General features: G+C 66.7%; 54 protein-coding genes, 9 tRNA genes and 1 riboswitch (2 of these 64 only partly in view). Of the genes, 49 read left to right on the plus strand and 14 right to left on the minus strand.

The window, feature by feature from the left end:
• The 9 genes from AC5P5W_RS02570 to AC5P5W_RS02610 all read left to right on the plus strand — a co-directional run.
• Positions 1-1,767, plus strand: partial view of a TonB-dependent receptor gene (locus AC5P5W_RS02570; RefSeq protein ID WP_230548474.1) — the 3' portion only. 1,452 nt of this gene lie to the left of the window's left edge; 1,767 of the gene's 3,219 nt are visible here — the last part of the coding sequence; its start codon lies off the left edge, out of view; it ends in the stop codon at positions 1,765-1,767.
• Positions 1,768-2,020: 253 nt separating this feature from the next.
• A complete protein-coding gene (gene ppnN, locus AC5P5W_RS02575) occupies positions 2,021-3,409 on the plus strand; it encodes a nucleotide 5'-monophosphate nucleosidase PpnN (RefSeq protein ID WP_075075696.1) in 1,389 nt (462 codons plus the stop codon).
• A gap of 161 nt (positions 3,410-3,570) precedes the next feature.
• Positions 3,571-4,086, plus strand: a complete 516-nt coding sequence (locus AC5P5W_RS02580) for a GspH/FimT family pseudopilin (RefSeq protein ID WP_495220876.1) — start codon at positions 3,571-3,573, stop codon at positions 4,084-4,086.
• Positions 4,083-4,580, plus strand: coding sequence for a type IV pilus modification protein PilV (gene pilV, locus AC5P5W_RS02585; protein WP_046429810.1), 498 nt, complete (start codon positions 4,083-4,085; stop codon positions 4,578-4,580). The genes AC5P5W_RS02580 and pilV overlap by 4 nt, the downstream gene beginning before the upstream one ends.
• An 8-nt stretch (positions 4,581-4,588) precedes the next feature.
• On the plus strand, positions 4,589-5,746 hold the full coding sequence (locus AC5P5W_RS02590) for a PilW family protein (RefSeq protein ID WP_046429811.1): 1,158 nt from the start codon (positions 4,589-4,591) through the stop codon (positions 5,744-5,746).
• Positions 5,747-5,751: 5 nt separating this feature from the next.
• Positions 5,752-6,273, plus strand: coding sequence for a pilus assembly PilX family protein (locus AC5P5W_RS02595; RefSeq protein WP_046429812.1), 522 nt, complete (start codon positions 5,752-5,754; stop codon positions 6,271-6,273).
• 13 nt (positions 6,274-6,286) lie between these two features.
• Entirely contained in the window at positions 6,287-10,054 is a 3,768-nt protein-coding gene (locus AC5P5W_RS02600; protein WP_049407951.1) for a pilus assembly protein, read from the plus strand.
• A 23-nt stretch (positions 10,055-10,077) separates the two neighbouring features.
• Positions 10,078-10,485 (plus strand): type IV pilin protein, encoded by a 408-nt coding sequence (locus AC5P5W_RS02605; protein ID WP_014646597.1) that lies wholly within the window; start codon positions 10,078-10,080, stop codon positions 10,483-10,485.
• Positions 10,486-10,532: 47 nt separating this feature from the next.
• Positions 10,533-10,609 (plus strand) — tRNA-Asn (locus tag AC5P5W_RS02610).
• A 52-nt stretch (positions 10,610-10,661) separates the two neighbouring features.
• Here AC5P5W_RS02610 and AC5P5W_RS02615 read toward each other — a convergent pair.
• Positions 10,662-11,207: a GspH/FimT family pseudopilin gene (locus tag AC5P5W_RS02615; RefSeq protein WP_051007154.1), complete on the minus strand. Its 546-nt coding sequence runs from the start codon at positions 11,205-11,207 to the stop codon at positions 10,662-10,664.
• Between the two features lie 128 nt (positions 11,208-11,335).
• Between AC5P5W_RS02615 and uvrB the strand changes: the two genes are divergently transcribed.
• The 3 genes from uvrB (at position 11,336) to AC5P5W_RS02630 (ending at position 13,714) form a co-directional block, all read left to right on the plus strand.
• Complete coding sequence (gene uvrB, locus AC5P5W_RS02620) at positions 11,336-13,360, plus strand: excinuclease ABC subunit UvrB (RefSeq protein WP_014646599.1); 2,025 nt, start codon at positions 11,336-11,338, stop codon at positions 13,358-13,360.
• Positions 13,361-13,466: 106 nt separating this feature from the next.
• Positions 13,467-13,541 (plus strand) — tRNA-Val (locus AC5P5W_RS02625).
• A 98-nt stretch (positions 13,542-13,639) separates the two neighbouring features.
• A tRNA-Val gene (locus AC5P5W_RS02630) sits at positions 13,640-13,714 on the plus strand.
• Between the two features lie 132 nt (positions 13,715-13,846).
• Here the strand turns inward: AC5P5W_RS02630 and AC5P5W_RS02635 are convergent.
• Positions 13,847-14,149 (minus strand): hypothetical protein, encoded by a 303-nt coding sequence (locus AC5P5W_RS02635; RefSeq protein WP_046429817.1) that lies wholly within the window; start codon positions 14,147-14,149, stop codon positions 13,847-13,849.
• A 182-nt stretch (positions 14,150-14,331) separates the two neighbouring features.
• On the opposite strand from AC5P5W_RS02635, the gene AC5P5W_RS02640 reads away from it, so the two are divergent.
• Positions 14,332-14,472: a hypothetical protein gene (locus tag AC5P5W_RS02640; RefSeq protein ID WP_162838510.1), complete on the plus strand. Its 141-nt coding sequence runs from the start codon at positions 14,332-14,334 to the stop codon at positions 14,470-14,472.
• A gap of 86 nt (positions 14,473-14,558) precedes the next feature.
• Here AC5P5W_RS02640 and AC5P5W_RS02645 read toward each other — a convergent pair whose 3' ends face one another.
• Both AC5P5W_RS02645 and AC5P5W_RS02650 read right to left on the minus strand, forming a co-directional pair.
• Positions 14,559-14,843 carry a hypothetical protein gene (locus AC5P5W_RS02645; protein ID WP_014646601.1) on the minus strand — a complete coding sequence of 95 codons (285 nt, stop codon included), beginning with the start codon at positions 14,841-14,843 and terminating at the stop codon, positions 14,559-14,561.
• A gap of 29 nt (positions 14,844-14,872) precedes the next feature.
• Entirely contained in the window at positions 14,873-15,640 is a 768-nt protein-coding gene (locus AC5P5W_RS02650) for a MipA/OmpV family protein (RefSeq protein WP_053494941.1), read from the minus strand.
• Between the two features lie 145 nt (positions 15,641-15,785).
• On the opposite strand from AC5P5W_RS02650, the gene AC5P5W_RS02655 reads away from it, so the two are divergent.
• The 19 genes from AC5P5W_RS02655 to AC5P5W_RS02745 all read left to right on the plus strand — a co-directional run bounded on the left by AC5P5W_RS02655 (position 15,786) and on the right by AC5P5W_RS02745 (position 35,724).
• A complete protein-coding gene (locus AC5P5W_RS02655) occupies positions 15,786-16,457 on the plus strand; it encodes a response regulator transcription factor (protein ID WP_005415973.1) in 672 nt (223 codons plus the stop codon).
• A 1-nt stretch (position 16,458) separates the two neighbouring features.
• On the plus strand, positions 16,459-17,802 hold the full coding sequence (locus AC5P5W_RS02660; RefSeq protein ID WP_014646603.1) for a sensor histidine kinase: 1,344 nt from the start codon (positions 16,459-16,461) through the stop codon (positions 17,800-17,802).
• 59 nt (positions 17,803-17,861) lie between these two features.
• Positions 17,862-20,261, plus strand: a complete 2,400-nt coding sequence (locus AC5P5W_RS02665; protein WP_197574135.1) for a DNA internalization-related competence protein ComEC/Rec2 — start codon at positions 17,862-17,864, stop codon at positions 20,259-20,261.
• A gap of 3 nt (positions 20,262-20,264) precedes the next feature.
• A complete protein-coding gene (locus AC5P5W_RS02670) occupies positions 20,265-20,927 on the plus strand; it encodes a MotA/TolQ/ExbB proton channel family protein (protein ID WP_014646605.1) in 663 nt (220 codons plus the stop codon).
• Positions 20,928-20,930: 3 nt separating this feature from the next.
• Positions 20,931-21,353: an ExbD/TolR family protein gene (locus AC5P5W_RS02675; protein ID WP_053494939.1), complete on the plus strand. Its 423-nt coding sequence runs from the start codon at positions 20,931-20,933 to the stop codon at positions 21,351-21,353.
• Positions 21,350-23,098 carry a lipid A export permease/ATP-binding protein MsbA gene (gene msbA, locus AC5P5W_RS02680; RefSeq protein WP_197574134.1) on the plus strand — a complete coding sequence of 583 codons (1,749 nt, stop codon included), beginning with the start codon at positions 21,350-21,352 and terminating at the stop codon, positions 23,096-23,098. The genes AC5P5W_RS02675 and msbA overlap by 4 nt, the downstream gene beginning before the upstream one ends.
• Entirely contained in the window at positions 23,098-24,117 is a 1,020-nt protein-coding gene (gene lpxK, locus AC5P5W_RS02685) for a tetraacyldisaccharide 4'-kinase (RefSeq protein WP_032960871.1), read from the plus strand. The genes msbA and lpxK overlap by 1 nt, the downstream gene beginning before the upstream one ends.
• 75 nt (positions 24,118-24,192) lie before the next feature.
• On the plus strand, positions 24,193-24,966 hold the full coding sequence (gene kdsB / locus AC5P5W_RS02690; protein WP_111205958.1) for a 3-deoxy-manno-octulosonate cytidylyltransferase: 774 nt from the start codon (positions 24,193-24,195) through the stop codon (positions 24,964-24,966).
• Positions 24,963-25,451 (plus strand): low molecular weight protein-tyrosine-phosphatase, encoded by a 489-nt coding sequence (locus tag AC5P5W_RS02695; protein ID WP_014646609.1) that lies wholly within the window; start codon positions 24,963-24,965, stop codon positions 25,449-25,451. The genes kdsB and AC5P5W_RS02695 overlap by 4 nt, the downstream gene beginning before the upstream one ends.
• Positions 25,448-26,860, plus strand: coding sequence for a hypothetical protein (locus AC5P5W_RS02700; RefSeq protein WP_014646610.1), 1,413 nt, complete (start codon positions 25,448-25,450; stop codon positions 26,858-26,860). Before AC5P5W_RS02695 ends, AC5P5W_RS02700 begins: the two co-directional genes overlap by 4 nt.
• Positions 26,857-28,701, plus strand: coding sequence for an excinuclease ABC subunit UvrC (gene uvrC, locus AC5P5W_RS02705; protein WP_014646611.1), 1,845 nt, complete (start codon positions 26,857-26,859; stop codon positions 28,699-28,701). The genes AC5P5W_RS02700 and uvrC overlap by 4 nt, the downstream gene beginning before the upstream one ends.
• 18 nt (positions 28,702-28,719) lie before the next feature.
• Complete coding sequence (gene pgsA, locus AC5P5W_RS02710; RefSeq protein WP_012510614.1) at positions 28,720-29,346, plus strand: CDP-diacylglycerol--glycerol-3-phosphate 3-phosphatidyltransferase; 627 nt, start codon at positions 28,720-28,722, stop codon at positions 29,344-29,346.
• A gap of 249 nt (positions 29,347-29,595) precedes the next feature.
• Positions 29,596-29,671, plus strand: a tRNA-Gly gene (locus tag AC5P5W_RS02715).
• Positions 29,672-29,810: 139 nt separating this feature from the next.
• Positions 29,811-30,917: an NAD(P)/FAD-dependent oxidoreductase gene (locus tag AC5P5W_RS02720; protein WP_075075706.1), complete on the plus strand. Its 1,107-nt coding sequence runs from the start codon at positions 29,811-29,813 to the stop codon at positions 30,915-30,917.
• A gap of 114 nt (positions 30,918-31,031) precedes the next feature.
• A tRNA-Gly gene (locus AC5P5W_RS02725) sits at positions 31,032-31,107 on the plus strand.
• Between the two features lie 367 nt (positions 31,108-31,474).
• A complete protein-coding gene (locus AC5P5W_RS02730; RefSeq protein ID WP_032959318.1) occupies positions 31,475-32,938 on the plus strand; it encodes an efflux transporter outer membrane subunit in 1,464 nt (487 codons plus the stop codon).
• Positions 32,935-34,074: an ABC transporter permease gene (locus tag AC5P5W_RS02735; RefSeq protein ID WP_032959316.1), complete on the plus strand. Its 1,140-nt coding sequence runs from the start codon at positions 32,935-32,937 to the stop codon at positions 34,072-34,074. The genes AC5P5W_RS02730 and AC5P5W_RS02735 overlap by 4 nt, the downstream gene beginning before the upstream one ends.
• A gap of 10 nt (positions 34,075-34,084) precedes the next feature.
• Positions 34,085-34,813 (plus strand): ATP-binding cassette domain-containing protein, encoded by a 729-nt coding sequence (locus tag AC5P5W_RS02740; RefSeq protein ID WP_197574131.1) that lies wholly within the window; start codon positions 34,085-34,087, stop codon positions 34,811-34,813.
• Positions 34,810-35,724 carry an HlyD family secretion protein gene (locus AC5P5W_RS02745; protein WP_014646637.1) on the plus strand — a complete coding sequence of 305 codons (915 nt, stop codon included), beginning with the start codon at positions 34,810-34,812 and terminating at the stop codon, positions 35,722-35,724. The genes AC5P5W_RS02740 and AC5P5W_RS02745 overlap by 4 nt, the downstream gene beginning before the upstream one ends.
• A gap of 2 nt (positions 35,725-35,726) precedes the next feature.
• On the opposite strand, the gene AC5P5W_RS02750 is transcribed toward AC5P5W_RS02745, so the two are convergent.
• Together AC5P5W_RS02750 and AC5P5W_RS02755 are read right to left on the minus strand one after the other, a co-directional pair.
• Positions 35,727-36,176, minus strand: a complete 450-nt coding sequence (locus AC5P5W_RS02750) for a hypothetical protein (protein ID WP_014646638.1) — start codon at positions 36,174-36,176, stop codon at positions 35,727-35,729.
• On the minus strand, positions 36,169-36,570 hold the full coding sequence (locus tag AC5P5W_RS02755; RefSeq protein WP_197574130.1) for a hypothetical protein: 402 nt from the start codon (positions 36,568-36,570) through the stop codon (positions 36,169-36,171). Before AC5P5W_RS02755 ends, AC5P5W_RS02750 begins: the two co-directional genes overlap by 8 nt.
• Before the next feature lie 130 nt (positions 36,571-36,700).
• Between AC5P5W_RS02755 and AC5P5W_RS02760 the strand changes: the two genes are divergently transcribed.
• The 5 genes from AC5P5W_RS02760 to AC5P5W_RS02780 all read left to right on the plus strand — a co-directional run bounded on the left by AC5P5W_RS02760 (position 36,701) and on the right by AC5P5W_RS02780 (position 38,657).
• A tRNA-Gly gene (locus AC5P5W_RS02760) sits at positions 36,701-36,776 on the plus strand.
• Between the two features lie 142 nt (positions 36,777-36,918).
• Positions 36,919-36,994: transfer RNA gene (locus AC5P5W_RS02765), tRNA-Gly, on the plus strand.
• Between the two features lie 66 nt (positions 36,995-37,060).
• A tRNA-Cys gene (locus AC5P5W_RS02770) sits at positions 37,061-37,134 on the plus strand.
• Positions 37,135-37,255: 121 nt separating this feature from the next.
• Positions 37,256-38,170: an ADP-ribosylglycohydrolase family protein gene (locus AC5P5W_RS02775; RefSeq protein WP_014646667.1), complete on the plus strand. Its 915-nt coding sequence runs from the start codon at positions 37,256-37,258 to the stop codon at positions 38,168-38,170.
• A 217-nt stretch (positions 38,171-38,387) separates the two neighbouring features.
• Positions 38,388-38,657 (plus strand): hypothetical protein, encoded by a 270-nt coding sequence (locus AC5P5W_RS02780; RefSeq protein ID WP_032959304.1) that lies wholly within the window; start codon positions 38,388-38,390, stop codon positions 38,655-38,657.
• A gap of 175 nt (positions 38,658-38,832) precedes the next feature.
• On the opposite strand, the gene AC5P5W_RS02785 is transcribed toward AC5P5W_RS02780, so the two are convergent.
• Entirely contained in the window at positions 38,833-39,906 is a 1,074-nt protein-coding gene (locus AC5P5W_RS02785) for an alpha/beta hydrolase family protein (protein ID WP_197574129.1), read from the minus strand.
• Positions 39,907-40,166: 260 nt separating this feature from the next.
• Between AC5P5W_RS02785 and AC5P5W_RS02790 the strand changes: the two genes are divergently transcribed.
• Positions 40,167-40,685 carry a P-loop nucleotide/nucleoside kinase family protein gene (locus AC5P5W_RS02790; protein ID WP_111205971.1) on the plus strand — a complete coding sequence of 173 codons (519 nt, stop codon included), beginning with the start codon at positions 40,167-40,169 and terminating at the stop codon, positions 40,683-40,685.
• Between the two features lie 141 nt (positions 40,686-40,826).
• A complete protein-coding gene (locus AC5P5W_RS02795; protein ID WP_197574128.1) occupies positions 40,827-41,660 on the plus strand; it encodes an AraC family transcriptional regulator in 834 nt (277 codons plus the stop codon).
• A gap of 3 nt (positions 41,661-41,663) precedes the next feature.
• Here the strand turns inward: AC5P5W_RS02795 and crcB are convergent, their stop codons facing one another.
• Positions 41,664-42,056, minus strand: coding sequence for a fluoride efflux transporter CrcB (crcB, locus tag AC5P5W_RS02800; protein ID WP_014646672.1), 393 nt, complete (start codon positions 42,054-42,056; stop codon positions 41,664-41,666).
• 81 nt (positions 42,057-42,137) lie between these two features.
• A riboswitch (Fluoride riboswitch) is annotated at positions 42,138-42,201 on the minus strand.
• 22 nt (positions 42,202-42,223) lie between these two features.
• Positions 42,224-42,625 carry a helix-turn-helix domain-containing protein gene (locus AC5P5W_RS02805; protein WP_005415999.1) on the minus strand — a complete coding sequence of 134 codons (402 nt, stop codon included), beginning with the start codon at positions 42,623-42,625 and terminating at the stop codon, positions 42,224-42,226.
• Between the two features lie 111 nt (positions 42,626-42,736).
• Between AC5P5W_RS02805 and AC5P5W_RS02810 the strand changes: the two genes are divergently transcribed.
• Positions 42,737-42,940, plus strand: coding sequence for a helix-turn-helix domain-containing protein (locus AC5P5W_RS02810; RefSeq protein ID WP_014646673.1), 204 nt, complete (start codon positions 42,737-42,739; stop codon positions 42,938-42,940).
• A 359-nt stretch (positions 42,941-43,299) separates the two neighbouring features.
• Positions 43,300-43,536 carry a hypothetical protein gene (locus tag AC5P5W_RS02815; protein WP_005416001.1) on the plus strand — a complete coding sequence of 79 codons (237 nt, stop codon included), beginning with the start codon at positions 43,300-43,302 and terminating at the stop codon, positions 43,534-43,536.
• Between the two features lie 9 nt (positions 43,537-43,545).
• On the opposite strand, the gene AC5P5W_RS02820 is transcribed toward AC5P5W_RS02815, so the two are convergent.
• Both AC5P5W_RS02820 and AC5P5W_RS02825 read right to left on the minus strand, forming a co-directional pair.
• Complete coding sequence (locus tag AC5P5W_RS02820; protein WP_111205967.1) at positions 43,546-44,601, minus strand: 4Fe-4S dicluster domain-containing protein; 1,056 nt, start codon at positions 44,599-44,601, stop codon at positions 43,546-43,548.
• Positions 44,598-44,885, minus strand: a complete 288-nt coding sequence (locus tag AC5P5W_RS02825) for a hypothetical protein (RefSeq protein WP_111205968.1) — start codon at positions 44,883-44,885, stop codon at positions 44,598-44,600. The genes AC5P5W_RS02820 and AC5P5W_RS02825 overlap by 4 nt, the downstream gene beginning before the upstream one ends.
• Positions 44,886-45,064: 179 nt before the next feature.
• On the opposite strand from AC5P5W_RS02825, the gene AC5P5W_RS02830 reads away from it, so the two are divergent.
• Together AC5P5W_RS02830 and hemN are read left to right on the plus strand one after the other, a co-directional pair.
• Positions 45,065-45,505, plus strand: a complete 441-nt coding sequence (locus AC5P5W_RS02830; protein WP_041863293.1) for a group III truncated hemoglobin — start codon at positions 45,065-45,067, stop codon at positions 45,503-45,505.
• 44 nt (positions 45,506-45,549) lie between these two features.
• Positions 45,550-46,959 (plus strand): oxygen-independent coproporphyrinogen III oxidase, encoded by a 1,410-nt coding sequence (hemN, locus tag AC5P5W_RS02835; RefSeq protein ID WP_041864131.1) that lies wholly within the window; start codon positions 45,550-45,552, stop codon positions 46,957-46,959.
• Positions 46,960-46,980: 21 nt separating this feature from the next.
• Here the strand turns inward: hemN and AC5P5W_RS02840 are convergent.
• Positions 46,981-47,067 (minus strand) — tRNA-Leu (locus AC5P5W_RS02840).
• 131 nt (positions 47,068-47,198) lie between these two features.
• Between AC5P5W_RS02840 and AC5P5W_RS02845 the strand changes: the two genes are divergently transcribed.
• The 4 genes from AC5P5W_RS02845 to AC5P5W_RS02860 all read left to right on the plus strand — a co-directional run bounded on the left by AC5P5W_RS02845 (position 47,199) and on the right by AC5P5W_RS02860 (position 51,299).
• Complete coding sequence (locus AC5P5W_RS02845) at positions 47,199-47,633, plus strand: BLUF domain-containing protein (RefSeq protein ID WP_014646679.1); 435 nt, start codon at positions 47,199-47,201, stop codon at positions 47,631-47,633.
• Positions 47,634-47,767: 134 nt separating this feature from the next.
• Complete coding sequence (locus AC5P5W_RS02850; protein WP_014646680.1) at positions 47,768-49,054, plus strand: nucleotide sugar dehydrogenase; 1,287 nt, start codon at positions 47,768-47,770, stop codon at positions 49,052-49,054.
• A gap of 55 nt (positions 49,055-49,109) precedes the next feature.
• Positions 49,110-50,732: an FMN-binding glutamate synthase family protein gene (locus AC5P5W_RS02855; protein ID WP_049442295.1), complete on the plus strand. Its 1,623-nt coding sequence runs from the start codon at positions 49,110-49,112 to the stop codon at positions 50,730-50,732.
• Positions 50,733-50,837: 105 nt separating this feature from the next.
• Positions 50,838-51,299: a GNAT family N-acetyltransferase gene (locus tag AC5P5W_RS02860; RefSeq protein ID WP_197574127.1), complete on the plus strand. Its 462-nt coding sequence runs from the start codon at positions 50,838-50,840 to the stop codon at positions 51,297-51,299.
• A 92-nt stretch (positions 51,300-51,391) separates the two neighbouring features.
• Here AC5P5W_RS02860 and AC5P5W_RS02865 read toward each other — a convergent pair whose 3' ends face one another.
• On the minus strand, positions 51,392-52,639 hold the full coding sequence (locus AC5P5W_RS02865) for a TIGR03862 family flavoprotein (protein WP_197574126.1): 1,248 nt from the start codon (positions 52,637-52,639) through the stop codon (positions 51,392-51,394).
• The gene (locus tag AC5P5W_RS02870) at positions 52,626-53,060 is read right to left on the minus strand and encodes an FKBP-type peptidyl-prolyl cis-trans isomerase (RefSeq protein WP_014646684.1); all 435 of its coding nucleotides are present in this window, start codon (positions 53,058-53,060) and stop codon (positions 52,626-52,628) included. The genes AC5P5W_RS02865 and AC5P5W_RS02870 overlap by 14 nt, the downstream gene beginning before the upstream one ends.
• Positions 53,061-53,130: 70 nt before the next feature.
• Here AC5P5W_RS02870 and AC5P5W_RS02875 point away from each other — a divergent pair, with 70 nt between their 5' ends.
• Together AC5P5W_RS02875 and AC5P5W_RS02880 are read left to right on the plus strand one after the other, a co-directional pair.
• Positions 53,131-53,496: a DUF6164 family protein gene (locus tag AC5P5W_RS02875; protein ID WP_032959288.1), complete on the plus strand. Its 366-nt coding sequence runs from the start codon at positions 53,131-53,133 to the stop codon at positions 53,494-53,496.
• Between the two features lie 321 nt (positions 53,497-53,817).
• Positions 53,818-54,499: the 5' portion of a sulfurtransferase gene (locus tag AC5P5W_RS02880; RefSeq protein WP_180834879.1), read on the plus strand. The gene runs 86 nt beyond the window's last position; the window shows 682 of its 768 coding nt (coding positions 1-682); the start codon lies at positions 53,818-53,820; its stop codon lies beyond the right edge, outside the window.

The raw sequence follows: 54,499 nt of genomic DNA on the forward strand, positions 1-54,499 counted from the left end.
GTGCTGGAAACCAAGGCGTGGAACTACTACGCCGCCGGTACGCTGACCTTGGGTGACCACGACCTGAAGTTCGGTGGTTCGTACGACACCAACGATGTCTACAACTACTATGGCGCTGGCTCGTGGGGTGCTTACACCTTCTATGGCCTGGACAATTTCGCCAAGGGGCAGTGGCAGACCTACCAGCTGAACAAGGAAAAGAGCGCGAACTCGATCGCGGCTGACTACAAGTACAGCAACCTGGCCCTGTTCGTGCAGGACACCTGGTACGTCAACAGCAACCTGACCCTGACCATGGGTCTGCGTGGCGACCGACCGAAGGTGAGCCCGGCGCCGGCGTACAACCAGAAGGCGCAGACTGTCTTCGGTTATGACAATAGTGCGGTGTTCCCGAGCAAGTTCCTGATCCAGCCGCGCTTTGGCTTCAACTACACCTTCGACACCGAGCGCCCGACACAGCTGCGCGGCGGCATCGGCCTGTTCCAGGGTGATGCACCGCAGGTGTGGATCAGCAACAGCTACTCCACCACCGGCTTCAACTACGACTCGTACAACATCAGCCGCTACAACGGCCAGAAGTTCAATCCGGACAAGGACAACCAGCCGGTCCCGACCACTCCGGGCAGCGCGCTGCAGAACGTCAACTTCGTCGGCCGCGACTTCAAGCTGCCGTCGCTGTACAAGGCCAACCTGGCCTTCGATCACGAGCTGCCTTGGTACGGCATGGTCGCCTCGGCCGAGCTGCTGGTCACCAAGGTCAAGGATGGCCTGTACTACCAGCACCTGAACCTGGGCAAGGGCCGTCAGGTCGGTGCCGATGGTCGCGTGAACTACTACGTGCCTTCGGCTGACGGCAGGGCGTGGGGCACCAACGATGCGCGTAATGGTTACGCCGCACAGGGCTTCAACAACGTCTACCTGATCGACAACACCGATCAGGGCCGCACCTCGCAGTTCACCGTCTCGCTGAGCAAGCCGTGGAGCGCGAGCAGCGACTGGTCCTGGAACCTGGGCTACACCTACACCGATGCCAAGGAAGTGGGTAGCCTGACCAGCTCCACCGCCAGCTCGGGCTGGGGCTACCAGTATGCCTTCAATGCCAACGAGGAAATGCTGAACACCTCGCGCTACCAGATCCGAGACCGCCTGTCGGGCTCGCTGAACTGGAAGCACAAGTTCTTCGGCGACTACGAGACCAAGGTGGGTCTGGTGTACGAAGGCCGCAGCGGCCGCCCGTACAGCTACATCTATGTGAACGACGCCAACGGCGACGGCCGTTCGGGCAACGACCTGTTCTACGTGCCGCGTCGCGGCGAGGTCCTGTTCGGTACCCTGTCCAACAACGGCAAGTTCACCGCCGATGCGGCGATGGAGAAGTCGTTCTTCGACTGGCTGGCGGCCAACCCGCAGCTGGCCAAGTACGAAGGCCAGGTGGCTCCGGCCAACCAGTTCCGTACCGGCTGGATCAACACCTTCGACATCCGTATCAGCCAGCAGCTGCCGGGCTTCATGAAGGGCCACAAGTCGGAGATCTGGCTGGACATCCAGAACGTCGGCAACATGCTCAACAAGAAGTGGGGCAACATCTACGACTACGGCTTCTACGCCAACGCTCGTGTTGCCAGCCTGCAGGGCCTGTACAACGGCAAGTACGTCTACAACTACCGTGGCGCGGACCTGCCGAGCGTCGCCAACTCCGATGCTGACGGCTTCGACGTCGGTGTCTCGCAGTGGTCGATGCAGCTGGGCTTCCGCTACCAGTTCTGATGCACTGACGTAGCGCTGCTGTAAACGGAAACGGCCGGGGAAACCCGGCCGTTTCCCGTTCAGGCGAAAGTCCTTGCGGGGTGCTGGGCAACGGCGTAGCATCTGGAAATGTGCGCGGTGCCAATGCCGCCGATGCGGTCCCGGACAGGCGAACGCGGGCAGCACACATCCAACGGTCGGGCTTCCCGGCCGTTTTGCTTTTTAAGGGGGCGGCAGTACAGTCGGAAACCTTGAAGGAAGCGAAAAATTGGATATGACCACGAACGAAAAATCAGCCCGTGCACTGCCGGTGCAGGATGCGCGGATCTACCCGCGCGGTGGGCTGGATGTGCTGTCGCGCGCCGAGGTCGCACGCCTGCGCGATGCCTCCGCCGGCGGCATGCATGAGCTGCTGCGCCGCTGCGCGCTGGCTGTGCTGACCAGCGGCAGCGCTTCGGACGATCCGCGCGCGGCGCGCGACCTCTACCCTGATTTCGACATCCAGGTGGCGCAGCAGGATCGCGGCGTGCGCATCGACCTGGTCAACGCACCGGCGATGGCCTTCGTCGACGGCGAGATCATCCGCGGTGTCGCCGAACTGCTGTTCGCCGTCGTGCGCGACCTGGCCTACATGGCCATCGAGATGGGCCCGGCCTACGCGGCCGAGCTGGAGTCGTCCGAGGGCATCACCAACGCGGTGTTCGGCCTGCTGCGCAATGCGCGCATCCTCAACCCGGGCGATCCGAACCTGGTGGTGTGCTGGGGCGGCCATTCGATCTCGCGCGACGAGTACCTGTACACCAAGCAGGTGGGTTACGAGCTGGGCCTGCGCGGCCTGGACATCTGCACCGGCTGCGGTCCGGGCGCGATGAAGGGCCCGATGAAGGGTGCGACCATTGCCCATGCCAAGCAGCGCCGCACCGTCACGCGCTACATCGGCCTCACCGAGCCGGGCATCATCGCGGCCGAGTCGCCGAACCCGATCGTCAACCACCTGGTGATCATGCCGGACATCGAGAAGCGCCTTGAGGCCTTCGTCCGCATCGGCCACGGCATCATCGTGTTCGCCGGTGGCGTCGGCACTGCCGAAGAGATCCTGTACCTGCTCGGCATCCTGCTGCGCGAGGAGAACAGGGACCTGCCGTTCCCGCTGATCCTTACAGGCCCGACCGTGGCGGCGCCGTACTTCGAGCAGATCGACCGCTTCATCCGCCTGACCCTGGGTGATGAGGCTGCCGAGCGCTATGAGATCATCATCGGTGACCCGGTCGCGGTGGCCAAGAAGATGGCCAACGGCATCAAGCGCGTGCGCGAGCACCGCCTGGCGCAGAAGGACTCGTTCTTCTTCAACTGGTCGATCGAGATCCCGTGGGAGTACCAGCAGCCGTTCGTGCCGACCCACGAGGCGATGGCCGCGCTGGACCTGCACCACGGGCGTGCGCCGCACGCGCTGGCGGCCGATCTGCGCCGGGCGTTCTCGGGCATCGTCGCCGGCAACGTGAAGGAGGACGGCATGCGCCGCATCGAGCAGTTCGGGCCGTTCCAGATCCACGGGGACCCGGACATGATGCAGGCGCTGGATGCGCTGCTGCGCGCCTTCGTCGAGCAGCGCCGGATGAAGATCTCCGGCGAATACCAGCCCTGCTACCAGGTGCTGGCCTGAACCCGGGCCGGCGCGATGGGAATCGCGCCGGCACGGGCAGGGGAGGGCGGGTCGTCAAGCCTTTGACGCCCGTCGCCCCGGATTGACCGTTCATCCTGCCGCCGCTTGCCGGTAGCGGGACGATGGCCCATCGTGGCCACCAACACGCTGGGGAGCGTCCAATGTCTTTGCGCCGGCAAAACGGTTTCACGCTGGTTGAACTGATGGTCACGCTGGCCGTCTTCGTGATCCTGGCGTCGATCGCCTATCCGAGCTTCCGCGGGATGATCCGCTCGAACCGGCTGGCGACCGCCAACAATGAACTGATCGCGCTGGCCAACCTGGCCCGCAGCGAAGGCATCCGCAACAGCAACGGTGGCGGTGTCTGTGGCAGCGCCGATGGCAAGGCCTGTGATGGCGACTGGTCCAAGGGTGTACTGGCCTGGTCGGACCTGGATGGCGACGGCCAGATGGACAGCAATGACGTCGCGCTGCGCTTTTCTCAGGGCAATCCGCAGCTGAGCGTAGTCGGCCCACCGGGCGCGGTCATCGCCTTCGACGGGCGCGGCCGGCGCAGGGCGGTCGCTGATCAGACCCTGGTGCTGTCGCCGGATGCGTGCAAGGCCGGTGAATCGAAAAGCACGTTGACGATCAACCAATCCGGCCAGGTCCGGGTGACCAAGGGAGCCTGCTCATGAGCCGCCGCAACCTGGCCCGCCCGCGCTCGTCGCAGGGTGGCTTCAGCCTGATCGAAGTGATGGTGGCGGTGCTGATCCTGGCGTTCGGGCTGCTGGGCTTTGCCTTGCTGCAGACCACCAACGTCCGCTTCGTGCAGAGCGCAAACTACCGCACCCAGGCGACCAACCTGGCCAACGACCTGATCGAACTGATGCGCGCCCAGCGCACCGATACCCTGGCCGGTGGCGCCTACTCCTCGGCCTCGTTCTCGGCCGGCTCGGTGAAGCCCAGCGGCGTCTGCGCCTGGCCGACCGGCGCTGCCGTGACGCCGAAGACGAACGTGGCGCGCTGGCAGTGCGAGGTCGCGCGCACGCTGGGCGAGAAGGCCAGCGCGCAGGTGACCTTCGTGCAGAGCACCGGCCAGGTCACCGTGGCCATCAGCTGGGGTGACCAGCGCTGGGATCCGAAGGATCCCGACAGCCTTACCACCTTCGGCCTGACGACCTTCCTGTGAACGCGCCCATGAGTCCAATTTCGCGAGCCCGAGGCCTGTCGCTGATCGAACTGATGATCGCCATGGTCATCGGCCTGGTCCTGATGCTGGGCGTCACCCAGATCTTCATCGCCTCGCGTGCGGCGTCGCGGCTGTCCGAAGGCGCGGCCCGTACCCAGGAGAACGCGCGCTTCGCGCTGGATTTCCTGCAGCGTGACCTGCGCATGGCCGGCCACTTCGGCTGCGTCAACGACCAGGCCCACGTGGTCAAGAACACCGGCGATATCGGCTATCACCTGGGCATCAGCTCGGGCAGTGGCGACCCGCAGGATTTCTCGGTTCCGGTGCAGGGGTATGAGGCAGCAGGTACGGCGCCGGGCGCCACGCTGACGCTGGGCCGTGCGTGGAGCGCGGCGCAGTCGGTACCGAAGAGCATCACCAACCTCAAGCCGGCGCCGTTGCCTGGCAGCGACATCCTTGTGCTGCGCCTGATGAGTCCGGAAGGGGCCGTGGTGACCGGCATCTCCGTGGCCGCGGGTGCGACCACGCTGACCGTCTCCAGTGATGGCATGGCCCGACTGAAGGCCAACGCCGCAGGTACGCCGACGGTCTTCGGCATAGCCGACTGCACCCGTGCCGACGTCTTCCCCGCCACCATCAGCGGTTCGACCTTGAAGGTGGACAAGGTCGACCTGAGCAACTATTCGATCAACAACGCGATGACCATGCTGTATCGCGCCGATGGCATGGCGTACTACATCGCGACCAATCCCAATGGCGAGCCGGCGCTTTACCGGGCACGCGCGAATGGCGCCGGCGGCTACGCCGATGGCGAGGAGCTGGTGGAAGGCATCGAGAACATGCAGTTCCTGTACGGACTGGATGCCACCCCGGATATCGCCCTGCCCACGCCGCCGACCGGTCGCATCGTCGACCAGCGCGTGGCCAGTGCGGTCAGTACCGGTACCGATGCCACCGCCGCAGGGCAGTGGCGCCGCGTCGGCATGGTGCAGGTCGGCCTGCTGGCGCGCAGTCCGCAGCGTGCGTCGGCCGAAGCGCCGGGCAGTGCGGCCACGTATCCGGCCATCCTCGGGGTGGGCTTTGCCCCGGCCGATCCTTACGACCAGCGCCATCGTGGCGCCTATGAAGCGTCCGTTGCGCTGCGCAACCGCTTGTTCGGGAACTGACGACCATGCGCACTCATCCTTCCTCCCGACGCCGTCCCTTCGTTGCCCAGGCACGACAGCAGGGTGCCGTTCTCTATGTCGCGCTGATCATGCTGGTGCTGCTGGCCCTGCTGGGCGTGATCGGCATGCAGGTGGCCGGCATGCAGGAACGCATGGCGGCCGGCTACCGGGCGACCAACATGGCGCTCCAGAACGCGGAAGGCGCGGCACGCAGCGCCGAGAACGCCGTGGAGAACATCGCCAACCGCAAGGATGCCGGCGCCAATCCGGCCGTGGCCTCCTCCGACATCAACCAGCAGTGCGATGACGGCTTCGACCCCTCGGCCTGGGTCGCGAAAACCAAGCTGGGCAGCAAGCCGGCCATCTATGTCCGTGAGATCCAGGGCTGCATCCAGGGGGAGGGTGCGCTGGACATGGGCAAGTCGGTGGAGAAGCCGACGCCGGTCTACCAGATCACGACCTATGCCGGTGATACCACCAGTGATGCGACGTCGCGTGCGGCGATCGATACCGTATTCAAGCTGTGAGGGTGGGGAGCCCATGAACACTCGCAACCGCAGGATCCTGGCAGGCGTTGGCCTTGCCGTCTTGGCCGCTGGCGGCTATCTGGCGCATACCTTGTTTGCCGCACAGGCGCAGGGCGTGCTGGCACAGGAGCCGATGAACGTGCAGACGCGCGCGACACCGGCGTTCATCATGGCGGTGGACGATTCGGGTTCGATGAACTTCGAACGCATGTTCCCCGGTGGTGACGGCCGCATGCGCTGGAACAGCAACACCAACAGCTTCTTCAACAACGATGGAAGCTTCTTCAGCGTGGGCTCGGCGTGCGCCAGCAACTCGGTGGACTGTTACCTCTACCTGTATCCGCACGCGGAGTTCAACAAGGAATACTCGCCAGGCCGCGCCATTCCGCCGCTGGATATCTACGGCTTCGCGCGTTCGCATGTCTACAACGCCAGTTACTTCAACCCGGCAGTGACCTATCGGCCGTGGACCAATGCCGATGGCACGCTGTGGGCAGATGCCTCCATCACCCAGACCCGCGCCGATCCCCGGTCCGGCCAGCGCGGCTACAACGCCGTGTACAACATGACCGTCAATCGGGCCGACACGTCGGAAAAGTTCCAGTTCGTCAACGGTATGCGGATTCCCGACCTTTCCGGTACCGGCAATGAATACTATGTCGACAGCTGGTGGGATGGTGGATGGAAGACCGCCGCGATCAGCAACACCGGCAATACCACATACTCCATCAGTTATTTTCCGGCGACCTTCTACCTGCCGGCTGCAGCGCCTGCACCGGACGGATACAAGACCGACGACGCCAGTCGCCCGGTGATTACCGGTGCCTGTGGTCCGGGCTGCAACCTGCGTCGCTACCAGATCAAGCCGGGCAATTACTCGAGTCCGGCCGCCTACAACGCCGCGATCCAGAATTTCGCCAACTGGTTCCAGTATCACCGCAACCGCGTGCTGGCCATCGTCGGTTCGTCGACCGCCGCCCTGGTGAGCGTGGATACGATGCGGGTGGGCTACTTCACCATCAACAAGCTCAGCAACGCGACCATGTATGACATGGTCACCAACCGAGCTGACCTCTACAAGCAGATTTATGCGCTGACGGCCAACGGCGGCACGCCCAACCGTCGCGCGGTGGAGTATCTGGTCGACCAGTTCCGTCGTACCGACGCCGATGCCCCCGTGCAGCTGGCCTGCCAGCGTAATGGCGGCATGCTGTTCACCGATGGCTACACCAACTCCGGCAATGCACCGAGCGCGTCCTTCGGTGACGCCGACTCGGTGAACTCGACCCACCTGCCGTCCATTCCGTTCTCCGACGGCTACAGCAATACCATCGCCGACATCGCCGCGGCGGCTTATGCAGGCGCCCGGACCCCCCTGCGCACCGGGACCAGCTTCCCGGCGGGGCAGGTGCCGGTCAGTGACAAGTGCAGCTCCCTGGACAAGAGCAGCCCGGACTGGAAGCGCCTGGACTGCCAGACCGACCTGCACATGAACTTCTACGGCGTGACCCTGGGCGCGCAGGGCAAGATCTACGGCGTCAACCAGGCCGCAACCGCCGATCCGTACAAGACGGCGCCGAACTGGGCCGGCAATGGCAATCCGCTGGACGTCGATGACGGTACCGTCATCGATGAGCTGTGGCATGCGGCCGTCAACAGCCGTGGCGAATTCATCAACGCGCAGACGCCGGCGGACGTCACCGAGGCCATGCGTCGGGTGCTGTCCTCGATCAGTGGTGGTGCGTCGCCTTCAGGCACGATCGGTATCAGTGGTGCGCGCATCGGCACCGGCTCACTGGCGGTCACCCCACGCTATGACATCACCAACAGCGGCACCGACTGGTCGAGCAAGCTGACTGCGGCCAGCGTCAAGGTCAACGCCGACCAGGTCGCGGAGCTCACCGAGGTGTGGGAAGCCTCCAGCCGCCTGACGTCGTCCGGCCGCCGGATCGTGGCCAACAAGCTGGGTTCGCCGGTGGACTTCAACAGTGCCCGTATCAGCCTGCAGGATCTGTGCAGCAAACCCGACGGCAAGTACGCGTCGATGCTGGTCTGCTCCACCGACAAGCTGACGACGATCAAGGCCGATCTGGCCAGTGCCATCAACTATCTCAGTGCCGACAGCTCCACCGAGGTCCGCAACGGCGGCAAGTACCGTGACCGGACCACGCCGCTGGGTGACATCGTCAATTCGGCGCCGGTGGTCAGCTCGCCGCTGGACGACTACGGGTACCGCCAGCTCGGCGGCACCTACGCCAAGAGCTACACCGACTACCTGGCGACCAAGGCCAAGTCCCAGCGGTACATGGTCTATGTTGGTGCCAATGACGGCATGCTGCACGCCTTCGATGGCGGCATGAAGGCCGATGCCAAGCAGGACGGCACCGGCGGCACGGAGAGCTTTGCCTACATCCCGGCCACCGCGCTGGGGCACATGGCCAACCTGCTGTTCCCCTACAAGTCCGATACGGCCGACCAGACCTTCCGCCACCGCTATTACGTCGACGGCCCGATTGCCGTGGCCGATACCTACAACGGCACCGCGTGGCAGACCAGCCTGGTAGGCACCACGGGTGCAGGTGGCCGTTCGGTGTTCGCGCTGGACGTCACCACGCCGGGCAGCTTCGGCACCGGCAACGTGCTGTGGGAAATCAGCGACATCAACGCGTCGCTGAGGGACGAGGTGCGCAACAACATCGGATTCGTGCTGGGCAAGCCGGTGATCGTGCCGGTGAAGAGCGGCACCGGCGTCGCCTGGAAGGCGATCTTCGGCAATGGGTACGGCAGCGCCAATGGCAAGGCGGTGCTGTTCGTGGTCGACATGGCCAGTGGCGACATCCGGATGATCGAAGCCGTCGAGGGTACGTCAGGTGCCGGCATCTCCGGGAGCAACGGACTGGGCAATGTTGTGGTTGTCGATCGCTGGACCGGTACCAACCAGGATGCGCGCGGCCGTGATGGACTGGCCGACACCGTCTATGCCGCCGATCAGCGTGGCGCCGTGTGGAAGTTCGACCTGACCAGCAGTGCGAACACCACGCTGACCGTGCCGATGTTCACCAGCCAGGTTGCCCAGGACTCCTCCACCAAGACCTACCGCCAGCCGATCACCGGTGGCATGACTGCTGCCACCGGTCCTTCGGGCGGCGTGATGCTCTATTTCGGCACCGGCAGCTTCTCCTTCACCAGCGACAAGGATGACAAGGCGCAGCAGGCGCTGTACGCCGTGAACGATCTGTCGGGGAAGACGGTGACCTCGACGGTGACCGCTGCCAACCTGGTTCCGTACACGGCCGCGGCCGCCACTGCAGGCGTTGATGAACGCAAGATCACGGCGGGGACGGCCCCGGCAAATGCCCGGGGCTGGATGATCCAGCTGCCTGCCGGCAATGGCGAGCGTGCGGTGGGCAACCCGATCCTGGTCAGTGGCATCGTCTTCATGCCGACCTACGTGCCCAACATGCAGTCGGTAGGCTGTTCGACCAGCGGTTCGAACTGGCTGTTCGGGCTGTCGTCGATCAGCGGCTTGCCGATGTTGGAGAACGTGCGCTATGGCTCGCCGACCGGCAGCCGGCCCGGGGCAGCGACCGCCGCCATCGCGTTGAAGACCGGAGGAACTGCGCCGGTCCGTGACGTTTCGCTGTCGGTGCTGCCGCGTCCGACGGACAACAAGGCGCCGCCCGGAGGCAGCTCCTGCTGGATGGCCGTCGGCGCGGCGGGCAGCCAGTCGCTGTATCTGCCTTACCCTTGCGGTCGCCAGTCCTGGCGCCAGCTCCAGTAACCCCAGTGCGAGGATCCACGCTCATGCTGCACACTCACATGCCTCGCCGCGCGGCTGGCTTTACGCTGATCGAATTGATGATCGTGGTGATCGTCATCGGCATCCTGGCGGCGATCGCCATTCCGTCCTATCAGGAATACGTGCGCCGATCGCATCGTGCCGTGGTGAAGGCGGACCTGGCTGAGTACGCACAGCGCGCCGAGCGCTACCACACCAGCAACAACTCCTACACCGGCTACGCGCTGCCGACCAAGGTGTCGCCCCGTGATGGCGGTACCGTGCGCTACAACCTGGACTACAAGGGGGATGGCACCAGCTTCACCATCACCGCCACCCCGCAGGGCACGCAGGCCAAGGACAGCTGCGGCACGATGAGCGTGGACCAGGCCAACCGCAAGACGGCCGACGGTGGCGTTGCCAGTTGCTGGTGAAACAGGTGTTGATCTTCCTGTAATCGACCAGTACAATGCGCCTCCCCGCCCGAATAGCTCAGCCGGTTAGAGCACTTGACTGTTAATCAGGGGGTCGTTGGTTCGAGTCCAACTTCGGGCGCCAGACACTGCAAAAGCCGCGAGAAATCGCGGCTTTTGCTTTTCTGCGCAGGCAGTCAGCAGGGCGTATCGCGGTCCACGCGTTCACTTCGCACGCGGCCGCCATTGTTGACGATCAACGCACCGTGCAGCCGGTTGCCCGCGCAGATGCGCAGGGTCAGGTTGGCCCCCGGGCTGCGTCCGTCTGCCTGGAAGAACAGCTGGGGCCGCCCGCTGCTGGCCTGGGCAAGGATCGATATGTCCGAGCGCCCGGTGTGATGGTTCAGGATCGCCTCCGGCGACGTTGGCTCCCCGCGCTGGTCGCCACTGCGGTAGATGATCCAGCCGGCGCTCCAGTCGTCGCTGCAGTGCAGGCCGTCGATACTGGCGCAGAGGCCGATCAGCTCGCGTCTGCGCAATGCCTCGCTGCGCGCGCCGGCCAGGCTGGCGTGCAGGGTCAGTTGTAGTGCATCGGCGCGTTGCCGCAGCAGCAAAGGCTGCAGCGCCGGCCAGGACGCCGCCAGCAGCACCGCCAGCACGGCGATGACCACCAGCAGTTCGGTCAGGTGCACGCCCCGCGCAGAGCGGGGGCCGAGGGGGCAGGGGGCATGGGTCGGGTGCATGCATCCAGCCTCCGCGCCCGGCTGCGCGGCCGCCATCGGGAATCCCCGTGGCGGGCTGCCCGGCCACTCCTCAGCCAGCCGTCACCCCTCGCCCCGTATACTCATCCTTCCCGGGAACTGGCAACACCATGAGCGACAGTTTTGAACTTGTCTCGCCGTATTCGCCGGCGGGCGACCAGCCCGATGCCATCGCGAAGCTGACCAGCAACTTCGAGGCCGGCATCGCCAAGCAGACCCTGCTGGGCGTGACCGGCTCGGGCAAGACCTACACCATCGCCAACGTCATCCAGAACATTCAGAAGCCGACGCTGATCATGGCGCCGAACAAGACGCTGGCGGCGCAGCTGTATGGCGAATTCAAGGCGTTCTTCCCGCACAACGCGGTGGAGTATTTCGTCAGCTATTACGACTACTACCAGCCGGAAGCCTACGTGCCGTCGTCGGACACCTTCATCGAGAAGGACAGTTCGATCAATGAACATATCGAGCAGATGCGGCTGGCCGCGACCAAGACCCTGCTGTCGCGCCCGGACGCGATCGTGGTGGCGACGGTGTCGGCGATCTATGGCCTGGGCGCGCCGGAAGACTACCTGTCGCTGCGCCTGATCCTGTCCAAGGGCGAGCGCATCGACCAGCGCGACCTGATCAACCACCTGACCCAGCTGCAGTACACGCGCAATGAGTACGAACTGCAGCGCGGCACCTTCCGCGTGCGCGGCGAAGTGATCGACGTGTTCCCGGCCGAGTCGGACAGTGAAGCGCTGCGCCTCGAGCTGTTCGATGGCGAGGTCGAGAAGATCACCCTGTTCGATCCGCTGACCGGCGAGACGCTGCGCAACATGCAGCGCTTCACCGTGTATCCGAAGACCCACTATGCGACCACGCGCGAACGCGTGCTGGCGGCGATCGAGACGATCAAGGTGGAGCTGAAGGAGCGGCTGGAGCAGCTGTACGCGCAGAACAAGCTGGTGGAGGCGCAGCGTTTGGCGCAGCGCACCCAGTTCGACCTGGAGATGATGGCCGAGGTCGGTTACTGCAACGGCATCGAGAACTACTCCCGGCACCTGACCGGCAAGGCCGCCGGCGAGCCGCCGCCGACCCTGTTCGACTACCTGCCGGCCGATGCGCTGCTGGTCATCGACGAATCGCATGTGACCATTCCGCAGATCGGCGCCATGTTCAAGGGCGATCGCTCGCGCAAGGAAACCCTGGTCGAGTTCGGCTTCCGCCTGCCGTCCGCGCTGGACAATCGTCCGCTGCGTTTCGAGGAATGGGAGGAGCGTTGCCCGCGCAGCATCTACGTGTCGGCCACGCCGGGTCCGTATGAATACCGCGAGGCCGGAGACGAGATCACCGAACTGGTGGTGCGCCCGACCGGCCTGATCGACCCGGTGGTGGAGATCCGGCCGGTGGGTACCCAGGTCGACGACCTGATGAGCGAGGCCAACGCGCGCATCAAGGCGGGCGACCGCGTGCTGGTCACCACGCTGACCAAGCGCATGGCTGAAAACCTCACTGAATACCTCACCGAGCATGGCATCCGCGTGCGTTACCTGCACTCGGACGTGGACACTGTCGAGCGTGTGGAGATCATCCGCGACCTGCGCCTGGGCAAGTTCGACGTTCTGGTCGGCATCAACCTGCTGCGCGAAGGCCTGGACATGCCCGAGGTATCGCTGGTGGCGATCCTCGATGCCGACAAGGAGGGTTTCCTGCGCTCCACCGGCTCGCTGATCCAGACCATCGGCCGCGCCGCCCGCAACGTGCGCGGCAAGGCGATCCTGTATGCCGACCGGATCACCCGTTCGATGCAGGCGGCGATCGATGAAACCGACCGCCGCCGCGCCAAGCAGGTCGAGTACAACGAAGAACATGGCATCGTGCCGCGCTCGGTGGCGCGCCCGATCGTCGACGTCCTCGAGGGCGCGCGTTCGGATGCCGCGGAGAAGGAAGCCAAGAAGGGCAAGGGCAAGGGCCGGGCGGGCGTGGCCGAAGAGGCGACCGACTATCGTTCGCTGTCGCCGGCGCAGCTGGCTGTCCGTCTCAAGGCGCTGGAACAGCAGATGTACCAGCACGCCAAGGATCTGGAATTCGAGGATGCCGCGCGCGTGCGTGACCAGATCCGCCAGCTGAAGGAAGCCAGCCTGGGCTGAACGCGGCAGTGCAGCATCATCTTCACAAAAGTGTTGCGCTTCCCTGCCGGCATCCGTAATATACGCGGCCTGCACCGACGCAATCGCGGAAATGCAGAAGCAAAACGGGCGGTTAGCTCAGCGGTAGAGCACTACCTTGACATGGTAGGGGTCACAGGTTCGAACCCTGTACCGCCCACCACGAAGTCCTCGCAAAAGGGCTCTCGTGAACTGCAAAGCCCGGCCCTGGCGCCGGGTTTTTACGTAACAAGGCCAGCCTTCGGGCGGCAAGAACAAGATGGGCGGTTAGCTCAGCGGTAGAGCACTACCTTGACATGGTAGGGGTCACAGGTTCGAACCCTGTACCGCCCACCACCTGTTCCCGGCGTTGCCGGTGAAGCGGTGGAAACGATGAAAGCCGGCCCTGGGGCCGGCTTTTTTCGTTCCAGGGGGCAGGACCCCGGCGTTCCCGCGAAGCCACATTCCTGCAGGTTCAGTGGCGTGAAATCAGTGGGTGATGGTGATCGAACGCTGGATCCGCCAGTGGCCATCGACGCGTTCCCACAGCTGCGCTACACCTGCCCGGGCCAGCGCAGCATGCGGGCTGCCGCCATGGTCGCCTGCCAGTTGCTGGCTGCCCAGGCGCAGCACGCGGTCCTGGCGCAGGTGATAGAGCTGCAGGGGCAGCGCTTCATGCGTGTCCTGCGGTCCTTCGGTGCGCAGGATCTGGCTGCGCAGGGCATCCTCGGTGGGCCCGCTGCCGTCGCCGAACAGGCTGGAGAACAGCAGGACCAGGGCAAGCATCGGCATGGCACGGTGCTCCAGCGGGAAAGTGCGTGCAGGCTGGCATGGCCGGCCGGGCACCGCAGCCGGCCTGCGACGAAGGCGGGGATTGCGCCGCCAAAGGCAGGCAGGCGGCGATGAATCCGGGACGCGCAGGCGTAGACTCGGCGCTACCGCGCAACCGCGCCGTCACTTCAACGAGCTGCCGCATGAGCGATCACGTCCCGGTGTCCAGGCCCAATCCGTTCCTGGAACGCCTGTTCGGCGGCAACATGCTGGAAGGCACGTTCAAGGCAGTGATCTGGGTGGCGATCCTGTGCGCGCTGCTGGCGTGGACCACGCTGCGCTGAGCGACGCTACCGCGTCGGCTTGGCTGCTGATGCAGTGAATACGGTGCCGCGGCAAGGGTGCGGCGGCAGTGTCCGTGCGTGTGCCGTCAGGCGCTGAAGGCCTGGCGCAGGCTGCGCAGGGTTGCCTGGCGGTGTTCCCTGGCCGTCGGCTCGCCCATCTCCAGTTCCTGCAGGCGCAGTCCAACCAGGGTCATCGACAACGCATAGCCGCGTGCCGCGTCGGCAACGCGTGACAGGCCCACTGCACGGCGTGCCAGTGCATTCACATGTTCAAGGTCGGGCATCAGTCCCAGATAGACGCGCTCGGCGCTGTCCAGGTCGGGCGCGCGCAGGATCGCGTGGGCTTCGGTGGCGGAGGAGACGGAGGCCATGGGGGTCCTTGTCCGTAGGGGGCGCTTGCTCAGAACGAGCGCATCAGGGAAACGAAGGCCGACGTCTGCGTGCCACGTCGTGCCATCGGGCTGTCCTTCACTGCATCACCGAACCACTGGTTGGCCACCACGCCGGTGGCGCGCCATTTCGTGCCCAGTGGCGTGCTGACCGCGATCTGCAGGCTCGGCGACGTGGTGCTGCCGGGGCGGTAGGCGGCAAGGCCCGAGCGCAGGGCTTCTTCATCGCTGATGCCGTAGTAGTAGTCGAGCAGCCGTGCACTGGAGTGCACCACGCCCGCCCGCGGCACCCAGGTGAAGCGACCCGCCTGGATCGGGTAGCTGTAATGCAGGCGCGACTCGAAACCGCCGCCATGGCCGGTCACTTCGCGCATCACGCTGGCCTCGACCATGCCCCAGTCGGCGCTGTACTCGCCGTTGATGCCGGCCATGGCCGACATCTGCCGGCTGTGCAGGCGGCGCAGCTGAGCATCGTTCACGTCGTCGGTCTTGAAGCGCAGCGTGTAGGGCGTGACCGCCGCCGACAGGCGCAGTCCCTGGCCCTTGTAGAGGTACATGCCCAGCGAGCCGGGGCTGGCGAAGAAGCGCTCGCCCTGCCAGGCAATGGCCGGTACCACCAGCGGTTTGACGTCGTAGTGCGCGTACGCACCGGAGGTCGCGCCAGCGCTGATGCCGGCCTGCACGCCCGGGTTCTGCTCGGCAGCGTGGGCGAGCAACGGCGCGCCGAGGGCAGCGGTGAACAGCAGCGGGCGCAGCAGGGTCGGGGACAGCGAAGGCATCGATCAGCCACGTTGCGGAGGATGGCTGCGCATGGTGAGGGGGCAACATTGTCAGAACATTGCGCCCGCGTGATCGGCACGCATGGGCGCAAAACCCTGGCGCCAGGCACTATGATCGGCAGCGTTTCCGGCAGACGAGTTCCTGATGCGCATCCTCCTGGTCGAAGACGATCCTGATCTGTCCCGCGCCCTGCAATCGGGCCTGGAGCGGCAGGGCGTGGTCGCCGACGTGGTCGGCAGCCTGGCCGAGGCCGCGCTCGCGTTGCGCGAACCGGTGCACCAGCTGCTGCTGCTCGATCGCCAGCTGCCCGATGGCGATGGCGCCGGATTCGTCGCGACGGCGCGTGCGCTGCGGCCGAACCTGGCGGTGATCATGCTGACCGCCAAGGGCACGCTGTCGGACAAGGTCGAAGGCCTGGACGTCGGTGCCGACGACTATCTGGTCAAGCCGGTGGCGATTGAGGAACTGATGGCGCGCATCCGCGCGGTATCGCGCAGGCCTTCGGCGATGGTGACACCGAGCCTGCGGCTGGGGCGGCTCGAGTTCGATTTCGAATCGCTGCAGGCGCAGGTGGAGGGCCAGCCTCTGGCGCTGCCACGTCGGCAGGTACTGGTGCTGCAGGCATTGGCGATGCGGCAGGGGCGCACGGTCACCCGCAGTGCGTTGGAGGCTGCGGTGTATGGTTTCGACGATGAGATCCAGTCCAATGCGCTCGACGCGCACATCTCCAAGCTGCGCAAGGCACTGCAGCAGGCCGGTGCCGGCGTCGAGATCCACGTGATACGGGGCGTCGGCTACCTGCTGGCGGAGGCCTGAGATGGCCCGTCCGATCCGTTCGATCACCCTTGGCCTGGCCTGGCGCCTGTTCCTGGCGCAGGCCTTCACCGTACTGTTCGCGGTGGTCGCGCTGATCCTGACCTGGGGAGACAAGGACTCCTGGGGCATGGACATGTTCGTTGCCGAGGCGGTGGCCAAGGCGGTGCACAGCGAAGACGGCCGCCTGGTGCTGGACCAGGCGCGCTGGGACAAGCTCGATGCCAACGCCGGGGGAAATCTCTGGTTCGCCGCGGTGGATGACAAGGGCATGTGGCTCGAGCGCGGCACCATCCCCGCGATCCACGCGCCGATGCTCGCGCGGCTGCCGACCGTGGGTGCCACCGAGCTGGGTTCGCTGGTACCGCCCTACCTGGACGTGGCGCGGGTGATGATCCGCAACGAGGATGGGCGCCGCATCACCGTGATGGTCGGTGGAGCACCCAAGGGCGGGCTGCTGGACGGTGCGCTGATGGTGCTGCGCCTGATCGGCCTGTGGTTCTTCCTGCCACTGATCGTGGTCACCCTGCTGGTGATGCCGACCGTGATCCACCGTGCCATGCGCGGTGTGCGCCGTTCCGCGCAGCAGGCCAAGGAGCTGGACATCGGCCAGCCCGGTGCGCGGCTGGATGCGCGGCTGGTCTCCACGGAAGTGGCGCCGCTGGTGGAAGCGTTCAACGATGCCATCGACAAGGTGCAGCAGGGCTACGCCGCGCGCGACAAGTTCCTTGCCGACGCAGCGCACGAGCTGCGCGTGCCGATCGCGGTGGTGCAGGCGCGCCTGTCGCAGCTGCCGCAGGGCGAGCTGAAATCGCAGTTGCTGACCGACGTGGCGCGGCTGGGCAATGTTGCCGAGCACCTGCTTGATCTGCAGCGGCTTGACCGCAATGTCGGCGCATTGCAGCGGCTGGACCTGGCCCTGCTGGTGCGTGAGGCAGCCGCGGACCTGGCGCCGTTGGTGGTGGGCGCCGGCTATGGATTCGAAGTGGACGCGCCGGAAGCGCCGGTGTGGATCCACGGTGACAGCCTGGCGCTGGGGCGGGTGATTGCCAATCTGGTACACAACGCGATCGTGCATGGTGGTGGCCGTGGCACCATCTGTGTGCGGTTGGACACGCGCGGGTTGCTGGAAGTCAGCGACCAGGGCGCGGGCATTCCAGTAGGCGACCGCGAGGCGATCTTCGAGCCTTTCCATCGCCTGCGCGCGGCGGGCAGCGGCAGTGGCCTTGGCCTCCACCTGGTGAAGGAGATCGTGCAGCACCATGGCGGCTCGGTCAGTGTCGGTGAGGCCGCGGGCGGCGGCGCAAGCTTCCGGGTCAATTTCCATCGCGGCAGCGCCCGGCGCTGACGCGTTTGCGGGGCAAGTCCCGATAGGCAACCTGCCGTCGGCAGCGGCAGGCTGGCCTCATGGCCATCGAGCGTTCCCCGTCTCCCTTGCTGGGCAGTGGCACCGCTGGGGCGCTGACACTGGGGGCGTTGGGCTGCGTGCAGCTGTCGCAGCTGCCGCCGCTGTGGGTCTGCACGGTGATGATCGTGCTTGGCATGGCCGGGTGGGGCCTGCGATGGCGGGGGCGCCTGCCGGCGGTCATGCTGCTCGGTGCCGGATGGACGTCGATGCACGGGCACTGGGCAATGCAGGACCAGCTGCCACCGGGCCAACCGGCTCGGGATGTAGTGGTCAGTGGCCGGGTCATCGATCTGCCGGATCATCGGACCGCGCACACCCGCTTCCTGCTGCAGGTCAGCGAGAGCCGCGAACTGCCATCGCTGCGCGGCAAGCGCCTGCAGGTCACCTGGAACGACGGCTGGCAAGGCAGGTCCAGCGCCGCTGCCGAGGGGCGGCGCAGGCAGGTCCTGGCCGGTGCACAGTGGCAGCTGGCGCTGCGTGTGCGGGCCCCTCGCTCGCGGATCAATCCCGGGGGTTTTGACAGTGAGCGTCATGCGCTGCTGCGTGGCGTGGCTGGCACTGGAACGGTGAGGGCGCCGGCCAGCGCGCGTGAGCTGCGGGCCGGACATGGCCTGCCGGCATGGCGTGAGCGCACCAGCGCCGCGATCGCGATGCAAGTGGCCCATCCGGCCGCACGCTTCGTGCAGGCGCTCGCCCTGGGCGACACGCGTGGCCTGTCCGACACCGATTGGGATCAGCTGCGGGCGCTTGGGCTGACCCATCTGGTGGCCATTTCCGGATTTCATGTCGGGGTGGTGGCGGGGCTGGGGGCGATGCTGTTCCGAGGACTGTGGTGGCTGTGCCCCCTGCTGGCCCGGCATTGGCCACGTCCACAGGCGGCAGCCTGCGCCGCGGCCCTGTCCGCAGCGGGCTATGCGGTGCTGGCCGGTGGTGAATTGCCGACCGTGCGCACGGCACTGATGATCGGGCTGGTGGCCCTGGCGCGCAGCGGGCGGCGCCCGCTCGGTCTCGTGCAGGGGCTTGCGCTGGCGGCGCTGGCGCTGCTGCTGCCGGCGCCCCTGTCGGTGCTGTCAGCGGGCTTCTGGCTCAGCTTCGGCGGCGTACTGTGGCTGGTGTGGTGCTTGCCGCAGGGACGTCCGCGCGGGGTGGCCGCCAACCTGCGCGGGTTCCTGGCCGCACAAGGGGTGGCCAGCGTCGGCCTGTTGCCGCTGGGCATCGCCTTGTTCGGTGGCACCGCCTGGCTGGGGCCGCTGGTGAACCTGCCGGTCATCCCGTGGTGGACATTGCTGGTGGTGCCCCTGTCGCTGCTGGGCACCGCCCTGCAGGCGCTGCACGACGGTGCTGGGTGCTGGGCGTGGCGCGCGGCGGCGTGGCTGTTCGAGATCAGCTGGCAGGCCCTGCAGCCACTGGCGGCGCACCCGCAGGCGATGTGGTGGCTGGCCGAGGCGCCGGCCTGGGCGGTGCCGGCGGCGCTGCTGGGGGTGTTCTGGTGGCTGCTGCCACGGGGGGCCGGGGGCTGGCTGGCTGGCCTGCTGCTGTGCCTGCCGCTGCTGTGGCCGGCGCGTGAGCGCCCGGCCGAGGGAGAGCTGGAGCTGCTGGTGCATGACGTCGGCCAGGGCACGGCGGTGTTGCTGCGTACTGCGCGGCATGCCCTCTGGTATGACGTGGGGCCGCCGAACGGGGGCGAGGGCAGCGAGCGGGTCCTGGTTCCGTCACTGCGGGCCCTGGGCCAGGCGCCGCCCGAGCGGGTGCTGCTCAGCCACGACGATCTCGATCATGCCGGCAACCTGCCGAGCCTGCGTCTTCAGCTGCCGGGGCTGCCATTGCTGGCGCCGCCGGGAAGTACGATCGCCGGGGCCGGCCGTTGCCAGCGCGGCCTGCGCTGGCACTGGGATGGCGTCGATTTCCAGGTGCTGCACCCGGATGCCGGCAGCCAGCGGGCCGAAAACGAAGACAGCTGCGTGCTGCGCGTGGCCGGTGCCCATGGCGTGGTCCTGTTGCCGGGGGACATCGGCCGTCCGGCCGAACAGGCGCTGTTGCGGGCGTCTGCGGCGGCGCTGAAGGCGGATGTGGTGCTGGTGCCGCACCATGGCAGTGGCGGCAGCTCCAGCGCGCCCTGGGTGGCGGCGGTGTCAGCCCGGCTGGCATTGGTCTCGGCCGGCCACCAGAACCGTTTCGGCCACCCGCGCCAGGACGTGGTCCGGCGCTGGCAGGCGCAGGGCGCCGAGGTGGTGTCCACTGCGGAGTCCGGGGCGATCCGCGTATGGCTTGGCGCACAAGGGCTGCAGCTGCGTGAACAGCGCATCCATGCATCCCGGTGGTGGGATGCCGCTGGGCGGGCGCGGTCGGCTGCTATCCTATCGCCGATCGAACAAGCGGCCGTTGGGCCGGAGGGTTGAAACGTGTGGGAACTGGTCAAGGCCGGTGGCTGGCCGATGGTGCCGCTGCTGCTGTTGGGCGTACTGGCTTTGGCGATCATCCTGGAGCGTTTCTGGTCCCTGCGGCGAACGGAGGTGCTGCCGCCCGGCCTCGGCCAGGAAGTGCGCAACTGGGCCGCGCGCGGCAAGCTTGACCCGGCGCACCTGCAGACCCTGCGTGCCAACTCGCCGTTGGGTGCGTTGCTGGCGGCCGCGCTGGAAGCCCGCAACCGCCCGCGCGACCAGATCCGCGAGCGCATCGAGGATACCGGCCGTCACCTGGTGCACCGCATGGAGCGGTTCCTCAACGCGCTGGGCACCATCGCTTCGGCCGGCCCGCTGCTGGGCCTGCTGGGCACCGTGATCGGCATGATCCAGATGTTCCTGGGCATCCTCGACCATGGCGTGGGTGATGTGAACCAGCTGGCCGGTGGCATCGGCAAGGCCCTGGTGTGCACCGCCACCGGCATGATCGTGGCCATCCCGGCACTGATGTTCCATCGCTACTTCAAGGGCCGCATCCACGGCTACGTGGTGGAGATGGAACAGGAGGCCAGCGCCCTGCTGGATACGCTCGACGGCCGCCCGGGGGTGATGAACCCGTCCCCGTCGGCGCGCCCGGCCAACGCCGCTGCGGCGAAGGCCTGATCGATGCGTATCGGCAATGACCGATCCCAGGATGAGCCGCATATCGATCTGGTCCCGCTGATCGACGTCATCTTGGTGCTGATCATCTTCTTCGTGGTCACCACCACCTTCGATGCGCGCTCGACGTTGCAGGTGCAGCTGCCCACCGCCAGCCAGCAGCCCAACAACGAACCGCCGCGTTCGCTCAGCGTGCTGATCAACGCCGAAGGCCGTTATTTCATCAATGACCAGGAAGTGCTGCGTAGCGATGTCGAGTCCGTCAAGCAGACCATCGTCGCCGTCGCCGGCAGTGATCGCAGCCAGCCCGTGCTGCTGCGCGCCGACGCGCGTACTCCCTACCAGGCCGTGGTGACTGCGCAGGACGCGCTCGGTCAGCTCGGTTTCCGTCGTATCGCCATTGCAACTGCGCCAGAGGTGCGTCCATGAGTTCCCATCACGCGCCGGTGTGGCCGATCTACAAACGTCTGCTGGGCTACACCCGCACCTACTGGGTGTTCATGGTCGGCGCGGTCATCGCCATGGTGGTCGAAGCCCTCGCCGGCTACCACTTCACCAAGCTGATGGAGCCGCTGGTCAACGAAGGTTTCGTCGATCCGCAGCCGCGCGCGGCCGTGGTGCTGCCGCTGACCATCCTCGGCCTGTTCCTGATGCGCAGCCTGGCCACCTGGGTCAGCGACTACACGCTGGCCAAGACCGGCCGCAGCGTGGTCCGCGACCTGCGTGAGCAGGTGCTGCAGAAGTACCTGCACCTGCCGTCGTCGCACTTCGATACCGAAGCGACGCCGGTAATGGTCAGCCGCCTCAACTTCGATACGGAACAGGTCACCCAGGCCAGTGCCGACGCGCTGAAGACCGTGGTCGCCGATACCCTCACCATCATCGCGATGCTGGCGGTGATGCTGCAGATGAGCGTCAAGGTGACCCTGGCGATGCTGCTGGTGGTGCCGCTGATCGGCGGCATCGTGTCCTACGTGGGCAAGCGCTACCGTCGCATCAGCCGCGGCATCCAGGACGGCATGGGCACGATGGCGCAGACTGCCGAGCAGTCGCTGGCCGCGCAGCAGGAAGTGAAGGTGCACGGCACCCAGCAGCATGAGATCTCGCGCTACTCGCGCCTGGCCAACCGCATGCTGGCGCTGAACATGAAGGTCGAGGTCACCCGCGCCGCCGCGTCCAGCGTGGTGCAGTTCCTGGCCGCACTGGCGCTGGCGGTGATCGTCTGGGTGTCGACCCGCGAAGCCCTGGCCGGCCGCCTCAATGCCGGCCAGTTCATGGGCCTGATGACCTCGATGATGGCCATCATTCCCTCGCTGCGCCGACTGACCAGCGTACAGACCTCGATTTCGCGCGGCGTCTCCGCCGCCGAGCGCCTGTTCGGCATCCTCGACATGCCGGTGGAGCGTGATGAGGGCCAGCACCGCGTGCAGCGCGTGCGCGGCGAACTGGCGTTCGACCACGTCATGCTGCGCTACCGCGAAGACACCGGCATTGCCCTGGACGACATCAGTTTCGTTGCCAGGCCGGGCACGGTGACGGCCATCGTCGGCCGTTCCGGCAGCGGCAAGACCAGCCTGATCCGGCTGGTTCCGCGCTTCTACGAGCCCAGTGGCGGCGTCATCACCCTCGATGGCGTGGCCCTGGATGACTATCCGCTGGCCGACCTGCGCCGGCAGGTGGCGATCGTCGGGCAGAAGGTGATGCTGTTCGATGACACCATCGCGGCCAACATCGCCTACGGCATGGAGGCGACCGATGAGCAGATCCGTGCGGCGGCCGAAGCGGCCAATGCCTGGGAGTTCATCGCACGCATGCCGCAGCAGCTGCAGACCCCGGTCGGCGAGAATGGCGCGCTGCTGTCCGGTGGCCAGCGCCAGCGCCTGGCGATTGCCCGCGCGATCCTGCGCGACGCGCCGATCCTGATCCTCGACGAAGCCACTGCGGCGCTGGACAACGAATCCGAGCGCCTGGTGCAGGATGCGCTGCAGCGCCTGATGCCGGAACGCACCACGCTGGTCATCGCGCACCGCCTGTCGACCATCGAGCATGCCGACCAGGTGCTGGTGATGGACCATGGCCGCATCGTTGAACGTGGCACCCACAAGGAGCTGCTCGAACTGGGCGGCCTTTACCAGCATCTGCACAGCATGCAGTTCCGCGAAAGGCAGGACTGATGGCCGGCAAGGGTACCCAGACCCCGGCGTACTGGTACGACGGCAGCCCCGTTCCGTGGACGATGCGCCTGCTGGCGCCGCTGTACGCAGGTGTCACCGCGCTGCGCCGGCGCGCCTATCGGCGTGGCTGGCGCAAGCGCCACTCGCTGCCGGTGCCGGTCATCGTGGTCGGCAACATCACCGCCGGTGGTACCGGCAAGACGCCGCTGACCATTGCCCTGGTCGAGCGCCTGCGCGCGGCCGGCTGGAAGCCGGGCGTGGCCAGCCGTGGTTATGGTCGCGAAGACGCCGACAAGCCGCTGTGGGTGCAGGCCGATACGCCAACTGCCAAGGGCGGTGACGAGCCGGTGCTGATCGCCTGGAAGACCGGTGTGCCGGTGCGCGTGGACCGCGACCGTGTCGCCGCCGGCAAGGCGCTGATCGAGGCCGGCTGCGATGTGATCGTCTGCGACGATGGCCTGCAGCACTACCGCCTGGCGCGCGACATCGAGATCGAAGTGGTCGATGCGCAGCGTCGCTACGGCAATGGCCGGATGATTCCGGCCGGGCCGTTGCGCGAGCCCGTCAGCCGCGCCAGCGAATGCGATTTCCGGGTGGTCAACCTCGGCCAGGCCGATGAGGAAACCGCAGCGCAGGCCTGTGGCTTCGGCCAGTGGCCGATGGCGCTGCACATCGACAGTGCACAGCCGCTGGCCGGTGGTCGCGCTCGCCCGCTGGCGTACTTCAAGGGCCAGCGCGTGCATGCGGTGGCCGGCATTGCCCATCCCCAGCGCTTCTTCGACATGTTGCGCGCGCGCGGGATCGGCGTGGTGCCGCATGCGTTCGCCGACCACCAGGCCTACCAGCCGCAGGACCTGTCCTTCGGCAGCCAGCTGCCGGTATTGATGACCGAGAAGGACGCGGTGAAATGCCGTGCGTTCGGCAACGACTGGCACTACGCGGTTCCGTTGCGCGCCGAGCTGCCCGCGGCGTTCTGGGTGGCGCTGACCGATCGCCTGGACAAGCTGCGGCCGAACTGAGTGGTGCGGCGGCGCTTGCATTCACGCGCTGCTGCCCGCATTCCCGTTGTAACGAGCCTGCCGAGTACCGCCTGCATGACTGAATTCGTCGTCGCCATTCCGGCCCGCTATGCCGCCTCGCGGCTGCCGGGCAAGCCGTTGCGCCCGCTGGGCGGCGAGCCGCTGGTGCTGCATGTGGCGCGCCGCGCGCTGCAGGCCGGTGCCCGTGAAGTCTGGGTAGCGACCGACGATCAGCGCATTGCCGATGCGCTGTCCGGGCTGGCCGAAGTGAAGGTGGCGATGACCGCGACCGCGCACGCCTCCGGCACTGATCGCCTGGCCGAATGCGCACGCATTGCCGGCTGGGCCGATGACACGGTGGTGGTCAACCTGCAGGGCGACGAACCGTTCGCACCGGCGGCCGGTATCCGTGCGGTGGCCGATGCGCTGGTCGCAGGCACTGCGACGATGTCGACTCTCGCCACGACCGTCGAGGACGCGCACACCCTGTTCGACCCGAACGTGGTGAAGCTGGTGCGCAACGTGCGCAACGAGGCGATGTACTTCAGCCGCGCGCCGATCGCCTGGCACCGCGACGGCTTCGCACGCAGCCGCGACACGCTGCCGGACGGCCACCACTGGTTGCGCCACATCGGCATCTACGGCTATCGCGCCGGCTTCCTGCAGCAGTTCGCGGCGATGCCGCCGGGCCAGCTGGAGCAGGTCGAATCGCTGGAGCAGCTGCGCGTGCTGGAAGCGGGCTATCCGATCAGCGTGGCGATCTCGCCCGAGCCGTTCCCGCCGGGCATCGACACGCCCGAGGACCTGGAGCGCGCCGAGGGGCTGCTGCAGGCGATGGCGCCGCGATGAGGCTGCTGGTCGTCTGCCTCGGCAACATCTGCCGTTCGCCGATGGCCGAAGGCGCGCTGCGCGCACGCCTGGATGCCTCGCCGCTGGCCGGGCGGGTGCAGGTTGATTCGGCTGGCACCGGCGACTGGCACGTGGGCGAGCCGCCGGACCGCCGCGCGATCGCCTGCGCGGCCGGGCACGGCGTGGACATCGGCGGCCTGCGCGCACGCCAGCTGCAGGCCGTGGATTTCGACCGTTTCGACTGGATCCTGTGTGCCGACGAGGCCAACCTGCGTGATGCAGGGCGCCTGGCGTCGGCGGCCCAGCGTGAACGGCTGGCGTTGTACCTGCCCTGGTCGGGCGTTCAGGGGCGGGTAGCCATCCCCGACCCCTACACCGGCGGCAGCGATCATTTCGAACAGGTCTGGTCGCTGGTCGACGATGCTGCAAAACGTGCGGTGGCACGACTGTTGCATGACGCCGACTCCGGCATAATCGGGTCATGAACGTCCAGCCCGTCCCGGACCTGCCCGAGTTCGCCACCTGGCTCAATGCCACCCCTTGCACCCTGACCGAACTGCGCGGCCGGCCGGTCGCGCTGCTGTTCGTCAATGCGGCCTCCGCCTGGAGTGCGCAACGCCTGGCCGAGTTCGGCCAATGGCTGTCGCGCCACCCCGGCAAGCTGCAGCCGCTGGTGCTGCAGGTGCCGCGCTTCGATTTCGAGCGCGACGCCAGTGCCGCACTGAAGCTGCTGCGCCGCCAGGGTCTGGCCATGCCCGTACTGCTCGATGCCGATTGGGATGGCTGGCGCCGCTTCGGCGTTACCGCCTGGCCGACCGTGGTGCTGCTGGACGCGCAGGGTCGCGAGCAGCAGCGGCTGGTCGGGCAGGGAGCACCCGGTGAACTGGAGCGCGCCCTGAACACGCTGTGCCAGGGCGCGCCTTCGGCGCCGCCGCGCGGCGGCAGCGAACTGCATCCGGAACCACGCCAGGCGCTGCGGTTCCCGCTGGGCCTGGCGGTCAGCACCGAACGCCTGTACATCGCCGACAGTGGCCACCACCGCATTCTCGAATGCAGCCATGGCGGCCGCATCCTGCGCCAGTTCGGCCTCGGTACCGCCGATTTCATGGACGGCAACCTGGCCGAAGCGGCGTTCCACCGCCCGCAGGCGCTGGTGCTGGAGCGCGATTCGCTGTACGTCGCCGACACCGGCAACCATGCGGTGCGCCGCATCAACCTGCTGACCGGCATCGTCGACACGCTGTGTGGCAACGGACGTCCCGGTGCGCCGATGGAAGGTCCGGTGGCGCAGGCGCGGCAGGTCTCGCTGGACCATCCTGTCGGCCTGGCCATCGCCGACAACCAGCTGCACATCGCGATGGCCGGCGACAACCGCATCTGGAGCTACCACCTGGGCCAGCGCAGCCTGCAATGGCGCGCCGGCAGTGGTTCCATCGACGAGCGTGACGGCAGCGGCCACCTGGCTGCCTTTGCCCAACCGACTGCGCTGGCCGTGGTGCAGCAGGTGTTGTACGTCGCCGACGCCTTGGGATCCTCGATCCGTGCACTGCAACTGCGCGGCGACCTGGTGCAGACGCTGGTCGGGCAGGGGCCCTGGCGCTTCGGCAGCGAAGACGGCCCGCGTGCGCAGGCCAGCCTGCAGTATCCGCAGGCGATCGCATTGAGCGCGGACGCTCCGCTGCTGTGGATTGCCGATACCGGCAACGGTCGCCTGCGCACGCTGCGCCTGGGCGGCGGTGAACTGACCACCCAGCCGCTGCCGCGCCGCCTGCATGGCCCGGCCGGATTGGCGGTGGGCGCCGGTGCGGTGTGGATCGCCGAGACTGACGCCCATGCCGTGCTGCGATTCGACCCCGACAGCGGCGTGCTCAGCGAAGTCCCGATCAGCGAATGACCGACGTTCCCGCCCCGGCCTTCGACGGCAAGGCCTTCGCGGCCCAGCTCAGCACCGCCCCTGGCGTGTACCGCATGTACGCCGCCGACGACACCCTGCTGTACGTGGGCAAGGCGCGCGCGCTGCGCAACCGTGTCGGCAGCTATTTCAACGGCAGCCCGAAGAACGCGCGGATCATGTCGATGATCTCGCAGATCACGCGCATGGACGTGACCGTGACGCGCTCGGAAGCCGAGGCGTTGCTGCTGGAAAACCAGTTGATCAAGTCGCTGTCGCCGCGCTACAACGTCTCACTGCGCGATGACAAGACCTATCCGCATGTGCTGCTGACCCGCGAGGACTGGCCACGCATCGCGCTGCATCGTGGTCCGCGTGCCATTCCTGGGCGCTACTTCGGGCCGTATCCCGGCGTCACCGCCGTGCGCGAGACGCTGAACCTGATGCACAAGCTGTTCAAGCTGCGCAGCTGCGAGGACAGCGTGTTCCGCAACCGTTCGCGACCGTGCCTGCAATACCAGATCGGGCGTTGCAGCGCGCCGTGCGTGGAGCTGGTCCCGGCGCCGGAGTACGCCGAGTCGGTGCGCCGCGCCGCCCTGTTCCTGGAAGGCAAGAGTGACGAGCTGACCCGCGAACTGGGCGAGCAGATGCAGGCCGCCAGCGAGGCGCTGGAGTTCGAGCAGGCCGCGCGCCTGCGCGACCTGATCTCCTCGCTGCGCAGCATGCAGACCCGCCAGTACGTGGATGGCCGCGCCGCGGACCTCGATGTGCTGGCCGTGGCCATGCAGGGCTCGCAGGCCTGCGTGCTGCTGCTGGCCTTCCGTGATGGTCGCAACCTCGGCACCCGCCCGTTCTTCCCGCGCACCAATGGCGAGGAAAGCCCGGAAGAGGTGCTTGCCGCCTTCGTCTCGCAGTACTACATCGAATTCGAGCCGCCGCGCGAGATCCTGCTGGACCGCGAGATTCCCGACGCCGACCTGCTGGTCGCCGCGCTGTCGGCCTCGGCCGAGCGCAAGGTGCAGCTGAAGTGGAACGTGCGCGGCGAGCGCGCCGGCTATGTGGAATTGGCCAGCCGCAACGCGCAGCTGACCCTGGCCACCGAACTCAACAGCCGCAATGCGCAGCACGCGCGCAGCGATGCGCTGCGCGAGATGCTGGGCCTGGCCGAGCCGGTCAAGCGTGTCGAGTGTTTTGATATCAGCCACACCCTGGGCGAGGCCACCGTAGCCTCGTGCGTGGTGTTCGACGCCGCCGGCCCGGTGCGCGCGCAGTACCGCCGTTTCAACATCAGCGGCATCGAGCCGGGCGACGACTACGCCGCCATGCGCCAGGCCATCGACCGCCGTTTCCGCCGCGCAGTGGAAGAGCAGGGCGTGCTGCCGGACGTGCTGCTGATCGACGGTGGCGCCGGCCAGCTGTCGCAGGCCCAGGCCGCACTGGCCGATCTGGGCGTGGAAGGCGTGCTGCTGGTGGGCGTGGCCAAGGGCGTGGAGCGCCGTGCCGGCCACGAAGCGCTGGTGATGCCCGATGGCCGCGAGCTGCGCCCGGGCGCGGCCAGCCCGGCGCTGCAGTTCATCCAGCAGGTGCGCGACGAGGCGCATCGCTTCGCCATCACCGGCCACAGGGGGCGCCGCCAGAAGGCGCGGATGACCAGCAAGCTGGAGGATATCCCCGGCATCGGGCCGCGCCGCCGCGCCAGCCTGCTCAAGCATTTCGGCGGCCTGGTGGGCCTGAAAGCCGCTGGCGAAGCCGAGATCGCCAAGGTGGAAGGCATCAATGACGCCCTCGCGGCACGTATCTACGCTAACCTGCACGGGTTGGCCACGCCTGATGCGGCCGAGTAGAGAGAGAAGCACGCAAGCATGAAGTTGACCCTGCCCACCTGGCTGACGTTGTTGCGGATCGTGATGATCCCGGTGCTGGTGCTGGTGTTCTACCTGCCCTACACCTGGACCAACTTCGCTTCGGCGGCGATCTTCGGCCTGGCCGCGATCACCGACTGGCTCGATGGCTGGATCGCACGCCGTTACCAGCTGGAGTCGGCCTTTGGCGCCTTCCTCGACCCGGTCGCGGACAAGCTGATGGTGGCGGTGGCGCTGTTCCTGATCGTGCAGGGTCATCCGACGCCGTGGATGGCGTTCTGGGCGGCGGTCATCGTCGGCCGCGAGATCGCGGTGTCGGCGCTGCGCGAATGGATGGCCGAGCTGGGCCAGCGCGCGAAGGTGCGCGTGGCGATGATCGGCAAGGTCAAGACCACCGCGCAGATGGTCGCGCTGTTGTGCCTGCTGTATTCGGTGGCCCCGAACGTGCCGGTGGAAGACATCTGGATGGGCTGGCCGGTGTTCCATATCGGCGACTGGACCCTGGCCATTGCCGCCGTGCTGACCCTGTGGTCGGGCCTGCAGTACCTGCACGCCGCCTGGCCGAGCCTGCGCGACGATGAGCGCGCTGCGCGCGAGCGTGCGCGGCAGAAGAAGCTGGGCAACTGAGCCCGGGGTCTGAGCCCCGGGGTCGGATCCCTTTCCGAAGGAAAGGGCTCTGACCCCATCGATGCGCCTATCCCCGCATGGCGTGGACCTACTGGAAATGCTGCGTCCACGGATGGTGCGGATCCATCAGTTTGCGGAGACGCTGTAGTAGATCCACGCCATGCATGGATACGCGGTGCAAGGCGCCTCGCAGGCCCCGGAAAAACCGCTTGACGCCATCCTTGGAACAGGTAGAATTTCGCCTCCCAAGCGGGAATAGCTCAGTTGGTAGAGCGCAACCTTGCCAAGGTTGAGGTCGCGAGTTCGAGTCTCGTTTCCCGCTCCAGATTCAAGAAGAACGCTCCCGGAAGGGAGCGTTTTTTCGTTTGTGTGCAGGGCACTTCATCCCTGCTTCACCGCCACCCCATCGCCTCACCACGCGTGCTCGCGAAGCTGTATCTCCGTTCCAGCCCGGCGATGCCGCGATGCCTCATCAATCCTCTGCTTACGACCACGATGTGGTCATCGTCGGCGCCAGTTTCGCCGGTGCCGCCTGCGCCTTGGCCGCCGCGCAGTACGGTCTGCGCGTCTGCGTGCTGGAACGCAAGGTCGACCCCGGCGAGCGCCTGCACACCACCGGTATCGTGGTGAAAGAAGCGATGGAGGAGACCTGGTTGGGGCGCATGCCCGAACATCTGGTGGACCGGGTCGCAAACGTGCGCCTGTATGCGCCGAACCTTCGCAGCGTGTTGCTGGCCGCACCGGGCTATTACTTCCTCACCACCGATACGCCGAACCTGATGCGCTGGCTGGCCAGCGAGCTGCATGCGAACGGCGTCGACCTGCGCCTGCAGCAGTCCTTTACCGACGCCCATCGCAGTGGTGACGGCTGGCAGGTGGATGGGGCAGGGCGATGCGCCTATCTGGTTGGCGCTGACGGCGCACGCTCACGCGTGGCACAACGCACTGGGCTTGGCCAGGTGCGTGACAACCTCTACGGCGTCGAGCGTGAGTTCGCCGGCCTGCAGGTGTCGCAGGGCGATGCACTGCATTGCTTCGTCAGCAAGCGCTACGCACCGGGCTACATCGGCTGGGTCGCGCAGAATCCGACCGGGCTGCAGGTGGGATTAGCGCTGCGTCATGACCCGCAACAGGTACGGCCGCCGGATATCGATGGCTTCCTCGACCACGTGCGCAATGTGGTCGGCATTCCGCCTTCGGCGCGTCCCTCGGCCACCCGCGCCGGCTTGGTCCCGTGCGGCCGGCCGGATGGGCCCTTCACCGGCCAACGCGTGATCCTGACCGGCGACGCGGCAGGCATCGTCTCGCCGCTGTCCGCCGGCGGCATCCACTCCTCGTGGCGGCACGGCTGGGCGGTCGGCGAGGCGATTTCCCGCCATCTGCGTGGGCAAGGGCCGGAAGCGGAACGGGTGGCGCGGCAGGTGGCGCCGGCATTCCATGGCAAGCGCCTGCTGCGCTGGGCGATGGACCATCTGCAGGCCGACTGGCCGCTCAACGCACTGCTGCACACGGGGGCCACGCGGCGCATCGCCGAGCAGGTCTACTTCCACCGCCGTGGCCTGCGAACCTGAGGTGTCGGTCCTGAGGGCCTGAACGCCTCCCGCAATGCCGGTGAAAATTCCTGTTGACGCCGTGCAGCAATATCGACACAATAGCGCTCCTTCGACGCAGGTCGAACGGAATCTGCGGGAATAGCTCAGTTGGTAGAGCGCAACCTTGCCAAGGTTGAGGTCGCGAGTTCGAGTCTCGTTTCCCGCTCCAGATTCAAGAAAAACGCTCCCGCAAGGGGGCGTTTTTCGTTTGTCATGACGTTGGCCAGGCGGGTCGCTACAGGCGGGCCACGACATTTTCATGGTGGGCGTGGTAAGTCTGCAGCTGGGGGCGATTCCGACATTGGTGTCGCAATCGGCATGACGGGGGGCGCAGCGATCGTGGGGACGATCGGAAGCACCTGGCACGAGGGGCTGCAACAGACGCAATGACCTGGAATCCGCACCAGTGTTCCGCCTGCTGCAGGCGCTGAAAGGCTGGCGAAAGGCCTGCGCCGGCGTTGCCTGAACCGCACGCGTGCTGTGACCTTTTTCGGACCATTTCTCCATGTTCGCTCCACAATCGCACGGTAGCCTTCATGCTCCTTCTACACGTTGGCGGGCTGGTGGTCAGGCGTATCACTTCAGTGGCAGTGCCCAGGACGGGGCGCGGACTCTCCCTGCAGGCAGTGCTGCGACCCGGCGCGCTGCTCGCAAGTCTCGCATTGGCGGGCTGCATGTCGGTGCCGGTTCCGGATCTGCCTGATCGCACGCCCAGCACCTGGACCCAGGTGCCGCAGGGCCAGGGCGTGGCGGTGGACGCCAAACAGTGGTGGAAAGTGTTGTCCGACCCAGCGCTGGATGGACTGGTCGATCAGGCCATCGCCGGCAACCTCGACCTGCAGCAGGCCACGCTGCGCCTGCAGGCCGTGCGGATTGTCGCCGGCACGTCCGATTCGCGCTTCCTGCCGGAAATCACCGCCAGCGCCAAGCAGGTGCAGGATGCCGCTGCGGTCGACACCTACTTCCACGCGGGTATCGAAGCGATCTGGGACCTGGGCCTGTTCGGCGCCGCCGAGAGCGCGCAGTTGAGCGCGCAGGCGTCGGCCGGCAATGCCGAGGCGCTGCGTGGTGCCGCGCAGGTCGCGGTGATCGCCGACGTGGTGCGCAGCTATCTGGATCTGACCGTGGCGCAGGCCCAGCAGGACCTGTTGGCCCGCCAGCAGGCGGTGGACGATCGCGGCGAACAGTTGGCCCTGGTACGCCAGCGCCTGCGCCTTGATGAGCCCGGCGAACTTGATCGCCTGCGTGCACGTCAGGCCGCCACCCGCGCGGCCACGGCACAGGCACGGGAAAACGCGGACAACGCTGCCCGTGCGTTGGCTTTGCTGCTGGGACGCGATGGCCCGGACCCGGCCTGGCGTGCCTATCGCACGCCGCCGACGCTGGGTGCGTTCTCGCTGCAGCAGGTCCCGGCCGATCTGCTGCGCCATCGGCCGCAGATCCTGCTGGCCGAATCGGAGGTGATGCAGGCTGCTGCCAGCAAGGGTTCGGCACGCGCCGCGATGTATCCGCGTGTCAGCCTCGGTGGCTCCATCCTGTACGCCTACAACCTCACCCAGAACGCCCGCTCCAATTCCGATTCGAGCCCGTCGATCGGCCCGTACATCGATATTCCGCTGTGGGACTGGGGCCAGCGCCGCGCACGCTTCCATGCCGATGAAAAGCAGCTGGATGCCGCCTTGCTGGGTTACCGCAAGGCGGTGCTGGAAGGCGTGAGCGAAGTGGAAGGCGCGCTCGGCAGCCTGGCGCGCCAGGACAGCAGCATCCAGTCGCTGCGCGCGGCCGATGATGCCGCCGGGCAACAGGTCAAGCGGCAGGCGCGGCAGGTGCAGTTGGGGCTGTCCAGCGAATTCGACGGGCTTGACGGGCAGCGTGCGGCACTCGCCGCGCAGGCCGACCTGATCGGTGCACAGGGTGCGCGCGTGCTGGCCTTTGCGTCGCTCTACCGCGCCCTCGGTGGTGCTCCGTTGCCTGTCGAGGGTGAGGGCGAATCGCAATGATCGCGCTGGCCCGCAAGACCCTGGCCTATGAGTGGCGCCGGTTCCTGCCGGTGGTGCTGGCGATGTGCTTCGCCGGTGTGCTGTTGATCGTGCAGGCGGCACTGGTGCTGGGCATCTTCGGTACCGCTGCGATCTACGTGAAAGCGTCCTCGGCCGACATCTGGGCGGGTTTCCCCGGCACCCAGAGCGTCAATTACGGCCATGCGATCAGCGCCGACGTCGAAAGCCACCTGCGCATGGACCCGGATGTCACCCGCGTCGAACCCTACGAGTGGGTCGATGGCGAATGGCGCTCGGGCGCGCAGGGTACCGGCAACGTGTCGGTATACCTGTCCGGCATCTCCACCGGCGATGACGCAATGATGTTCGCGCGCATCCTGCCTGCCGACCTGCGCGCGCAACTGCGCGAGCCGGGGGCGGTGATCGTCGACAGCGCCGACCTGGATACGCTGGGCGTGGACCTGCAGAGCAACCGTGCATGGATCAATGGCAAGGCGGTGCGCGTGGTCGCCGCGCAACCCGGCCTGCGTGGCCTCGGTGGCGTCAACGTGCTGGCCTCGCTGGATACCGCGCGTGCCATCGCCGGTACCGATCCGCACGAGGGTAGTACCTATTTCGTGGCGGGCCTGCGCTCGCCGGACCTGGCCGACCGCGTGCGCGACCGCCTCGCTGCGTCGATGGGCCAAGCCACGCCGGTCGAGTTCTGGACCGCGCCGGCGTTCGCCAGCCGTTCGCAGCAGTACTGGTTGTTCGACACCGGCGCCGGCATCGCGGTGCTGTTCATGGCCGTCATCGTCTGCTTCGTCGGCGCGGTGATCACCAACCAGTCGTTCGCCTCGGTGGTGGCTGGCTCGGTGCGCGAGTACGCCACGCTCAACGCGCTCGGCGCAGGTCGCTACGCGCTGGCACGGGTGGTATTCGAGCAGGCATTGCTGATCGGTGGCGTGGGCATGTTGCTGGCGGCGGCGTTCAGTACCGTCGTGCTGTTGATCGCACAGTCCCAGCGCGTGCCGGTGCAGCTGACGCCGATGGTCATCATCGGCTGCGTGGCGCTGGTCGCGGTGATGGCCATGCTGTCGAGCATCATGGCGGTACGCAGTGTGGTCCGCTCCGATCCATCGTTGCTGCTGCGTTGAGGACCGGCCGATGACCTCCAAACATGCCGTCGCCCCCACGTTGCAGGCCGACGCACTGGAAAAAGGCTTCATGTCCGGCGATGTACAGGTGCCGGTGCTGCGCGGCCTGTCGCTGGACATCTATCCGGGCGAGTTGACCCTGGTCTCGGGCCCTTCGGGGTGCGGCAAGAGCACGCTGCTGTCGCTGCTGTCGGGCCTGTCCGCGCCGGATGGCGGTCGCGTGCACGCGCTGGGTCAGGACGTGGGGCACATGACCCGCGGCGAGGTGGAGCGCTTCCGCCTGCACCATGTCGGCTTCGTGTTCCAGGGCTTCAACCTGTTCCCGGCACTGACTGCGCTGGAGCAGGTGCAGCTGCCGCTGGGCTACCGCGGCATGCGCAATCGCGAAAGCGAGCCGCTGGCGCGCAAGGCGCTGGAAGAAGTGGGCCTCAGCCAACGCAGCCACATGCGCCCGGCGCAGTTGTCCGGCGGTGAGAAGCAGCGTGTGGCCGTCGCCCGTGCCTTCGCCAAGTCGCCGACACTGATCTTCGCCGACGAACCCACCAGCGCGCTGGACGCCGAGAATGGCCAGCGCGTGATCGACATCCTGCATCGCTACGCACGTGCGCATGGCGCCACCGTGCTGTGCGTGAGCCACGATCCGCGCCTGATCCGGCATGCCGATCGGGTGATCGCCATGGAAGACGGCATGGTCCGTGATGACCGCCGCCAGAACGAAACCGTAGAGTCCGCCCCATGACCAAGACGTCGCACCTGCTTCCCCTCAGCCTGGTACTGTCCGCGGCACTGCTGCTTTGCGCCTGTTCCAGGGACGCGCCCGCCCAGGCACCTGCAGGTAAAGCCAGCACTGCCACCGCCGGCAAGGTTGCGGTGGCGCGCGGCATCATCGATGTCGAGGGTGGCCTGATCGCGCTGGCGCCGCCGGTGGATGGTTCGATCACCGCCGCGCTGGTGAAGGAGGGCGCCACGGTGAAGAAGGGGCAGCTTCTGCTGTCGCTGGACGGTGCGCTGCTGCAGCAGGAAGTGGCGATGGCCACCGCTGATCTCGCACTGGCCAATGACCGCCTGAAGGGCAGCCAGGCGCAGCTGCGCGAACTGGAGCGCAATGCCACCCGCCTGTCCACGGGTGCGAGCGAAGGCGTGTCGTCCAACCAGCAGGCCGATGCGGCCAAGCAGCAGCTGGCTGGCGTACGCGCCGATGTCGACGTGGCCGGTGCGCAGGTCGACATGGCCCAGCACAAGCTGGAACACGCCAGGCTGAAACTGCAGCAGATGTCGCTGAGCGCGCCGGAAGCCGGCACCGTGGTCGGCCAGGTGCCGGGCCTCGGCGCCTTCGTGCAGGCCGGCAAGCCGGCGATATCACTGCTGCCGGCGCGCCCGCTGCAGGTACGTGCCGAACTCAGCGCGGCCTACGCCGATGCCGTGCAGGTGGGCATGAGGGCCACCGTGGTGCCAGACAGCGATGGTGCCGAGAATGCCAGCACGCTGCCGCCCGCACGCGTGGTACGCATCAGCCCGGTGTTCGCGCAGGCTCGCCTGCCTGAAGACGCGGGGCGTGGCGTGGCCAAGGTGGTGGAGTGCGTGCTGGAGTTCGATGGCGAGGCCAAGGCGCGCTTCGGCCAGCATGTGCGGGTGGAGTTCCGGAAGTAGGCCTAGTGCTGCAACGGGGGCGCATCCGCGCGCCCTCGACGCCTGAACGCCCGCCACGCGCTCACCGCCGACACCATGCACAGCGCCAGCAGCAGGCCCACGTCCAACAGCAGCAGCCACAGCAGATGCATGCCTTGTACCGGCGGCTGATGCATCGCCGACAGCATCCACGGCACCGACCATAGCAGCAGAAGGGCGAAGGCGATCAGCAGGCGCAGCCACAGGCGTTTCAGTCTCCACGGCCGCACGATCAAGGCGGCTACCACCAGTTCGACCGTGCCCAGCAACGCGAAGACGATGACGGTGCTGGTCGGGTAGGGCAGTTCGGCGCCTTCCAGGTGGTGCAGCAGCCAGTAGTCCGGAGTGAAGCCGGCATTGACCAGTGCGGCGATCAGCGCCAGCCAGGTCAGCGCGACCAGCAGCCAGAACAGGCGGATGTAACGTCTAGGCATCGGTGGTGTCCGTGGTGTAGCGGGAGGTTGCCCGCGACGAATAGCGCAGGCTTGCGGCGATTGCGGCCAGTGCCAGCAGGCCAGGTCCAGCGGTGAAGTACACCAGGCGCAGCGGATGGTCGTGCATCAGCGTCCAGCTGGCGAACGCCAGCGGCGCCGCCAGCACCAGCAGCTTGACGAACAATGGCCGCAACACTGCGATCAGCAGTTGGGCGCCAATGAACATCCAGAACAGATGGAACTGGGCGATGCCCAGGCCGATGTCGCGATGGGAGGTGAAGCCAAAATGGTCGCGATACCAGTTCATTCCCAGCGGAATCAATGCCCAGTACAGCAGCGCCACCAGCAGATGCAGCAGCAGGGCGATCAACAAGGGTTTGCCGCGAAGGAACATGGGCGCATGGGGCTGGGCGGGGCAGCGTACCCCAGTGCGGACGCCCGTGACCGCATGATGTGAAGACTGTTGACGGCGTGAAGGAATTTGGACACAATAGCGCTCCTTCGACGCAGGTCGAACGGAATCTGCGGGAATAGCTCAGTTGGTAGAGCGCAACCTTGCCAAGGTTGAGGTCGCGAGTTCGAGTCTCGTTTCCCGCTCCAGATTCTACAGGGCCCCGGCAGGGGCCTTGTTTTTCTCCCGCCACGGCAAGGCGGGGCACGTTGAGCCACAAGGCTTTGCGCGCAGTCAGAAAGGTGAAATCGCTGGTGTGTTTTCCGGATTTCCGGTAGCATGTCGGCTTACGCGGGAATAGCTCAGTTGGTAGAGCGCAACCTTGCCAAGGTTGAGGTCGCGAGTTCGAGTCTCGTTTCCCGCTCCATGTTCCGACAGGCCCCATCATGGGGTTTTGTCTTGTCAGGGTTCCGTTCCTGGCGCGCAGTACGTTGGCCTCATGGCAGAGTGGCTATGCACCGGATTGCAAATCCGTTTACAGCGGTTCGATTCCGCTTGAGGCCTCCAATTGAAAAGCCCTGACTCCGGTCAGGGCTTTTTTGTTGGCTACGATTGCTTTCCCGCTTGCGCGATCGTTGCGCGGCCTGGCGGCCAGTCATGGCGGATCCGGTGGCGCTACACTGGTCTGATGAACCAGATTGATCACTTCCGCGGCGCCTTGCTCGGCCTCGCGTGCGGCGATGCCGTCGGTACCACGCTGGAGTTCAAGCCTCGTGGCAGCTTCACCCCGATCACCGACATGGTGGGTGGTGGGCCGTTCCAGCTGCAGCCGGGGCAATGGACCGACGATACCTCCATGGCGATGTGCCTGGCCGAGAGCCTGGTGCGTTGTGACACCTTCGATGTGCACGATCAGATGAACCGCTACGCCAACTGGTACCGGCATGGGTACTGGAGTGCGACCGGCGAGTGCTTCGATATCGGTATGGCAACGCGGGCTGCGATCGACCGGTTCCTGCAGGATGGCCATCCGCTGGCGGGTAGTGACGACCCACGCAGCGCTGGCAATGGCTCGATCATGCGTTTGGCGCCGGTGGCATTGCGCTACGCCGGGACCCCCGACCTGCAGGCAATGGCCGAGCTGAGTTCGCGAACGACGCACGCTGCGCAGGAGTGCCTGGAGGCGTGCCGCTTGCTGGCGGTCGCGCTGGAGCGGGCGTTGGCAGGTGGCACCCGTGACGCGGTGCTGGATCTCAGCAATGTCCCCGTTGAGAGCGCGCGGCTGCAGCAGATCGCGGCGGGCGGCTACCGCGGTGCCGCGCGTGAGCAGATCCGTGGCAATGGCTATGTTGTCGACAGTGTCGAAGCTGCACTCTGGTGCTTTGATCGCCACGACACCTTTGAAGCCGTCGTACTCGAGGCGGCCAATCTTGGCGAGGACGCCGACACCACGGCCGCCATCGCGGGGCAGCTGGCGGGCGCATTCCATGGTGCGCGCGGAATCCCCGGGCGGTGGTTGCAGCGGCTGGCCCTGCGTGCCGAAATCCAGGCGCTGGCCGATGCGCTGCACGCCTTGAACCAGGGCAGCGACCGCGCTGCGTGAGTCGGGTTCCCTGCCCGTGAACTGCGCCGGCAGGACGCTCCCTGCCGTCGCCATTTCCGACGCCGCGAGGGAACCCCTGCGGCAGCTCGTATGCCGCGGCCGCCAGTCTCAGCCACCCACGACATGGAAAGGCGCTATGGTCGGGTTCCACGTCTCAGGGAGCCGCAATGGCGAGCAAGGACATCACGCGTCGCTTCAGCCACGGAGCGAAACGGAAATGAGCAAAGTCATGGCAGATGTGCGTTGGCTGACCTTTCGCTTGAAGAACGGGCAATCCATCGGGCCGGAGCGGCTGAAGGACGGATGGGTGATTGCCTCGGAAACCGCCCGCTGCGAGGTCCGCCGCGAGCATATCGAGGGATCGGGCCTGGTGTATGCGCTGTATGCGCCGGCCAGCCTGGCCTCACCGCGGCGCGCGGAAATGCGCATGCGCGAATTCCTGATGAGCTCGGGCTACACCTTCACGATGGGCACGCTGGGCGGCTGACTGGGCCCGTCATGGTTGCGCTCGCACGGTCAGCGCCTGGCCCTGCATGCCGATCGGGCGGCGTGCATCGTGCAGCACCATGCTGGTCAGGCCGAGGCCTTGGCGGCTGAACGACACACGCCACCCGAGCAGCCCCTTCCCGCACGGTGGTGATGCGTTGCGGCACGCGATGGACTCAGCGTTGCACGGCCTTCAAGGCGTCGACCACCTGTGTCCCAGAAAAACCACAGTGTCCTTCGCCCACCGGCGGCAACACGCGTGGCAGCGGGCGTGCGCCAGCCCGTACGGCCAATTGCGGATACACCGTCTGCATGTGCGGCACGATGGTCGGGTCGTTGTGGTTGAACTGGATCACCAGCGGTCGCTTCAGTGCGCCGGTCATTGCCAGCGTGTCGCGGACATGCGCCTGTGCCGCAGGCACGGGATCGATGCGCTGAACGCCGGCATTGAATGCGGCGTCGTCACCGAATCCGCTGTACACCACCCCCAGGTTGCCGACCGGCATGCCGCCGCTGCGCGTGGCCAGTTCGTGCAGCACCAGTGCGTGCAGGCTGATGGCGCCGGCCAGTGCATCAGGGGACACCTGCAGCCGCCGTGCCAGCACTGCGGCGTGCGACGGATCACGTTGCAGTGCATTGGCGATGCCCTGGTACAACTCGCCCTGCGGCAGCGCCGCCGCTTCGCGCGATAGCAGGCCGGTGGGCGGCAGCCCATCAGCCTGGGGGAACAAGTAATCGAACGCGACCAGCGTGGTCAGCAGATCGGTCGCGATCTGTTCGCCACTGAGATTGGCGCCGCACAGCGATACACCGCCGGTGTAGTGCTGCGGGAAGCGTTCGAGGCTTCCGATGGTCACGGCACCGCCCATCGAGAATCCCAGCATCCAGGTGTGGCGGACATGCTTGAGTTCACCCACTGCCTGCTGGCGCAGGCGTTCCATGTCGGTGATCGCATCGGCCACCGCCCAGCCCTGGCTGGCATAGGCGCTCTGCGCGACGGCGTAACCTGCTGCCAGCAGTGGTGCGGTGCTGTCATTGGCCGCCATGGGGGCGGTGCGCGGCACGCCGACCGGTTCATAGCCATGGGCCAGCATTACCAGGTCGCCGTTCCAGTCGGCAGGCACATCCAGCCGCCACGGTGCGCCCTGCCGCTCGCCGCTGAGCGTACGCGCTGCTGGCGGCGGTGCAGCCAGCGATGTCATCCAGGGCAGCAGGCAGAGGGCAAGTGCGCATCGAAGCAAGGGTCGCATCGGGGTCATTCCATGCGGGAATGGCGCCGAGCATAGATCCCTGCACCACCTTGCGCGCGCTGCACTGCCGCAGGGCATTGCCGGTTGGCGGTGCCGCGCTTTACGCTGGCGGCATGGCCCTGCACAGCATCGCGTCGATTATCCGCATTCCCCACGGGAAGGCGGGGTAGCGCGCGGTCATCACGGCCAAGCAACCTGCCCGGGAAGGCGGGTTGCATGCAGCGCTCTCCCGGGTAATGAATCCACCAAGGAGAATGCAGATGCACGACCTTTCATCGAACGACGCTGCGCCGACGCTGCACCTGGTGTGCGGCAAGATCGGTGCCGGCAAATCCACCCTGTCGCAGCAGCTGGCGTTGAAGCCGCGCCACGTATTGATCAGCGAAGACACGTGGCTGGCGGCGCTGTATCCGGGCGAAATCCATTCCATTGCCGACTATCTGCAGCGTGCAGCCACGTTGCGCAATGTGCTGGCCGATCATCTGCGCACATTGCTGCAGGCCGGTGTTTCGGTGGTGCTCGATTTTCCATTCAATACGCCAGCCAGCCGCGCGTGGGCACGTGAAGTGTTCTCGCCGGTTGGCGCTGCACATCAACTGCATTTCCTCGACATTGCCGATGAGGTCTGCAAGGCGCGGCTGCGCGCGCGCAATGCTCTCGGCGAACATCCGTTCCAGGCCAGCGACGAGGAGTTCGAACGTATCACCCGCCACTTCGTTGCACCGGCCGCGGAAGAGCGCTTCGTGGTGATGCGCTATACCGAGGCAGGCCCGGCGTAGCGCAGCACCAGGCGGCCGTCGTCATGCTGGCGCAGCTGCATGAATTCGAGACGGATCACTCAGCCAGTGCCGCCCCCTCAACCGCCGATTCCGATACGATCTGTCACATTGAGTTAGTCTCGCTTGACCCGGAGTCCCGTCATGGTCGACCGTCTCGCCATTCTGCTGGAACGTTTTTCGGTCACCGCCTCGGTGTTCCATGCCGGCGCGCTGTGCGGCATCAACACGCTGGAGGGCGAGGATGAAGCCGGGCAGTTGCACCTGGTGCGACGTGGCCCGCTGCAGGTCAGCCACGGCCAGCAGACCGTGCAGGTCGAGGTGCCGAGCCTGCTGCTGTACCCGCGGCCGATGCCGCATCGGTTCAGCACCGATCCGCAGCACGGCGCCGACATGGCCTGCGCCAACCTGCATTTCGAGGGTGGACGGCTCAACCCGATCAGCGCCGCATTGCCCGATTTCATCTGCCTGCCGCTGGCCGATCTGTACGGCGGCAACGCAGCGCTGGAACTGCTGTTCGAGGAAGCCTTCGAGCAGCGCTGCGGGCGTGCGGCGATGGTCAACCGGCTGTTCGAGGTGGTGATGATCCAGGTGCTGCGGCAGCTGATGGAAGGGGGCGAGATGCGTGGTGGCCTGTTTGCCGGGCTGGGTCATCCGCGGCTGCGGCTGGCGCTGGTGGCGATGCATGAGGCGCCCGCACAGTCCTGGACCCTGGAAGACCTGGCCGAGGTCGCCGGCATGTCACGCAGCGTGTTTGCTGCCAGTTTCCGTGAGGCGATGGGCACCACGCCCGGTCAATACCTGCAGGGCTGGCGGGTGGGCCTGGCGCAGCAGGCACTGCGCCAGGGCAGACCGCTCAAGCGGATTGCCGACGATGTGGGGTACGGCAGCGAAGCCGCGCTGTCGCGCGCATTCAAGGCGCACACCGGGCAGTCGCCGCGCGAGTGGCGCGGGCAGGCCCGCGTCGGCGCGGCCTGAGTCTCAGCCCAGCACCAGCCGGGCCAGTTTCATGCCACCGAACAGGCCGACCAGGCCCAGTGCCACCGAACCGCCGGCGTACAACGCTGCCAGACCGTGCTGGCCGCGCTGCAGCAGCACGCCGATTTCCAGCGCATAGGTGGAGAACGTGGTGTAGCCGCCGAGAACGCCGGTGGCCAGCAGCAGGCGCAGCTGCGGCGAGGCGCCATTGCGCAGGGCGAAGGCTTCGACCAGCACGCCCATCAGCAGCGCGCCGCTGATGTTGATCAGGAAGGTCGACCATGGCCACGGGCTGCCGACTGCCACCCGCGTACCGATCAGGTTGCAGGCATGGCGAAGGCAGGCGCCGAGCCCGCCGCCGATGAAGACCAGCAAGTAGTTGTTCAATGCGTGCATCACGTGCCTCGGGTACGGGTTCGCTGATTCGATGGCGAACGCCGAGGGCAGGCACGGCCTGCCATCGACGAACGCCGGTTCGTCCTGGCAGGAGCCATCAGCCCTTTCAGGCGGTTATCGGGGGAGCCCCATCCCCATCGGCGACCATGCTACCAGCGGTAGTGCATTCACGTCATCGAGGTCGTCAGCACCCGGATGACCTTGCTGCGGCTGAAGCCGTCCATCAGCAGTTCGAAGGCCAGCAGGTCCAGGGCCGCGTGGCGGCGGTGGTCGATCTCCAGGCCCTTCTCTTCCACCAGATGGCTGACCAGTTCGTAGGCGTCCTGCCAGACATCCAGGTGGGCCTGGCTGGGGATATAGGTATTGCCCCGCTCACCGACGCCAAGCCCGCTCACGCCATACAGCAGTTCACGCGCGTCCAGCTTGGCCGCATCGGCGATGCGGAACAGCTGTTCGGCCTTCACATGGGCGGGGCTGACGTGGTCGTTGAGCCAGTTGCTGATGGTTGCCGTCGTCGAATCGGCGGCGCGGGCCAGATCGGCCGGGCGAGGGTGCCCGGCTTTCTTCATGGCAATGGCGAGTCGTTGGCCGAGAGTATTCATCTATGCAAGCCAGCTTAACGCGTGGATCGCAAAGATCCCTTGTTCCAAGAATAAGTCTGGTTAACAGAAGGACCGACCGTGACCGAATTCTGGAGCAAGGGGCAGGTGCGCACCCGGCTGGGTTTCCGCACCGATGCCGAACTGGCGCGCTTTTTTGGCATAAGCCGATCTGCAGTGTCGCAATGGCCCAAGGATTTCCCGATTCCTGCGTTACGCCAATACATCCTGCATCAGCGCTATCCCAACCTGTTCCCGGCAACTGAAGCCACGCAGGGCGAATAAGCGTCAACTGCGCCGCCTTTTGTCGCATATAGCACTCTAAGTGCCATTTGCTAAGTATGCTTAGCAACATAGGAAACTTCGATGGAACGGGGTCGGGCTATCGATGAGGCCTACCAGGACAGAGGCTGGAGGAATCGGGTAGGTTGTCGGCTCCGGCCCATCCGGGAAGCCTGTCATCCCGTATGTGGTTTCGTGAACGATTAATAATTTCGATCACGAAAGTCGCTGCATGTAATTGACCTGTCGTGAAATCTATGACTAATTGGCATCAACCGGGCGTGAAGCCCGGGAGTCTTTCAGTAGCTCGCAAGTGAGTCGGTAGACCGTCAACGATGCAGAACAAGTCCAACGGAGGTCGTATGGAATACGGCATGCATGGCTTGGCTGAACGGGTACGCCGCGAACTGGAAGCCAGTTATCACAAACACGGATGCGGTCCGGCGTTCTGGGATACCTACCAGCAGGTGCTGGACCGCCTGGTCCCGCAGGGGACCGAGCGTACCGAAGTCACCAATGAAATGGCGCTGATCATCGAACAGCTCGGCATCGTCCGACGTGCGCAGCTGGTGCCGCCGCACGCCAACGGGCCGCGTTGACCCGTTGATTCAAAGCAGGCGCCAGGCGCCACAGGCCAACAGCGCCAGCAGCATTGACAGCAGTGCCAGGGTCCGCGGTCGCCACCATTGCCGCGGTTGCCCGGCCATGGCCTGCGGACTGCAGTAGCGCACCAGCCCCGGGCCGAAACCGGCCTGGTGCTGCTGCCGCGAGCAGGCGTCCAGGCAGGCGCCGCAGGCCAGGCAATCGGCCTGCGGTCCCTGGCGGATGTCCAGCTGCATCGGGCAGGCGCTGACACACGCGGCGCAGTCGGTGCAGTCGCCCAGGCGATCGGCGCTGAAGGTGGGCATCGGTCCGGCCAGCAGCGGATGTGCGGCGCGGAACACGTAGTCCTGTGCGGTGGTCGGGTCGAGCAGGCCGCGGCCGCGTCCGAGCACGCCCCCCATGCCCGGAGGGCGCATGCCGCGCGGTTCGCCGCGGCGCGCGTCGTACAGCATGCGTGGTGTATGTGGATCGATCAGCAGTGGTTGCATGCGCGCGAACGGGCACAGCGAACGGCACACCTGCTCGCGCAGGAAGCCGGCATTGCCCCAGGTGGCGGCGGCATAGAACAGCACCCAGAATGTTTCCCAGCCGCTCCAGCCGGCATGCGGAGCGGCGGCCAGCAGTCCGGCGATCGGGCTGAACAGGCCGACGAAGGTGATGCCAGTCCACAGCGACAGCAACCCCCAGGCGACCTGGGTGGCCGGGCGCACGGCTGGCACTGGCAAGACCTTGGCCATGCCGTGCGCGATCCAGTCGAAGGCACGACGCCACAGCGTCTGCGGGCAGGCATGACCGCACCAGATGCGGCCGGCGAGGTGGGTGAGCAGCGCAAGGCCCACCGCCAGCACCGCCAGCAACCCGATCAGCACGCCGACATCGCCGGGCCACAACGTCCAGCCGAACAGGTCGAAGCGCCGTGCGTTGATGTCCAGCAGCAGGGCCTGGTGTCCATTCCAGCGCAGCCATGGCAGGGCATAGAACAGAATCAGCAAGAGCGCGCTGAGCGCGCCGCGCCAACGCCAGGGGCGTGGGGTTCCGGTTCCGGTACAGGGCGTACTCATCCCAGCGGCAGCTCGTCGTCGTCATCGCTCGGCAGGGGCCGCTGCAGGTACCAGGTGACTGCGCTGGAAAGTGCGGTCACCGACCAGAACATGAAGAATCCTGTCGTATAGCCCAGTTCACGGCTGATCGCCTTGCCCGGGAAGCTGATCGCCTGCAACCGCAGCGGGTCGACGAAGGCGAAGAACACCACGCTGGCCAGGCCGGCAGCGATGAAGCTGGGCCAGAGGATGGCGCCCCAGTGCTGGATCAGCTGCTGGCGGCGGCTGGGAGAGGGTCTGTTCATGCTGTCCCGGATCGGAATGAGGGCGGCGCGTATACTCCGCCGAGGCCGGCGCAGCATCCGCAGGGCATGCTTCCTGCAATCGTGGCAGCCTAGGTGCAGCGGACTGCGCCGACATTGATCTGGATCAACGGCGGTGCCGGCCGGCTGCGGCACACTGCCGGCACGCTTTGGGTACCCCGATGAACGCAATACCGCCACCTGTCCTGCCCGTCGCCTCGCCCGGGCTGTGCACCGAGCAGGAAGTGACCCGCCTGGTCCACGACTTCTATGCGCGCGTGCGCGAGGAAGAGCGGTTGGGGCCGGTGTTCCAGGCGCATGTCCACGACTGGCCGGAACATCTGGCGCAGCTGGTCGATTTCTGGTCGGCGATGCTGCGCGGCACGCGCCGCTTCAAGGGCTCGCCGATGTCCAAGCACATGGCCATCGAGCTGGACAAGGACTTGTTCGATCGCTGGCTGGTGCTGTTCCGGATCACCACCGCCGAGTGCGGCAACCCGCCGATGCAGGAGCTGGCCAACGACGTCGCCGCGCGCATCGGTGACACCTTCTGGAAGCGCTACCAGATGCTGCGCTGGCCGCAGGTGGGCCTGCCGGTGCTGGGAATCCCCACCCGCGATTGATCTGGGTCAAGGCGGTCATGGCCGTCCGGCGCGATGCTGGCGGCATGGACACGTTCTCTCCCGCCGCCGGTGGCCTGGCCTGGACCTTCGACCCCGACCTGCTGCGCCGGCATGACCGGCCGGGGCCGCGCTACACCTCGTATCCGACCGCGCCGCACTTCCACGATGGCTTCGACGCGCCGGCGCTGCGCCAGGCGATCGCCGACAGCAACCAGCTGGCGCGCGCGCTGTCGCTGTACGTGCATGTGCCGTTCTGCTCCAGCCCCTGCTTCTACTGCGGCTGCAACCGGGTGATCACCCGCGACCGCGGTCGGGGCCACAGCTACGTCGCGCGCGTGCTGGCCGAGGCCGACCTGCTGGCGCCGCAGTTCGAGGACGGCCGTGAGGTCATCCAGCTGCATCTGGGCGGTGGTACGCCGAACTTCCTCGAGGCCGAGGCGATGACCACGCTGGTGGAGGGGCTGCGCCGGCGCTTCGATTTCAGCGATTCGCCGCAGCGCGATTTCTCGATCGAACTCGATCCGCGCTTCATCGATACCCGCGATGTCGCCATGCTGGCGCGGCTGGGCTTCAACCGGGCCAGCCTGGGCGTGCAGGATTTCGATCCGCATGTGCAGGAATCGATCAACCGCATACAGGGCGTGCAGCAGACGCTGGACATCCTGCATGCCTGCCGCGACAGCGGCATGCGCTCTGTCAACGTCGACCTGATCTATGGGCTGCCTGGACAGAGCCTGCAGGGATTCGGCCGCACCCTGGAACGAGTGCTGGCATTGCGACCGGATCGCCTGGCGGTGTATGGCTACGCACACCTGCCACACCTGTTCCGCGCGCAGAAGCAGATCGACGAGCGCCGGTTGCCTTCACCGGAAGACAAGCTGGCGCTGCTGGGCCTGGCGGTGGAGAAGCTTTCTGCTGCGGGTTACCAGTACATCGGCATGGATCACTTCGCGCTGCCGGAAGAGGACCTGTCGCGCGCGCAGCGTGCCGGCCAGCTGCATCGCAACTTCATGGGCTATACCACCCACGCCGATACCGACCTGCTCGGCCTGGGCGTGAGTGCGATCAGTCATATCGGTGCCACCTACAGCCAGAATCCGCGTGACCTGCCGTCGTGGGAGGACGCGGTGGACCAGGGCCAGCTGCCGGTCTGGCGCGGCGTGGCACTGAGCGCCGACGACCAGCTGCGCGCTGAACTCATCCAGCAGCTGATGTGCCAGGGCGAGGTGGACGGTGCCGTGCTGGGCCAGCGCCATGGCGTCGATTTCGAGCAGTACTTCGCCGAGGACCTGCGTTCGGTGCAGCGGTTGCAGGAAGACGGCCTGGCCGAATACCGCGACGGTGTAGTGCGCGCCAGCGAGCCGGGTCGGCCGCTGCTGCGGCTGCTGGCGATGTGTTTCGACCCCTACCTGCGCGCGGCGCATGAACAGCCGCGTTACTCGCGTGCAATCTAAGGTGTACTCGCGCAGCGCGGTTGGTGCCCGGAGCCGGAATCGAACCGGCATGGGGTTGCCCCCGGCGGATTTTAAGTCCGATGCGTCTACCAGTTTCGCCATCCGGGCCTGCAGCGCGGCGCCGATTGTAGCCCAGCTGCAGAATCGCAGCCGGATTGCCGTGGGGCGGCAGCGTGTTTAACTGTCGCTCCCATTCATGTCATAGTCCCAACCATCGTTCCCAGGGGGGGAGCCGCACGATGTCGCTGCACGCGATTGCCTATGCCAGTGAGGCCCGCGCCGATCTGCAGACAACCGATCTTGACCGCCTGCTGGCCGATGCCACGGCATTCAACCGTGTAGCCGGTGTCACCGGTGTGCTGATGTTCGATGGCAGCCGTTTCCTGCAGTACCTGGAAGGCCCGGAGGACGGTATCGATTCGGTGTACCAGCGCATCGTCAATGCGCGCAGCCACGGCCAGCTGAAGGTGCTGTGCCGCGCGCCGGTGGCGCAGCGGGCGTTTCCGCGCTGGTCGATGGGAACCCGGCGCATTGATGCGGAGCTGCTGGCACAGATCGTTGAATCGGCGTGGCCGGGCTTCCTGCTTGGCAGCGGTGGCTTCGAGCGCCTGCGGCAGGCCTGGACCGGCGCCGATGGCGAACTGGAACCGGCCGCGGTCGCACTGGGCTCCTGATCCCATCTTGGCGGGCAGGCGCCCGGGCCGTTACGCTGTCGCCTTTCTGGCGTGGAATTACACGGAGTGGTGCAGCGAATGAGCAGGTCGGCCGAATCCATGGCGGCATGCATGCCGTTGCGCGGGACATGCCAGTGAGCGCGTCCCTTGCGGCAGCGGAGACCCCGCGTTTTGCGGTGATCGGCCTGGGCTACGTCGGCCTGCCGTTGGCGGTGGCCTTCGGTCGGCACTGGCCGACGCTGGGCTTCGACATCGATGCCGATCGCATCGCCGAGCTGCGCGATGGCCAGGACCATACGCTGGAGGTGGAGGCCGACGAGCTGGCCAGTGCTCGGCAGCTGCAGTACGGCAGCGATCCGGCCTTGCTTGATGCATGCAACGTCTACATCGTCACCGTGCCGACGCCGATCGATGCCTATGAGCAGCCCGATCTGGAGCCGTTGCGTTCGGCGACGCGGCTGATCGCCAGCCATCTGCGCGCGGGTGACCTGGTGATCTACGAATCCACGGTGTACCCCGGCACCACTGAAGAAGTCTGCGTGCCGCTGCTGGAAGAAGGCTCGGGCCTGCGCTTCAACGAAGACTTCTACTGCGGCTACAGCCCGGAGCGGGTCAGTCCCGGTGACCGCCAGCGGCGCCTGGCCGACATCCGCAAGATCACCTCGGGGTCGACAGCGGAAGTGGCTGCGGTGATCGATGGCCTGTACCAGCGCATCATTGCCGCCGGCACGTTCCCCGCGCCATCGATGCGCGTGGCCGAGGCGGCCAAGGTGGTCGAGAACATCCAGCGCGATGTGAACATCGCGCTGGTCAATGAGTTGGCGCTGATCTTCGACAGGCTGGGCATCGATACCCAGGATGTGCTCGATGCCGCCGGCAGCAAGTGGAACTTCCTGCCATTCCGGCCGGGCCTGGTCGGCGGCCATTGCATCGGCGTGGACCCGTATTACCTGCTGCACAAGTCCGAGAGCGTGGGCTACCACCCGGACCTGATCCACACCGCGCGGCAGGTCAACAACCGCGTCGGTGAGCATGTGGCGTCGCGGGTGCTGGCGATGCTGGCCGAACGCGGCCGCGAACCAGTGCAGTCGCGCATCCTGGTGCTCGGTGTGACCTTCAAGGAGGATTGCCCGGACCTGCGCAACAGCCGCGCGCTGGAGCTGGCGCAGCGCCTGCGTGATGCCGGCGCTCAGGTCGAGGTCAGTGATCCCTGGGTCGGCCCGGCGGCATTGGCCGATGAGGGCGTGCAGTGGCTGGCCGAACCCGTGGCAGGGGCCTATGACGCGGTGGTGCTGGCGGTTGCCCATGCCCGCTTCAAGGCGATGGACGAGGCCGGTATCCGGTCGCTGCTGGCGCCGGGCGGCCTGGTCTACGACGTCAAATCGGCCTGGCCACGCAACGTGGTTGACGATCGCCTGTAAACCCGGGCGGCGGGCAGCACGGTAGACTCGCAGGCAGTTGCAACCAAGGAACGCCATGCACCGGTATATCGTCTACCTGCTCGCCATCCTGATGTTCCCCATCTGCCTGTGGTTGGCCACGATCTGGCCGGCCTGGTACTGGGGCGTCGGCCTGACCGCCGCGATGGTGGCACTGGGGACCTGGGACCTGCTGCAGAAGCGCAGCACGCTGCGCCGCAACTATCCGGTGATGGCGCACTTCCGCTACGGCCTGGAATCGATCGGTCCGGAAATCCGCCAGTACTTCGTGCAGAGCGACCTGGAGGACGTGCCGTTCTCGCGCCAGCAGCGTGCACTGATCTACCAGCGGGCCAAGAACGAGATGGACACGGTGCCGTTCGGCACCCTGCGCAGCACCTACGCGGTGGATTACGAGTGGATCAACCACTCGCTGGCGCCGACCGCCATCGCCAAGCACGATTTCCGCGTGCTGATCGGCGCCAATTGTGCAAAGCCGTATTCGGCGAGCGTGTTCAATATTTCGGCGATGAGCTTCGGCTCGCTGTCGGCCAACGCGATCCGCGCACTGAACGAAGGCGCGCGGCGCGGTGGCTTCTACCACGACACCGGCGAAGGTTCGATTTCGCCATACCACCGCGAGATGGGCGGCGATCTGGTGTGGGAGATCGGCTCGGGCTACTTCGGTTGCCGTGACGAAAAGGGCGGTTTCAGTGAAGAGCGCTTCGTCGCCAACGCCACCCATGATCAGGTCAGGATGATCGAGATCAAGCTGTCGCAGGGCGCCAAGCCCGGTCATGGCGGCGTGCTGCCGGCGCCAAAGGTGACCGCTGAGATCTCGGTCACCCGTGGCGTGCCGATGGGCGTGGACTGCGTATCGCCGTCGCGTCACTCGGCGTTCTCGACGCCGGTCGAACTGCTGCAGTTCGTCGCCCGTCTGCGCGAACTGTCCGGCGGCAAGCCGGTCGGTTTCAAGCTGGCCATCGGCCACCCGTGGGAGTGGTTCGGCATTGCCAAGGCGATGCAGGAAACCGGCCTGCTGCCGGACTTCATCGTGGTCGACGGTGCCGAAGGCGGTACTGGCGCAGCACCGGCGGAGTTCGTCGACCATGTCGGCGTGCCGATGCACGAAGCACTGCTGCTGGTGCACAACACGCTGGTCGGCCTGGACCTTCGCGAGCGGATCCGCATCGGCGCGGCGGGCAAGATCACCAGCGCCTTCGACATCGCGCGCACCATCGCGCTGGGTGCCGACTGGTGCAATGCCGGCCGTGGCTTCATGTTCGCGCTGGGCTGCATCCAGTCGCTGAGCTGCCATACCGACAAGTGCCCGACCGGCATCGCCACCCAGGACCCGGCGCGCTGGAAGCACCTGGATGCACCGGACAAGGCCACCCGCGTGTACAGCTACCACGAGCACACGCTGCACGCCCTGAAGGAGCTGTTGTGTGCGGCCGGCCTGAACGATCCGGCCGAACTGGGGCCGGAGCACATCCTGCGTCGTGTTTCGCCTGTCGAGATCCGCTCGCTGGCGTCGCTGTACCGCTACCTGGAACCGGGCGAGCTGCTGCACAAGGTGCCGGATCATGCGGTGTTCCATGCATTCTGGGCCGATGCACGCAGCGATTCGTTCCAGCCGCCGCCGAAGATCCAGGCGCTGCGCGCCAGCAAGTCGCGATAATGTGTTGCTGTAGAGCCGAGCCCATGCTCGGCTGCTTCTTTCATCGCGATGTTGGAACGAAGAACAGCCGAGCCGAGCACGGGCTCGGCCCTACAGGGAGATGTCATGCGGTTCAGGAGCGGCACCATCGACGATGTCGCCATGCTGTGGGCACTGCGCACGCGTTGCGTTCGCGAGACGTGCAGCAGCCACTACCCGGCGGAGGTGATCGATCCGTGGTCTGCTTCGCCGCCGCCGTCGCAGTACGCACGGCTGCTGGGGCAGGGAGGCTGCGTGGTGGCCGAGGACGGGCAGGGTGTCCTGCTCGGGTTCGGCGTGTTTGATGCCGACGCCAATGAAGTCGATGCGCTGTTTGTCGATCCGGATCGTGGCGGCACAGGCATCGGCCAGGCGCTGATGCAGCGCCTGCTGGCGATGGCCGATCGTGAGCGCGAGGTGGTGCTGTCAGCCTCGCTAAACGCCGTGCCGTTCTACCAACGGCAGGGATTCATTGCCGTGCGGGAGGAAGCCTACCCGCATCCCAGCGGCGTGACGCTGGCTTCGGTGAGCATGCGCAGGCCGTGGTGAGCGCCCGGGGATTGTAGAGTCGAGCCATGCTCGACTGCTTCATCGCCTGAATCAAAGGCCGTCGAGCATGGCTAGACTCCACAATGCGGGCGTCACCGCCCAGCCAGCCACCCGATCACGCCCTCGGCGGCGCGCAGGCCACTGGCATAGCACGCCGTCAGCAGGTAGCCCCCCGTGGGGGCCTCCCAGTCCAGCATCTCGCCGGCACAGAACACGCCGGGTACTGCCCGCAGCATCAGGCCATCATCCAGCGCATCCAGGCGCACGCCGCCGGCAGTGCTGATCACCTCGGCCATCGGCCGTGGACGCAGAAGGCGCAACGGCAGGCGCTTGAGCGTGGTAGCCACGGCAGGCAGGTCGTGGCCCGCATCCTTGCCAAGGATCTCGAACACCAGGGTGGCCTTCACCGCATCCAGGCCGGCCTGGCGGCGCAGATGCTCACCAAAACTGCGACCCTTGCGCGGCCGCGAAAGATCGGCCAGCAGGCGTGCTTCATCGCGTCCCGGCACCAGGTCCAGCCACAGCATGGCATGGCCATCACGGTTGATGGTCTCGCGCAGGTCTGCGGCCAACGCGTAGATCAGGCTGCCTTCGATGCCGTACTCGCTGGCTACGCATTCGCCCTGCAGCGACTGCGGTTGTCCGGCCAGGTCGAGCCAGTGCGCGACCACCGGCTTCAACGGTGCGCCTGCATTGCGCTGGGCGAAGAACGGCGTCCAGTCGATGTCGAAGCCGCAGTTGGCCGATTGCAGCGGCGCAATGTCCACGCCTCGTGCCTGCAAGGGGGCGACCCAGGCGCCATCACTGCCCAGCTGCGGCCAGCTGCCGCCACCCATCGCCAACACGGTGGCATCGGCGTGGACATCGATCTCGCCGGCTTCGGTGGCGAAGCGCAGCGCGCCGTCGTTGCCCCAGCCGATCCAGCGGTGGTTGGCATGCAGGCGCACGCCCTGTTCCTTCAGTCGGCGCACCCAGCCGCGCAGCAGCGGCGCAGCCTTGCGGTCGACCGGAAACACGCGGCCGGAGCTGCCGACATAGGTCTCCACGCCAAAGCCGGCAGCCCAGTCGCGCAATGCCTGCGCGTCGAAGCCATCCAGCCAGCGACCCACGGCCGTGGATTGCTCGCGGTAGCGGCTGTCGAACAGCGGCCGCGGATCGGAATGGGTGAGGTTGAGACCGCCCTTGCCGGCGATCAGGAACTTGCGGCCGGGTGAGCCCTTGGCCTCGTACAGGTCCACGTCCAGCCCCGCGGCGCGCAGGCGCTCGGCGGCGAACAGGCCGGCCGGGCCACCGCCGATGACGGCGACCCGATGGGGCAATGCGGTATTACGGCTTGACATCGAGCAGCTCGACATCGAACACCAGCGACGAACCGGCCGGAATCGGCCCGACCCGGCGGTCGCCGTAGCCGTAATCCGGCGGGATCATCAGCGTGCGCTTGCCGCCGACCTTCATGCCGGCCACGCCCTCATCCCAGCCGCGGATGACCTGGCCGGCGCCGAGCGCGAAGGTGAACGGCTGGCCGTGCTTGAAGGAGCTGTCGAAGGTCTTGCCGTGCTTGGTTTCGGTGCGGTTGTCGTAGATCCAGCCGGTGTAGTGCACGGTGACCTTGCTGCCGGGAACGGCTTCGGTGCCGGTGCCAGCGACGGTATCGATGCGCTCGAAGGTGGTCAGGGTGCCGCCCGGCGGCGGACCGGAGGGCTCGCTCGAGCAGCCAGCGGCGGCGAGGGACAGCAGCAGGGGAAGCAGCAGGCGGCGCATCGGGCGTCTCCAGAAGGGCGCAGGGCGAGGGCGGCAAGGGTAGCGCATCGGCGCCGGGTATCATGGCGGCATGGCAAAACTCCTGCTCAATCTGCGCAATGTCGGCGACGACGAATATGCCGATGTCTGCACGCTGCTCGACCAGCACGGCATCGCCTGGTACCGCACCGAACCCAGCCCCTGGGGTATTTCCAACGGTGGCCTGTGGCTGCGCGAGGACGCCGATCATCCGCGCGCGAAGGCGCTGATGGCCGGGTACCAGGCGGCGCGCGGTGTGCGCGTGCGGGCCGAGCGTGAGCAGGCGTTGCGGGATGGCACGGCGGAGACCTTTGGCAGCCTGTTCCGGCGGCGGCCGGTGTTCGTGGTGCTGGTGCTGCTGGGCATGGCCGCTGCGGCGGCGCTGGTGCTGCTGCCGTTCATGCTGTTGCGGGGGTAGGGGGCGCGGCCGGGTTGCACCCGGCACCCGCGGTAGTGCCGGCCGCTGGCCGGCAACAGCAACAGCAACAGCAACAGCAACAGCAACAGCAACGGCAGGCAATCCGTGGCGGGCAGGGCGGTGTCGGCAGGCGGGACACGCCGTAAACCCATCCTTGGGGGCTCGATGGCGCCATCCATGGCGCCAACGGCCCCGCCTGCCCACACCGCCCCGCCTCTGACAGATTCCGGGTGTCTGCCGGGCTTGGGGTCGGATCCCTCTGCGCAGAGGGCTCTGACCCCTGAATCTGTCTGTGCGGGCGGGAGGCGCTAAAATGGCAGGATGATCGCCAACACCGCTGCCTACCATTTCGCCGTCATCGACGCCCCCCAGGCCCTGTGCGACCAGCTGTTGGCGCGTGCCCAGGCGGCCGGGTTGCGGGGCACGATCCTGGTGGCGGGCGAGGGACTGAACCTGTTCCTGGCCGGTGAGCCGGAGGCGGTCGAGGATTTCTATGCCGCGCTGCATGCCGATGCGCGTTTTGCCGGGATGCGGGTCAAGACCAGCCTGAGCGAGCACCAGCCGTTCGCGCGGCTGAAGGCCAAGGTGAAGGACGAGATCATCAGCTTCCGCCGCGATGACGGCCAGCCGCTGGACTATCCGCGTGCACCGGCGGTCGATCCGGCCACCGTGCAGCGCTGGCTGCGGCAGGGCCACGATGACGCCGGCAAGCCGGTGGTGATGCTCGATACCCGCAACCTGCAGGAAGTGGAGTACGGCACGTTCAAGGATGCGCTGGTGCTGCCCATCCACAAGTTCACCGACCTGCCCGAGGCGCTGGCGCCGCATCGCGAGGCGCTGAAGGACAGCACCGTGATCAGTTTCTGCACCGGCGGCATCCGCTGCGAGAAGGCCGCACTGTGGATGGCCAACGATGGCATGGACAACGTGCTGCAGCTCGATGGCGGCATCCTCGGCTACTTCGAGGAGGTGGGCGGCGAAGGTTATGAAGGCCGCTGTTTCG

The sequence above is a fragment of the Stenotrophomonas sp. YJH_SMC_123 genome, assembly GCF_059368215.1.

Excerpts from the sequence above, each read along its gene's own strand:
- AC5P5W_RS02870 (WP_014646684.1), bottom strand. The coding sequence starts at position 53,060 with ATGCGCCGCCTGCTGCTTCCCCTGCTGCTGTCCCTCGCCGCCGCTGGC.
- AC5P5W_RS02640 (WP_162838510.1), top strand. The coding sequence starts at position 14,332 with ATGAGCGATCACGTCCCGGTGTCCAGGCCCAATCCGTTCCTGGAACGC.
- AC5P5W_RS02845 (WP_014646679.1), top strand. The coding sequence starts at position 47,199 with ATGTCGCTGCACGCGATTGCCTATGCCAGTGAGGCCCGCGCCGATCTG.
- AC5P5W_RS02740 (WP_197574131.1), top strand. The coding sequence starts at position 34,085 with ATGACCTCCAAACATGCCGTCGCCCCCACGTTGCAGGCCGACGCACTG.
- AC5P5W_RS02745 (WP_014646637.1), top strand. The coding sequence starts at position 34,810 with ATGACCAAGACGTCGCACCTGCTTCCCCTCAGCCTGGTACTGTCCGCG.
- AC5P5W_RS02580 (WP_495220876.1), top strand. The coding sequence starts at position 3,571 with ATGTCTTTGCGCCGGCAAAACGGTTTCACGCTGGTTGAACTGATGGTC.
- pilV (WP_046429810.1), top strand. The coding sequence starts at position 4,083 with ATGAGCCGCCGCAACCTGGCCCGCCCGCGCTCGTCGCAGGGTGGCTTC.
- AC5P5W_RS02665 (WP_197574135.1), top strand. The coding sequence starts at position 17,862 with ATGGCCATCGAGCGTTCCCCGTCTCCCTTGCTGGGCAGTGGCACCGCT.
- AC5P5W_RS02605 (WP_014646597.1), top strand. The coding sequence starts at position 10,078 with ATGCTGCACACTCACATGCCTCGCCGCGCGGCTGGCTTTACGCTGATC.
- crcB (WP_014646672.1), bottom strand. The coding sequence starts at position 42,056 with ATGCACGCATTGAACAACTACTTGCTGGTCTTCATCGGCGGCGGGCTC.
- AC5P5W_RS02790 (WP_111205971.1), top strand. The coding sequence starts at position 40,167 with ATGCACGACCTTTCATCGAACGACGCTGCGCCGACGCTGCACCTGGTG.
- AC5P5W_RS02755 (WP_197574130.1), bottom strand. The coding sequence starts at position 36,570 with ATGTTCCTTCGCGGCAAACCCTTGTTGATCGCCCTGCTGCTGCATCTG.
- AC5P5W_RS02785 (WP_197574129.1), bottom strand. The coding sequence starts at position 39,906 with ATGCGACCCTTGCTTCGATGCGCACTTGCCCTCTGCCTGCTGCCCTGG.
- AC5P5W_RS02595 (WP_046429812.1), top strand. The coding sequence starts at position 5,752 with ATGCGCACTCATCCTTCCTCCCGACGCCGTCCCTTCGTTGCCCAGGCA.
- AC5P5W_RS02860 (WP_197574127.1), top strand. The coding sequence starts at position 50,838 with ATGCGGTTCAGGAGCGGCACCATCGACGATGTCGCCATGCTGTGGGCA.
- AC5P5W_RS02865 (WP_197574126.1), bottom strand. The coding sequence starts at position 52,639 with ATGTCAAGCCGTAATACCGCATTGCCCCATCGGGTCGCCGTCATCGGC.
- AC5P5W_RS02635 (WP_046429817.1), bottom strand. The coding sequence starts at position 14,149 with ATGCCGATGCTTGCCCTGGTCCTGCTGTTCTCCAGCCTGTTCGGCGAC.
- AC5P5W_RS02780 (WP_032959304.1), top strand. The coding sequence starts at position 38,388 with ATGAGCAAAGTCATGGCAGATGTGCGTTGGCTGACCTTTCGCTTGAAG.
- AC5P5W_RS02795 (WP_197574128.1), top strand. The coding sequence starts at position 40,827 with ATGGTCGACCGTCTCGCCATTCTGCTGGAACGTTTTTCGGTCACCGCC.
- AC5P5W_RS02695 (WP_014646609.1), top strand. The coding sequence starts at position 24,963 with ATGAGGCTGCTGGTCGTCTGCCTCGGCAACATCTGCCGTTCGCCGATG.
- AC5P5W_RS02815 (WP_005416001.1), top strand. The coding sequence starts at position 43,300 with ATGGAATACGGCATGCATGGCTTGGCTGAACGGGTACGCCGCGAACTG.
- AC5P5W_RS02700 (WP_014646610.1), top strand. The coding sequence starts at position 25,448 with ATGAACGTCCAGCCCGTCCCGGACCTGCCCGAGTTCGCCACCTGGCTC.
- msbA (WP_197574134.1), top strand. The coding sequence starts at position 21,350 with ATGAGTTCCCATCACGCGCCGGTGTGGCCGATCTACAAACGTCTGCTG.
- AC5P5W_RS02820 (WP_111205967.1), bottom strand. The coding sequence starts at position 44,601 with ATGAGTACGCCCTGTACCGGAACCGGAACCCCACGCCCCTGGCGTTGG.
- AC5P5W_RS02830 (WP_041863293.1), top strand. The coding sequence starts at position 45,065 with ATGAACGCAATACCGCCACCTGTCCTGCCCGTCGCCTCGCCCGGGCTG.
- kdsB (WP_111205958.1), top strand. The coding sequence starts at position 24,193 with ATGACTGAATTCGTCGTCGCCATTCCGGCCCGCTATGCCGCCTCGCGG.
- hemN (WP_041864131.1), top strand. The coding sequence starts at position 45,550 with ATGGACACGTTCTCTCCCGCCGCCGGTGGCCTGGCCTGGACCTTCGAC.
- uvrC (WP_014646611.1), top strand. The coding sequence starts at position 26,857 with ATGACCGACGTTCCCGCCCCGGCCTTCGACGGCAAGGCCTTCGCGGCC.
- AC5P5W_RS02720 (WP_075075706.1), top strand. The coding sequence starts at position 29,811 with ATGCCTCATCAATCCTCTGCTTACGACCACGATGTGGTCATCGTCGGC.
- ppnN (WP_075075696.1), top strand. The coding sequence starts at position 2,021 with ATGACCACGAACGAAAAATCAGCCCGTGCACTGCCGGTGCAGGATGCG.
- AC5P5W_RS02655 (WP_005415973.1), top strand. The coding sequence starts at position 15,786 with ATGCGCATCCTCCTGGTCGAAGACGATCCTGATCTGTCCCGCGCCCTG.
- AC5P5W_RS02750 (WP_014646638.1), bottom strand. The coding sequence starts at position 36,176 with ATGCCTAGACGTTACATCCGCCTGTTCTGGCTGCTGGTCGCGCTGACC.
- AC5P5W_RS02735 (WP_032959316.1), top strand. The coding sequence starts at position 32,935 with ATGATCGCGCTGGCCCGCAAGACCCTGGCCTATGAGTGGCGCCGGTTC.
- AC5P5W_RS02615 (WP_051007154.1), bottom strand. The coding sequence starts at position 11,207 with ATGCACCCGACCCATGCCCCCTGCCCCCTCGGCCCCCGCTCTGCGCGG.
- AC5P5W_RS02600 (WP_049407951.1), top strand. The coding sequence starts at position 6,287 with ATGAACACTCGCAACCGCAGGATCCTGGCAGGCGTTGGCCTTGCCGTC.
- AC5P5W_RS02875 (WP_032959288.1), top strand. The coding sequence starts at position 53,131 with ATGGCAAAACTCCTGCTCAATCTGCGCAATGTCGGCGACGACGAATAT.
- pgsA (WP_012510614.1), top strand. The coding sequence starts at position 28,720 with ATGAAGTTGACCCTGCCCACCTGGCTGACGTTGTTGCGGATCGTGATG.
- AC5P5W_RS02650 (WP_053494941.1), bottom strand. The coding sequence starts at position 15,640 with ATGCCTTCGCTGTCCCCGACCCTGCTGCGCCCGCTGCTGTTCACCGCT.
- AC5P5W_RS02775 (WP_014646667.1), top strand. The coding sequence starts at position 37,256 with ATGAACCAGATTGATCACTTCCGCGGCGCCTTGCTCGGCCTCGCGTGC.
- lpxK (WP_032960871.1), top strand. The coding sequence starts at position 23,098 with ATGGCCGGCAAGGGTACCCAGACCCCGGCGTACTGGTACGACGGCAGC.
- AC5P5W_RS02805 (WP_005415999.1), bottom strand. The coding sequence starts at position 42,625 with ATGAAGAAAGCCGGGCACCCTCGCCCGGCCGATCTGGCCCGCGCCGCC.
- AC5P5W_RS02675 (WP_053494939.1), top strand. The coding sequence starts at position 20,931 with ATGCGTATCGGCAATGACCGATCCCAGGATGAGCCGCATATCGATCTG.
- AC5P5W_RS02825 (WP_111205968.1), bottom strand. The coding sequence starts at position 44,885 with ATGAACAGACCCTCTCCCAGCCGCCGCCAGCAGCTGATCCAGCACTGG.
- AC5P5W_RS02590 (WP_046429811.1), top strand. The coding sequence starts at position 4,589 with ATGAGTCCAATTTCGCGAGCCCGAGGCCTGTCGCTGATCGAACTGATG.
- AC5P5W_RS02730 (WP_032959318.1), top strand. The coding sequence starts at position 31,475 with ATGCTCCTTCTACACGTTGGCGGGCTGGTGGTCAGGCGTATCACTTCA.
- AC5P5W_RS02660 (WP_014646603.1), top strand. The coding sequence starts at position 16,459 with ATGGCCCGTCCGATCCGTTCGATCACCCTTGGCCTGGCCTGGCGCCTG.
- uvrB (WP_014646599.1), top strand. The coding sequence starts at position 11,336 with ATGAGCGACAGTTTTGAACTTGTCTCGCCGTATTCGCCGGCGGGCGAC.
- AC5P5W_RS02645 (WP_014646601.1), bottom strand. The coding sequence starts at position 14,843 with ATGGCCTCCGTCTCCTCCGCCACCGAAGCCCACGCGATCCTGCGCGCG.
- AC5P5W_RS02855 (WP_049442295.1), top strand. The coding sequence starts at position 49,110 with ATGCACCGGTATATCGTCTACCTGCTCGCCATCCTGATGTTCCCCATC.